This window comes from Marinobacter goseongensis (assembly GCF_023156235.1).
In the GTDB taxonomy this organism is placed as follows: domain Bacteria; phylum Pseudomonadota; class Gammaproteobacteria; order Pseudomonadales; family Oleiphilaceae; genus Marinobacter; species Marinobacter goseongensis.
Genome location: NZ_JAKZAI010000018.1, coordinates 1 through 50,143, shown reverse-complemented (window position 1 = coordinate 50,143; position 50,143 = coordinate 1). Strand labels below are relative to the sequence as shown.

The window sequence follows — 50,143 nt, the reverse complement described above, 5'->3', positions numbered from 1 at the left end:
TGTTGTTTTGGCGAACTCAAAACTAACCGGTTTTACCGCCGTCTCCTACTTTTTCACGCTAACCCGCGATGAACCTTAAAATTTTCCCCGCGATCAAGTGCCCCTCTAAAGACCTCTCGGGCCGGCGTCAGTTTTATCAGACTTTAACGCCAACCGACAGCGAAGCGACTCCGGTGTTGCCCGCCTGGTCGGTCGCTGCGATTTACGCGTTTTGAACAGAACCCGACACTGGGAAAATACTTTCTCTCGAGAAACTCTGCTACCGGCGAGAAGCCCAGCTCAGACCCTAATGCACTGGTTAAGGCTCCCAAGAAAACGACAGTATAATGATCCAAACGCACAAAAAAGATGCTATACGACGATAAAGTGATGTCAAGATAGCTTAACACCAGTATACTGACGGGAAGAGCGGAGAAGCGACCACAACGACAGTAAAGTGTTGGAGATTGACATGAAATCAAAGCAAGGGCTCCTGAAAGCGTTACGCGCACAGATCGCCCAGTTGGAGGCGCTTGAGGACCAAATCGAGAATTCTGAGGAACCCGATCTGAGGCCCGTGCAAGATCTTGGGGAAATAGTAGAGACTCGCAGAGAAGCCTTGTCACTCAGTGCCGAAGATGTCGCCGAGTTGTGCGGGGCATCGGCCACCACCATTCGCGCCATTGAGAAGGGCACCGGCAACCCGACTCTCAAAACCCTGACCGGAATTGGCAACGTTCTAAACCTCAAGCTATGGATCGAACTCAAATGAAGGCGGTAGTGAAGATGTATGGACGGCGTGCCGGGCTCCTGGAGCGCCACGGGGAAACCGTTACGTTCCAATACGACACAGACTATCTGTCGCTGAACCAGCCACCGCTAAGCATGAGCCTTCCGTTGCAGGAGGAGCCTTACGAGAGCCAAGGGCTGCCGCCCTACTTCAGTGGGCTGGTCAGCGAAGGCTGGCTACGGCGGGTACAAGCCACAGAGCAACGCATTGATCCCGGCGATACCTTTTCACTGTTGGTGCATAACGGTGAGGATTTACCTGGAGCTGTCACCATTGAACTGCTTGATATGCCTTAAAACGATCGCGAAGCCGGGCAAAACCAACCCGCATTACCACGCGAAATGTCTCGAACACATGTTTGGCGATCGGCGGCCACGGTTAGACCTGGCGGAAAGTCGGGGCGATCTCGTTACGTCTATGCCGCGCAAAACCGAAGGGTTTTCGATCAGTGGCGTGCAGATGAAAGCTCAGGTCGAGCTGGCGGATCGCGAGTTACGTCTTGTCGACAACGGCGGGCAGTTCATCATGAAGCCTTCGCCGGAGGAGTACCCACATGTTGCCGAGAATGAACACGCGACACTCACGTTGATGGCCCGGCTGGGATTCCCGGTACCGCCGTGCGGCCTAATCGAGTTGAAGGACAAACACTTGGTGTTTCTGATCCGGCGTTATGACCGGGAGTTCTCTACCGGAGAGAAGCGACATCAGGAAGACGCCATGCAAGCCCTGGGGATCTCCAATGCCGATTCGTCGCAGAAGTACATAGCGGCGAGCTACCAGGAAGTCATAGAGCTGATCATTGACCGTGCCGGCATGGCGGTTGGCATCGAGCTGCTTGAGCGCATCGCGTTCAGCTATCTGGTCGGCAACGACGACCATCACCTCAAAAACATCAGCTTTGTTCACGATGGGCTGGTCAAGCTTGCGCCCTGCTACGACGTACTGGCGTCATCCCTCTACACCAACAACGCTGCCGAATCGCCGATGGCTCTCAGGATGCTCAGGCAGGGAGAGCCCGAGGCGTATGCGCAGATGGGCACCGGATTCTATTACGGCGCAGACTTCTTGGAGCTGGGGACAAAGGCCGGCTTGCGAGCGCGAGCGGTGACCAGTCGGTTAATGGCACTGGGGAGGCGAGTATCGGACATCGCGCCGGAGGTTATACAGGCATCGTTCATGCCGGAAGAAATGAAATCACTCTACCAAGCTTTGGTGGATCAGCGCCTGAAATTCTTTGAGGTCATGCAGGATTTCTGAGAACCAAGACGGGGTAGCAGGGTGTCGGCCCGCCCGGCTGCATTTCGCGCAGTCATGAGATCATCGGGGCGTGGACGATTGACAGGCGCTAGCTATTTCTAGAGGGTGTGCGGAGTATATCTTGTGCCATATAACTATATATACTCGTTTGGGACGGCGCAACGAAAACACGCCGGTGTAATCAGAGTGCTTGACCTCGATAACCACAGGAGTGCCAAACACTCCATACCCTTAGAGTTCGATAAAAAGACTCGTTCAGGCCATCGGATCGACCATTTTAGCCTGCACTTTCTGGTTAGTTTTGGTTAGTTTTGGTTAGTTTTGGTTAGTTTTGGTTAATTTTGGTTAGTTTTGGTTTGTTTTGGCTTAATTAACCTTTAATCGCGGGGAGTCAGCTCTGATAAGAATCTATGCTGCCTTTGTCTGGCGGCTACAAGCGGGGTTTTGTGCTTGTGTTTGGGGGTAACGGCGATTTTCAACCCAGTTGTCCAAATGACCGCGTTTAAGCGGCCAGTTTATTACGCTCAATTTCCTTCAATTTGCCAGGATTGAGCGATACCGGTCCGGACATCTACAGTCTCATGGCCGGTCAGATCTGCAAGCGGTGATCTCGCTGTGGCGCACACGCACGACACCCAAGACGGCTGCGCCACGGTGGCCAAATGACACCTCGGGCGATGTCTCGAACTCGATGGCCGGATGGCTGGCGGCCCTCCCGTAGCACTCTGCAAGTTGATCCGCGCCGTCGCAATACTCAGGAATGTCTGCGTCCAACTCGGACACCCAGAACCAGACATCCACGAGGACACCGTCGTCTGTCGTTTGAACCGGCAAATCCGGCACCTCGACTCGATCATCGCCGCTATGGAGCGTTCGGACATGATGGCGAGTCCGTTCGTCGTCGGTGAGATCATCGGGTTGCCAGTGCAAATCCACAATCTGGCCCAGCCGGTTGCCGGCCGCGGTGCGAGCGGCACCCGTGGCGTCGAGTTCATGCTCGATGTCGGACATGGACGCCGATAAGGGCATCCACCCAGCCAATGCAGCCAGCGCTTCGTTTTTGTCGGATGTACTCAAACGACGATCCTCGACCAGTACCTGGTAGCGTTTTGAAGGCTTTAAATGCACCGTTTTCCCTCAATCAGTGAGTTGTGCTTCCCATTCTCCATAGGTTGACCAAAATGCGCGACAAGCCCCGTACTTTTAGTGCGGGGAAGGATAGCGCTGGGAGGCGCTAGCCTCCCTCAATGCGGTCGGGTTTGTTGTTCAATGTATTGCCTGATCACTGAGATAGGCGCACCACCAACGCTACCGGCGTAGTAACTGGGACTCCATAGCGCGTTTTTCATGTATGCAGGTTTAATCAGCTCCGGGTGTAGTTGCTTGAGCCTCCGACTCGACACACCTTTCAGACTGTTAACCAGTTTCGACAAGGCCACCTTCGGCGGAAAATTCACCAGCAGGTGAACGTGGTCGGCCTCGCCATTGAACTCCACAAGCTCCGTTTCAAAGTCCTCGCAAACGCTGCGAAAGACGCTTTCCAGCGACCTAAGATGTTCATCAGTAAACACAACGCCTCGGTACTTTGTGATAAAGACCAAATGAGCATGTAGATCAAAAACGCAGTGTCTGCCTGTTCTATACTGGTTGTGTACTTTCATAGACCAATTATAATGGAAGATATGAAGCACACCAAGACCCTTAAAGTTCGCGTCCGAGACAAGCATCGTCCGCTGCTGAACCAAATGGCACGGTCGGTCAATTTCGTTTGGAACTACGTCAACGAACTCAGTCACCGCTCAATCAAAGAGCGCGGTGTGTTTCTGTCTGCTTACGATATTCAGAAGTACACCCAAGGTGCGCATAAGGAGCTGGGGCTGCACAGCCACACGGTTCAGAAAGTGGGCGCGGAGTACGGCACCCGCCGTAAGCAGTTCAAAAAGAGCAAGCTGGCGTGGCGCAAGTCTGGCGGTGTCCGCCGCTCGCTGGGGTGGATACCGATCAATACTGGTATGGCGAAGTGGAAGAACGGGCAGGTTTACCACAACGGTCAATACTTCAAAGTCTGGGACAGCTACAACCTGTCGCGGTACACGTTCAGGTCTGCCTCGTTCAACGAGGACGCCCGTGGACACTGGTACTTCAATGTCGTGGTTGAAGTTGAGGTAGATATGCCTGCCGGTCAAGACAAGATCGGTATCGACCTTGGGCTGAAGGATACCGCCACCTCCTCGGATGGCGCAAAGTTGGAAGCTGGACGTTTCTACCGTGATTTGGAATCAAAGCTGGCTGTTGCACAACGCGCCGGTAAGAAAAAGCGCATCAAAGCGATTCATGCCAAGATCGCCAACCGGCGCAAAGACGCTCTGCACAAATTCAGTCGCCAATTGGTTAACCGCTCAGGCGAAATCTACGTTGGCAACGTGAAATCATCCTCGTTGGCCAAAACCAAGATGGCCAAGTCAGTGCTGGACGCTGGCTGGGCTATGCTGAAAACAATGCTGGAATACAAATGCGATAGCGCAGGCATTGTTTTTAAAGAGGTCAACGAGTCGTACACCACCCAAGCCTGTTCGTGCTGCGGTTGTATTTCCGTCAGTAGTCCGAAGGGTAGAGCAGGCTTGCGAATAAGAGAGTGGACTTGCAGTGAGTGTGGTGTCACTCACGACCGCGATGTAAACGCGGCCAAGAACATTCTTGCGGTCGGGCATGGCCGTCCTGTAGAGGGAATCCCCGCGCTAAAGCACGGGGAGGATGTCAATTACCTGCAAGCAGGGATGATCAGAGCCGGAATCGCTAAATCAGCCTTGGAAAGCCCCGCTTACACCGATGTGACTAACGCGGGCAGCATTGCAGAAGCCCTGGAAGTGTGCCATTTGGGAATCATTGGATTTGGTGAGCCGCCGCTGTCTCAGTCAAACGGATGGCTAAGGTCGCGCAGCACAGGTCGATTAGCTAGGAAACGGCTCATGGCGTAGCTTTTCGTATAATTGCCATGCTTTCTTCCGGTTGAGCTCATCCAGGCTCCAATTGTGCGCCAGCATTTGGATCAACGTGTAATTGTCCGATTCAAAAATGTCCCTCAACACTTTGACCGGCAGGTTTGGCTCATCGGCTATCTCGGCAAGGAGCAAATACTGCAGGTGTCGGCGATGCATGTCACTGACGGGTAAGCCGGATATCAGTCCTTGCAGATCCTCATAACGCTCCATAATCGGTAATGCTTTTAGGTTACCCCTCAGCTCACGACTGGCGGATCCGTTGCCTTGAGCCCAGCCATCGCTTCGCATGATCGTGACCACGCGCATCAAATTGTCTCTGTATTTTCGCATCTCGTCAGTCATTTGGCTCAGCGAAAATAGCTCACGAACACGATCAATATGCCACCGCCGGACGTTGTCGCTGTTATTTGATAAGCCTTGGATGGCCAATCCTGCATCGATGCCGCTTTGGGTTGGCGAGCCGTCGACCTGGCTGAAACCCAGCTGGGTAAGCTTCCGAACGATCTGCTGTTCGCTCATATCCAGAGCGCGGGCAATGGATGAGAGCGGCTGGAATCGTGTAATTGAAGAATTGTTTGGCTCATATGACATGAATAGTAAATCCTGGAAGTGCTTTGGTCTGAAGCAGTGGCACACGGGCACCTGATGAACGCGAATTGTCAGCCTCGAACAAATAACCCCCGCGCTCCTCTGGAGAAAACAGGCTGATCACCATAAAGGGCATTCGTGTGAGAAAAATAGAATAAACCGCTTGGTTTCTCCACCTTTGCAGAATCAGTACCAATTTCCGATGTTAATATGCGAATGATCACTGCGATGCGATGCCCACCCTGGACCGTCATCGTGGACCAATCAACGTGTCCAGTTCAGACATCCCCATGGTCGGCTGGCCCATGATAAAGTGTGACGAACGTCACGTTCGCGATTGCAGAGATGAATCAAGCCAGCCCGTCGAATCGCCCATCCATCCCTATGCCTGATTTTCGGGAACCAATCCCGAGAATGAGCATTAACGGGTTTCCTACCCGCTTTCGCCGGGATCCTATTGGCGACAACCTGGTACTTTGGGTGCCCCAGCGAGTGACCCGGAACCGCAGAAGCCGTGGCTGGCTGATCGATATCAAACACGCTCATGGGAGAGTGCGGGTGTGGGAGGGCGATCGTGGTCGAACGCCGCTGAAGTCGCTCCAGTCAGCCTGGCACAGACTCATCAGGCATTTGCACCAGTTGGAGAGCCCTTATATCAACAATCGTCGTGCAGCGCCTGGTGGGAAGCCGCGGATCAAGGCGCTCGACACCGGTGTTGAGGGGGTACTGATCGCTCGCCAGAGAGCCCGCAATGGCCGGGCCAACACGGTGTCAGTGCGGTTGTTCCAACGCATTGAAACAAAGGTGGGGGCATCTAAGCCCATCTCCCTCGATACGGTGCACATCAGTGAATCGAAATACCAGAACGATCCTGCTGGCGAACAGCAGCGCTTCGAGCAAGGGTTGTGCCTAGCTATGGCGGTGCGCAGCCGCTACCTTCAGGACTATGCGGAGACCGGCCCATTGCCAACCCCGATTCAGGTTCAGGACATAGAGCCGGAAACCGTTCCCAGCAAGCCCGTGGTTCGACTCGATCTGGGCAAAGTCTTTGATACTTTTAGCGTGTTTTGAAATTCCGGCCCCTCCAAGCCAAGAAGGCTGTGGGATCAGATTAAAGTTGGTGACAAGATAATAGAGTTGGTATCTGAAAAATTGCTTTATGCAATCTATTAAAAAGTCTTTGTCTTGCGCATGAGCCTGATCGCGCTAAAGTTATTACCTTTTAACCGGTCTTTTCGGGGGTGTTGTGGCCAATCAAATTTATTCTGAAGTGACCGCGAGCATTTCAGAGTTTAAAAAAAATCCGATGGCGGCCGTGGACTCAGGAGAGGGGTTTCCGATCGTTGTTCTGAACCGCAACAAACCGGCGTTTTACTGCGTTCCGGCTGAAATCTACGAAGCGATGCTTGACCGACTAGACGACCAAGAGATGGTGGAAATCGTGAAAGAGAGACTTGTAGAGCCAACTATTCGAGTCGATCTGAATAAGCTTTAAGTATTCGCTAGCCTGGAGCGCTAAATTTTCGAGAATGAACGTAATCCTTCCATCGTTAATGACGATGGAGGCGTAACCTATAACTGAAAAACGAAACCCTAGTACGGAAAGGTTGCTCTTTCTTGGCTTTGCACATGTAGTAACATATCAATATATGTCAAACGTGCGAGGTGTTACCGTGATAATCACCACTTTCTCAAGTCGCGAGTTCAACCAACGCACAAGCGAAGCAAAACGAGCCGCGAATGATGGCTTGGTTTTCATCACAGACCGGGGCCGTCCGGCTCACGTGCTCATGAGCATCGAGGAGTATCAGCGCATCACCGGAAACCACAAAAAAATTGCCGATTTACTGGCAATGCCGGAGATGGCCGATATGGACCTTGATATTCCGCGTTCGCGTGAACCTGCACGGCCGGCAGATCTGTCGTAGGATGTTTATTCTTGATACAGCCGTTGACCAGCGGAGTGCTTCATACAAAGGCAGGGGGCAGGTCAGAATGATTCCCCCAAATGAAGAGCGACACGTTGTTGGCTTCCTAGACGTTGCTAAGAAGACTGGGTAGAAGCTTTGCGGGCTTCGGCTGGCCATCGTGCAGCAAGCAAATTAGCAGCCTCAAACACATTCAGGCCCATGTTTCGGGCACTCGGCAAATTGTCGTTAATAGCGGTGACGATTGCATAGACGGATGGGCAATCTCTGGTAACAGTCACCGTACTATCATCTTCGGTCATCAGGCGAACGTCCTCAAAGGTCATGCTCATGTGTCCGACGAACGATTCGGAGTTTTGGTAGCCGGTCATGGTCAACGTAAAAGATCCAAACTCGACTGAAAACTCGAAAATAGTATGTCCCACGCCCAATTCCTCGTTTTGCTGTTTTAGCGTGCAGATAAAGTACATCTTTTAAAAACATAGCTCATCTTTATGGAATCGTGAATTTGTAATGGGCAGTTTGTGTGAGTGAGACTTTAATGGGTGTGCGGATCGCGATGTCGTTGAACGCTTTGTGAGCTTGGTGGGAGCAAATGTTGTACAGCATGCTGCATGTGCAAGTGAGGAGGGCATCACGTTCTATGCAAGCAAGTCGGACTCCGACAGCGGCTTCAGCACTCCAGTTGCTGTCATCTTCCGGGCCATGGTGAACCTGGCGAGGGCGTCGACGGGATCCACGGATACCAGGTTGCTGAAGTTCAGGCCTTCCCAAGCCGAGCGTCCGACTCGGACATCCAGAAAGTAGCAGTTTTCCTCGTGTCCGGTCGCCGGGTTGATCTCGCTGGTGAAGGCGGACAGCGCAACCGTCTCAATGCTGGGATTAACGGCGAAGGCCTCGCCGATCAGCCGAAAGGCCATCGCGTGAGTGTATCGAGCGAATAGCTGGTTGCGCTTGCGCGTCGAAAAGGGCTTCACGGACAGCCCAATGCCACGCTTATAGGCGGCCACATCCTCAGCAGGTAGCGTTTCGATCGCAGGCAGCTCCAGCTCAATGTCGAATTCCGACGTCGCGTCTTTGGCCTCGATCGCAATGTCGCCCTCCAGCGGCCAGTCGATGTCGTCGAGACGGTCCTCGAACACAGACTCCATAGCGCGCCAGTCTCCCTTCTCCGCCCGCCGGTAAAGAGCGGCGCGTTCAGCCTCTGCCTGCTCGTGTGCCTGAACGGCGAGTTGCCAGCTCTGGTGTTGCTTGCGGTAGCTGGCCAAGATCTCATGGTTTTTGCGCTCTACAGCTTCGCGTTTACTGCGAAACAACCGGGCAAAGACGCCCAGCTCGAGTAGCGCCGGCCGCACCGGCTCTGGCGTGTTGAAAGGGGTGGAACTGCAGGTTGGTTGCGCCGTGGGCGCGGGCGTGTCCTCATGAACGGTCTCGTAAGCCCGAAGCCGTTGGTTGTGCTTGGCAACATGAGCGTCCAGGGCCTGGCGCAGTGAATCGGCCGCGTAGGTCTTTGCGGCTTCAAGCCCGGCTTCCCCGAGGTCATCGCCATGTTCATCCAATACGCGGATGGACCCGTCTTCCGATTGAATGTGCACCTGGTGAATTCGGTGGGCGACGTCCGGAAGCCGGCCCCGGGAGGGTACTTCCCCCGCTGGTCCGGATCCGGGCGCTTTGTGCTCAAACCGTTCCCGATAACTCAACCCGGTACCTGGCAGGCCGACGTTGCCCCACAGCCCCTGCTTGTTCCAGGTGACGGATGCGCCTCGGGCGCCGGCGGAGAGGCTCACGCCGCGCTTGCCGAGGTTTACCCGCAGGCCTGGGGCAATGCGGATTGATCGCCGAAAACGAAAAGCCATGTGTCCGGGCCTCGGTTAATGTCGAGAAGGTTTGGCGCGCGCGTTGTGGACCTCAACGGGCCACCGGGCGGCCAGCAGAGTGGCGGCCTCAAAAACGTTCAGGCCAAGGCTGCGGGCATTCGGAAAGCTGTCGTTGATGACTGTGACGATCTCTGAGACGGACGGGCGATCCCCGTGGACGGTCGCGGTGCCATCCTCAGCGGTCAGCATACGAATACCCTCGAAGGTCATGCTCAGATGTCCAATGAACGTCTCGGCTCCATGGTGACCGGTCATGGTCAGTGTGAAGTTCCCATATTCAATCGCAAATTCGAAAGCGGTGTTCCCCACGCTCAGTGTCTCCTATGGCTGGTTGCAGCGTGTGTTTTGCATACGCATTAACGTCATCGGCAGCTCAAAGGCCAGTACCAGATGATACGACGGTGGGAAGTGTGAATCGACAAGATGACCACGCTGCGACGGGTTTTAAATCCGCAATGCGCGTGACGAATACAGTCTGGCTCGCTACGATCAGTGCGTAAATTAGCGCTGGCGGCTCTAATTTCTCAGCCCAGCGTTGGTTTCGTTATCGTGAGAAGCGGCAGGAGTTGGCGTGAGCAAACTATCCTCTCGCCCCAGCAAGCGGGCGTACTATGATGTTTTCCGTGATCGGCGATTTACCCGCCAAGATCTCTGGCGGGTATTTGCCAATCCCTACTTGACGGCTGGCGGGAAAGACGCGTGGCCAAAGGATGATTTCATGTCCTGGCTGGATCTGGATACCAAGACCTGGATCGAGTCGGCACCTGGCGTCAGGGGAGGTGAGGGATGGCGGTTAAGCCGCTCGGTTATCCAACACTTCACAGATCAGCACACGGACCATCTGAAAGTGCGCATAGAGGTCTGTGAACGCATTAGCCAAGTAGAGGTTCGACTAGGAGAGCTCACGGTCCAGGAGCATCTGTCGCAGCGACGCTCTATCGAGATTTGGTGGATGTTCGAGCCTTCGGTACCGATCCCGGGCCCGGACATTAATCAGCGGCGGCGTGACCCGCTGCAGTACTTCATTTTCGCGGCCCCAGCCGCGACCCCGCAGGAAGAACTTCAGCGCCGTGTAAAGGCTGCCGAAGCCCATGTCATTGCGTTGATCGAAGCTGAGCAGACAAGAATCGCAAGCAATTTGCTTGCCTTACAGAATCTGTTGGAGGGCATCAGGCGAAACCGCTCCTAATCCTGCCGACAGTCCTGCGCTCTTCATCGTCGTCTGGAGTGACTCGCGGCGTCCCAGCCATACGCGCCAAAGAACGCGGCTGCTGGATCACGGCGAGTGTTCACAAAATGATGCGCTGTAGGCGTCTGCCAAACGTTTTGCGTCAGGCAGGGCACGATGTTGAGCAGGGTGAGTGCGCAGATGTTTGCATAGCCGCACGGTGGCCGCAGATCCGATCTCACCGAACACTTCCCGTATATCCAGAATACGAAAGTCTCTTTGAAGGCCTGCCGCCTGCATAAGACGATTGACCCAGAATGAGTCGAAATCCGGCGCGTCGCTGATGATGTCTTCAAGCTGAAGGCTTCTGGCAAGCCTGGCCGCAGCCTCATTAACATCAAGGCCATCCGTCAATTCGGCTCGTGAAAGTCCGTGGATTCTTTCCGCATTTGGATCCCAGTACACCCAGTCGTGTGGTGGCCGAATCCGAAAGTTGTCTGCATTGCCCAAACTGTCGACCCAGGCGATCTCTATCGGGTAGCTGTTTATCATGTCCAACCCGGACGCCTCGACATCTATGAATGTTTTCAGGGGAATGGCTGGGATACTGAGGGACATAACCGGTCTAATTTCTGATAATGTGAACGGCTAGGTTAGCAGATCGACGGCGTCGAGTTCAGGACTTCACCATTGTGCGACTGGGGGATAACATGACGAAAAAGTTCAGTGAAAAAGAGCTCCTCGAAGGTCTGGACGCCCATGGTGCGCACGCCGATGAAGTCGCCACGCCAACGCCCGAAGAGCTGGAGCCATTGGCACGTCTACGGGGATCGGTACTGAAATACGAGGATCCGCTGGCGGACACTTGGGATGCATGGTTTGACTCTGATCCGCGTGAAGAAAGCGAGTTTCTTGAGCGTCGTGATCAGCCAACGCAATCCGCCAAAGCGAAGATCGAAACACTCGCCCAGCGCCACGATGTGGTCGAGCTTCTGACCGAATCTGCAGAAATGGCCGAGGTGCTCAATAAGCTGACAACCGAAGACGGAGCGCTTGATGATACGGAGCTGTTACTCGCCGCACTGGAACACTCTGGCGTCCTTCGGGACGACCAGGTGATGGCGTTGCACGTTCAATACCTTAATGAGAAGTACGGTAGCTGACGGTGTCAGGCTCTACAACTCGTCCCTCCAGAGGCTGACACCTTCCTCCGCAATGTCCTGTATCTCACGGCCCTCTTGGCCATCAGCCGCCCGTTGCCATTGCGCTTGCCAAATAGGGTAGGGACGAATGCGCAGCTTATGGCTCAGAAGGGTATCAAACGCAATTTCTGACATCTTCAGTTTGGTCTCCAGAAAATCCCCCTCTGATGCGTTCAGGATCACAGCCAGTTCAATTTCGTCGTCCGCGGCATAATGACCCCGCGCGCGGGCGCCAAACAAAACGAGCTCGGTGACAGGGAATTTGCGCAGGCACGCTGTCCCGAACTGCAGGGCAGCCTGCACGGCGTCAGACTGGTTCAACAAAACGGACATTTCGTTGCCGACCTCTGGGGACCGGTCCCAATCGGTTACCTCTTGTGGCATTGGGGCACTAGGGTCACAGTCTTCCACCAGGTCGGCCAACGTGTATCGGGCTTTGGGTGTCTGACCTCGACGATGCCCGCGATAACCCAGGATCACCACAGCCGGGTGCGTCCGACCGCCATCGCCCCCGAAGTCTGACGGGCTTTGGAATTGGCCGTCGTATTCCTGCGCCTTTCGGAACGCGAAGACCGGTTTCTGGGTGATTTCCTGGATGCCGTCGAATCCGGTTTCATACCCCTCAACCAGCACCGGCGCGGATGGATCGTACTCGGACAACAGGGCGATCAGTTCTTCTACAGTCATGGGCGCATCCTCGATCATCATTTGGCCGTGGTTTTCAGCCATCTAGGCTCAGTCGCAGATTGGCCTCAATCTCATCCACCAGAGAGGCGGGAACCTCGTTGTCAGTGGCCATTATGCGCCAACGAGATACGGCTTCGGTACATTGCTCAATAATGTCATTGGCGTTGCGCTCTTTGAAGTTTCCGATCTGGGTGGCAACCGACAGCAGGTCGTTACGAGTAAAAGCGGAGCGTTTCCCGTTTAAACTCATGTTGTGCTGTTCAACCCAATGAGACCCGGGTTTATAGCTATACGCTACATCGTAAGCCGGAGAGAGACGCCACTTTCCATCTTTATTCGTCAGGAACGAGAAGTTTTTGGTGTGATCGTCTTGGTTTCTGGCTACCACGTTGAAAACCATACGACGGTATATCTCGAGGGCCTCGGTCCTGGAGAGTCTCAAGCGCCGCGCTACTTGGAAAAGCTCCTCGTAGCTGAACTGACCTGGACGCTTGTAGTCGGCATGGGCCATCGCGCAGAGAGTCTGCATATGGATCTTGTGATTCCCTTTCCGATCAAAGCGACGGGTCAGAAAGTGTGCCCGGGGGCCGTCTGCCAGAATTTCACAAGGTTCCATCTGAATGCCGGCGGCAGTCGCCATCTGATAGTAGGTGTACTCCATGAGGCCATAGCCCTTGGGGTCACCGAAGATTTCGCTGTTGCTCGTGTGCTCAACGACGCCGTCGAATTTTAATAGGTAGTGCTCGTAGCCTTCCGGAGCGTCCACCTGTCCCGATCGGATGTCCGTGCGGTTTTTGTTCAGCGCAACCACAGCTTTCGGCCGGGCTCCGCCGGCGGAGGAGCCGACCTGAAAAATGGAGCTGATCCCATGATTATTATCCGGGGCAAGGGAGCCTCCGGCCCGGCTGCGCTCGTCTAACACGCGCTGTGCTGTGCTGATGAGCGTGTCGAGTTCAAAGGATTCGCCGCTTTCGAGGGAGTTGTGCGCAATTGCTGGGCGGAATTCCAGCGCGCCCATGCCGCGGCTACCCGTATACAGAAGCCGCTCAACCGACGTGAAGGTGGCAGGGTCTCGGCCCTGGCGAGCCAGCCAGGCGTTGATAACTGCATTGCCGAAATCGTCCGGAAGAATGTCGGCGAAGCATCCGGGCAGCCCCTTGTAGGTTTCCGGATTCAGGGATGCGAACTCGAATACGTCCCGGCGTGCACCGAGCGGCATCTGCAACGGGGCAATCTCCAGGCCATCCTCTTTCCAGCCAGGGTCATAACCGAACCTGTATGCACCTGTGCTGCGATCATACATCAGCGCACCGACACGCTCGCCCCATAGCATGACCTCGGCATAATCTGTGGGATCTAGGCCGTTGTTTTTATCTCTCACCATCCGAGATCACCGCCTTCATCGTTCTGCGTCTTTTGCTGGCTGTTCAGACGATCGGGCACTGCATCAAGCTGCGCGGTGTACCGACGCTTTTTCTTAAACAGGGCTGGATTTGCGGGCGGCGGCTCGATAAACGTTTCGAGCTGGTCCAGAGCCTCAAGGGCTCGCAGAGCGGCAATCAGGATCGTCAGCTTGCCGTGCCCCTCGTCAAGCAGGCGACGGACGGTTGGCTGACTGACGCCAAGCTCCTCGCCAAGCTCGTCTCGGCTCATTTTGCGATCTTCCCGCAGGCGATCGAGTCGCCGGCCAATCTCTTGGCACCAAGTTTTGTCGCTTAAAGCGTAAGGGTCCATCTGGTACTCTCCGGCAGCACTTACGGACAGTATAGAGTATTATAAAATGAAAGTAATCTTTCAAAACCGGATCATTTAATTCATGAAATGAAAATATTGTTTCACATTTGCATAGTTCCGAAGATTGCCACGATGATGAAAGTGAAAGAATTGGTTCAGATAAATGGCGCTCGGGTATAAAAATGAAAGAAACTATTCATATTGGGCTCAATGTTTAAAGATCCAGCACGATTGGCGGATTGGTAGGGGAGTACCGAGCAGTACACGTGCTGGCGTTGATCAATCGTGTCTGACCGCGCTCATAGCATCCATAGCCCTCGTGGATATGACCAAAGATGTGGGCTTTGAGTGATAGCTGGTCGATGCGTGACAGAAGATCGAAACAGCCCACGTTCTGGCACGTGAACCCCAGGCTTACCTGATCACCGATGCTCTTGGGCGGGCCATGGGTGATCAGTACGTCTGTATCGTCGGGGATCATCTGCCACTTCTGAAAAAGCGGCTGCCCACGATCAAGCATGAAGGCCCAGTCCATGAAAGTGGGTGTCCAGGGTGCCCCCCAGAATCGGACGCCGTTAATCTCGACGCCACTGTCTTCAAGATAGATGGCATTGGTCAGAGCCTGTCGGGCCAGCTCCGGGGTCTCCTGGAAGGCCCAATCATGGTTGCCGGCAATGACAATCTTGTGTCGATGCGGCAGTGTGCCGAGCCAATCGTTCAGCTCCTCGATGTTCTCAAGGGTTCCCTGACCCAGGCAGTCGCCGGCGTGCACCAGAATATCCCCGTCGGGTATCTCTGGAATACGCCTGTGGAGGCTGTGGGTGTCGGACACGCTTACGATACGCATAGGATCTTGCTGGTACTCATGCTGGTCTTTGAGCTCTATATTGCCCGCAGCGAAGTCGCGCCGCAAACGCCAGCGCAGCGACATGACATGTCGGTACGCCGTAGTACTATGCGCCGAAAAACATAAAACGCATCTTGCGGGATAATGCAAAAATGGCTAGCCTCATCGTAACTGATTACATCTTTGAGCATATTGCATGAGCAATCAAGCTAACCATCAGGCTTCGTTAAGCAGCCTGGCGACCATTCGCCCGGGCTATCCGTTCCGCGGCAAGCTGGCGATGGACAAGAACGGAAATGCCTCCGTCGTGCAGTTCCGGCACCTGGTGGTTGGAGTGGCCCTGGACGACAAGGACGGCAAAACCCTGGACCGGGTGATGCTGCCCGGCCGGCGGCGCCCGGATTATCTTTGGCCCGGGGATATTCTGTTCATGGCCCGAGGCGCCCGGAACGACGCGGCGGTGGTTAAGGCCCTGCCACCTGATACCGTGTGTACCCCGAACTTTTTCCACCTGCGGATCAAGCCCGAGGCCTGCAGGTTGATGCCGGAATTTCTGGCCTGGCAGTTGAACCATGTGGACGCCCAGCGGTACTTCGCAATGTGTTCGCAAGGATCTGCGACCCCGAACGTGACAAAGACCCAGCTGAGTGAACTGCCCGTGATGGTTCCGCCCATCGATCAGCAGACGCGAATGATGCAGCTCGTCGATGCTGCGAGGCGCGAGTCTGATCTCTTGGAACAGTTGATTGAAAACCGGCAATGCATGATTGATGCGGTTGCCCGACAAATACTTCGCCCGGATACGACAACAGGAACGCGAGCATGAACAACGATTCGATCAAGCAGGAACAGATCAACAAAGCGGTTTGGAACGCATGTGATACCTTCCGGGGCACGGTGGATCCCAGTATCTACAAGGATTACGTCCTCACGATGCTGTTTGTGAAGTACCTGAGTGATGTCTGGCAGGACCACTATGACACCTACAAGGCGGAGTATGGGGATGCGCCGGAGCTGATCGACGAACTCATGAAGAACGAGCGCTTTGTGCTGCCGCGGGACGCTGGGTTCTATGCGCTCCACGACCAGCGTCATGAGCCTGGCAACGGGGAGCGGATCGACAAGGCTCTGCACGCCATTGAGGAGGCGAACATCGTCAAGCTGGCGGACGTGTTCCAGGACATCAGCTTCAACTCCAACAAACTCGGGGACGAGAAGCAGAAAAACGAGATCCTGCGCCATATCCTGGAAGACTTCGCCCGGCCGGAGCTTAACCTGCGTCCGAGTCGGATCGGCAAACTGGATGTCATCGGCAACGCCTACGAATACCTGATCAAGAATTTCGCGGCCACCTCTGGCAAGAAGGCCGGTGAGTTTTACACCCCGCCGGAAGTCTCCGAGCTGATGGCCGAGATTGTTGACCCCAAGGAAGGTGACGAAATCTGCGACCCCGCCTGTGGGTCTGCCTCGTTGCTACTCAAATGCGCCAACCAGATCCGCAAAGACCATGATGGCTCAAAGAGCTTCGCGCTGTTTGGTCAGGAAGCGATCGGCAGCACCTGGGCCCTGGCCAAGATGAACATGTTTCTGCACGGCATCGATAACCACAAGCTTGAATGGGGCGACACGATCCGTAATCCCAAGCTGCTCGATGCCAACGGTGGCCTGAAGCACTTTGACATCGTGGTAGCCAATCCTCCCTTTTCGTTGGAGAAGTGGGGCGTTGAGGGCGCTGACAGCGATCCCTTCACCCGCTTCCGCCGGGGCGTTCCGCCGAAGACCAAAGGCGACTACGCCTTTATTCTTCACATGATCGAGACAATGAAGCCGAAGACCGGCCGCATGGCGGTGGTCGTGCCCCACGGCGTTCTGTTCCGGGGATCCAGCGAAGGCAAGATCCGTCAGAAGCTGATCGAAGAAAACCTTCTGGATGCCGTCATCGGCCTGCCTGAAAAGCTGTTTTACGGAACCGGCATTCCCGCGGCTGTCTTGATATTCCGCAAGGACAAGACCGACAACAACGTGCTGTTCATCGACGCCAGTCGAGAATTCAAAGCCGGCAAGAACCAGAACCAGTTGTCCGATGAGAACATCGCCAAGGTAGTCGACACCTACAAGCAGCGCGAGAACCTCGACAAGTACGCCTATCTGGCCAGCCTGGAGGAGATCCAGGAAAACGACTTCAACCTCAACATCCCCCGCTACGTGGACACCTTCGAGGAAGAGGAAGAGATCGACTTAATGACCGTGCAAGCGGAACGGAAAGAGATCGAGGCTGAGATTGCGAAGCTGAACGAGCAGATGGACGGGTATTTGAAGGAGCTGGGGTATGGTGCCTGAAAAAGGCAAGGAGCCACGGGCCATCGAGCCCAGCCCACGACTGGTGTCCGAGATTCGAGAGCTGATCGAGACAGCGCGGCAACAGGTTGTGCAGGTGGTCAACAGCTCCATGGTACAGACCTACTGGCACATTGGTCGGCTCATCGTCGAAGACGAGCAACAGGGCGAGGCTCGGGCCGCCTACGGTAAGCAGCAGCTGCAACGTCTGTCCCGCGAGCTTACCCAAGAGTTCGGCAAGGGCTTTGATGTGACCAATCTGCGGAACATGCGCCGGTTCTATGAGGTCTTTCCAAAACGAGACGCACTGCGTCTTGATTTGAGCTGGACGCACTACCGCATCTTGCTCCGGGTTGAGAGCTCGCAGGCCCGGGAGTGGTATATGGCCGAGGCGGCCAGTCAGCACTGGAGCAGCCGGGCGCTGGAACGGCAGATAGGCACCCTGTATTACGAACGGCTGCTCAGCAGTCAGGATCGGACAGCCGTGCAGCAGGAAGCAGAGGCCCAGACGCGCCCACTGTCCGAACGGGACGCCAGAAACTATCTGCGCGACCCCTATGTATTGGACTTCCTCAATCTGCCCGCTGAGCGGTACCTGGAAGCTGACCTCGAGCGGGGCCTGATCGACAACTTGCAGGCCTTCCTGCTCGAACTGGGCAAGGGGTTCGCGTTCGTGGCTCGACAGCAGCGCATCAGCACGGACGACCAGGACTTTTATATCGACTTGGTGTTCTACAACTTCAAACTCAAATGCTTCCTCCTGGTGGATCTCAAGCTGGGCAAGCTCACCCATCAGGATGTGGGGCAGATGGACAGCTATATCCGTATCTACGACCAGCACCGCAAGGGTGACGACGACAACCCGACGATTGGTCTGATCCTATGCAGCCAAAAAAGCGAGGCAGTCGTGAAATACTCCGTGCTCACTGACAGTGAGCAGATGTTTGCGGCGAAGTACTTGCCCTACTTGCCGACAGAAGAAGAGCTGCGCCGGGAGTTGGAGCGTGAGCGAAGTCTGGTACAGCAGCAAATTGAACAGGCGAACGCGCCGGGAGAGAGCAATGACTGAAATGATTATTCGGCGGGGTGTGAGTTCTCGGATGCGAGCCGGATGTGGGATTGAGAAGCTGAACGAGCAGATGGACGGGTATCTGAAGGAGCTGGGTTATGATGCAGAATGATCGGTTAACTGCTCTCGATGATTTCGTGGATAGCGGTGCCCCCATCTGCTACGGGATCCTGAAACCCGGAAAGCATATTCCTAACGGTGTGCCTGTAATAAAAGTAAAAAATATAATGGGGGGGGGCGTATTAGAAAGAGGCTTGCTGAAGACCTCACAGGAAATACACCAGCAATATAAAAGGGCCGAGGTGCGATACGGAGACCTCCTGTTAACCATCCGTGGTTCTACTGGCCGTGTCGCTATGGTTCCAAAGTCACTTGATGGGGCCAACATTACTCAGGATACGGCGAGAATCAGGGTTTCATCGGACGATGATCCGTGGTTTGTGTTTTATGCTCTCCAAGCTCCCAACGTGCAAAGGCAAGTTGAGCTCAACACTGTTGGCCAGGCCGTTAAAGGGATTAACATCGCTGAAGTCCGCAAACTCAAGATATTTCATCCTCCACGGAATCAACAGAAAAAAATCGCCCAGATCCTCTCCACCTGGGATCAGGCCATCACCGCCACCGAGCGCTTGCTTGAGAACAGCCAGCAGCGGAAGAAAGGGTTAATGCAGCAATTGCTGACCGGGAAGAAGCGGTTGCCGGGGTTTGAGGGGGAGTGGACTCAAGTACCTCTTGGCTCGATATTTAGCCGAGTTACGACACGGAACGAGGGACAAAGCACAAATGTTGTCACTATTTCTGGTCAGCGAGGCCTAATACGTCAGCAAGAATTTTTTAAAAAGAGCGTTGCATCAGAAACTCTTGATGGATATTACCTACTCAAGAAGGGACAGTTTGCTTACAACAAAAGCTACTCAAACGGTTACCCGATGGGTGCAATAAAACGTTTGAATCGCTATGGGGACGGTGTAGTCACAACGCTCTATATCTGTTTTGAGCTATCTGATACAAACGTAGCTGATAGTGATTTTTATGAGCAGTACTTCGAATCAGGACTGATGATCAACGGGTTGATGCAAATCGCCCACGAAGGTGGGCGAGCTCATGGTCTACTGAATGTAAAACCGTCCGATTTCTTTTCATTGAAGCTTCTCTTGCCTCCACTGGTCGAACAAAAAGCAATCTCGCTTTTGCTTTCCAAAGTTGGCGATGAGGTTGATGCACAAAAACGACGGCTAAACCACCTCAAGCAGGAAAAGAGATCCCTGATGCAGCAACTCCTGACCGGCAAACGCCGGGTAAAGGTGGACGCTAATGCTTCCTGAATGTTGCAGCCTGGTTGCCAGAAGCAGCCAGGTGGTGCATATTTCTATCACGACTCTCCCCTTGCAGGCGCATTCAGTTGCGATCGGCTCGGGGCGGAAAAACCGCCTTCTTGGCGGTTTTTTCATTTCTGGGCCCGCTTCGCCTGCAATGGGTATCCGCTAACGGAAGGCAGTAACGATGAACGCAACACCCCAAAGCAACGAACAACACGCCAGCCATATCCCGGCCTTGGCCACGCTGATCAACCTGGGCTGGACGTTTATGCCGGCGCCGGAGTGCATGGCCCTGCGGGGCAGCCAGCGGGAAGTGGTGATGAAGCCGGTGCTCGAGCGGGTGTTGCGCCAGCGCAAATTCGAGTTCAAGGGGCAGTGGTACCCACTCTCTGACCAGGCAGTTGACCAGGTCATTCGTGAAGTCACAACGCCGTCCATGGCCCAGGGCCTGATGGACGCTAATCAGTCCGTGTTCGACATGCTGACTCTCGGCATTACCGTGACTGAGTTCATCGGCGGGAAGAAGGCCCAGCCCACGATCCACCTGATCGACTGGGAGAACCCGGACAACAACGAGTTCCACGTCACCGAAGAAATGGATGTGCTGTCCACGCAGGGTACCCACACCCGCCGGCCGGATGTGGTCGCATTCATCAATGGTATCCCTTTGGCGGTCATCGAAGCCAAGAAAGCCGCCTCCGGCAACCCCAATAAGAACATGGTTGAGGAGGGCATCAGTCAGCATCTGCGCAACCAGAAGAACGACGAAGTGCCGTACCTGTATGCCTTCGCCCAGCTGCTGTTCGCGATCAGCCGCAACGACGGCCGGTACGGTACCACCCATACCCCGCTGAAGTTCTGGTCCAAGTGGACAGACGAAGAATTCGACGACGCGTATGTGCAGGGTATCAAGAATCGGTCATTGTCCGAGTTGGACAAGACTGTTCTTTTCCAGGATAAGCCGCCGCGGATGCGGGCCTACTTCGAGCAGCTGTGGTCGAAGGCGGTCATGCCCACCGAACAGGATCGTCTCCTGGTCGGGCTGCTGGACCGATACCGGTTTCTGGAGTTCATCCAGCTGTTCATTCTGTTCGATCGCAAGGTCGGCAAAATCGCGGCCCGGTACCCGCAGGCCTTTGGTATCAAAGCCCTCCTGGAGCGTATTTCCGACTTTAAGCCCAGTGGTGAGCGCAAGGGCGGCGTGCTCTGGCACACCACCGGCTCCGGCAAGTCTTTCACCATGGTGTACCTGTGCCGGGCGCTGTTGCTCAGCGATGCCCTGAAGAACTGCCGGGTCATCGTGGTCACCGACCGAGTGGATCTGGAGAAGCAGCTGTCCAAAACCTTCCTGACCGGTGGCGCCTTTGGCAGCGACATCGCCGGGAAGAAAAGCGGGGATGCGTTGGCGAAAACCCGATCCGGCAAGGAGCTGGCCAAGCGCATTGGCCATGGCAATGAACGAATCATCTTCACCATCATCAACAAATTCGCCTCGGCCGCCAAACAGCCCGAGTGCTATAACCCGTCGAACAACATCGTGGTTCTTGTCGACGAGGGTCACCGCAGTCAGGGCGGTGAGAACCACCAACGCATGCGCCAGGCGCTGCCCAACGCCTCCTTCAACGCGTTCACCGGCACGCCGCTGCTGAAAAACGAGAAAAGTGAAACGGCAGAGAAGTTCGGGGCCATCATCCACGCCTACACCATGAAGCGGGCGGTTGAGGACGGCACTGTAACGCCATTGCTCTACGAGGAGCGCAAGCCCGTACTGGATGTGAACCAGAAAGCTGTCGATACCTGGTTCGAAAAGGTGACCGCGTCCTTGTCAGACGATCAAAAGGCCGACCTCAAACGCAAATACACCCAGCAGGGCCAGATCTACACGGCCCAGGACCGCATCAAGCTCAACGCCTTCGACATCAGCGTGCACTTCAGCGAGAACTTCAAGAAGGCCGGGCTGGAGCTCAAGGGGCAGCTGGCCACCGACAGCAAACTCAGCGCGATCCGCTACAAACAGCACCTGGACAGCTTGGGCCTGGTCACCAGCGCCATTGTGATCTCACCCCCGGACACCCGGGAGGGCCACACCGATGTCGACGAGACCAATTTGCCACTGGTCCAGGACTGGTGGAAGAAGAACGTCACGGGTGAGGCTCAGGACTACGAGAAAGCGGTTATCGAGGACTTTGGCACCGACGGCCCCCCTGACATCCTGATTGTTGTCGACAAGCTCCTGACAGGCTTTGATGAGCCCAGAAACGCGGTGCTGTATATCGACAAGCAACTCAAAGGCCACAACCTCATTCAGGCCATCGCCCGGGTGAACCGATTGCATCCGCAAAAACCGTTCGGTTACCTGATCGATTACCGCGGTATTCTGAAAGAGCTGGACACCGCGATTAAGGACTATCAGAACTTTGAAGACCAGACTCAGGGCGGGTTTGCCGTGGAGGACATCGAGGGTCTCTACGCCAACGTGGACACGGAGTACAAAAAACTGCCGGCGCTGCGCGATCGCCTGTGGAGCTTCTTTGCTGGTATCCGGAATACCTTGGATCAGGAGGAGTACCGCCAGGTGTTCATGCCGAAATACGAGTCCGACCCCGACGGTGTGGAAGTGGATACCCGCCAGGCGTTGCGCGAAGACTTCTACGAGGCGGTCACCAACTTCGGCATGTGCCTGAAGACGGCGCTATCGACACAGAGCTTCTTCGAGGATAAAGCCTTTACAGAGGCCGATATTCGGAGATTCAAAGCGGACCTGAAGTGGTTCTCTGAGCTGCGTAAAATCGTCCGTATGGATGCTCAGGAGACGGTGGATTACTCTGCCTATGAGGGCCAGATCCGGGACCTCATTGACCGCTATGTTACCGGCGTGGATGTCACGCCCGGGGACGAGCCGGTGCTCATCGACCCAGTGGATGACAAGCCGGAAGATTGGTCAGAGGAAAAGACCAAGAACGAAACCGACAAGATCAAAACCCGCACCAGGAAGACCATCGAGGAAAAACTCGGCGACGATCCCTACGCCAAGAAGGTGTTCTCAGCCTTGCTGAAGGAGGCGATCGAGAAAGCGGAGTCCATGTTCGACTACAAAGCCCAGTTCAGGCTGTTCAGCGATCTGGAAGCTATGGTGGAGGACCGGGAAGTCCCGGATTTGCCCACTGACCGGTTCGAGGGCAACAAGCACGCTCAGGCCTACTATGGCGCCTTTAAGCTGGTGCTTGGCGAGGCGTTCGCTTCACTGGAAGCGGAAAAGGGTGAGCAGCTCATACAAGAGGCCTTCGAGATCGACCAGGTGGTGAACCGGGCTGTGGCCGAAAACTCTCTGAACCCCGTCGGCATCGAGCAGGATGTCCGCAAAAGCCTGCTGCCCCGCTTGTTCGCCCTGATCGGGCTGGATAAGGCCAAGGCCATGCTCGATGAAGTGGTGCAAATACTGAGAAACGGAGTTGCCCGTTGATGACCTCGGTCGAGTCCTGCCAGGACGAACAACCATTGGAGTACCTGGCCCAGTACGGTGACCGGGAGTTCCGGTACCACCTCTGCTATGTGCCTGAACACAAGAAGGCAACCATCAGGGTGCACGTCCATCCCAATGGCAGGGTGCAGGTGGACGCCCCGAAGGATGCCCGGCTGGCGGACATCAAGTCCGCGGTCCAGCGCCGGGCTCGGTGGATCCTCAAACATCTGGACGATATCGCGGAGCGCCACCGAGATGTCCGACCGCGACAATGGGTCAGCGGCGAGAGCATGCTGTACCTGGGCCGGCGGTATGTTCTGAAGGTCATCCAGGCCCCAGAGCAGCGCAAGAGCTCCTGCAAACTGATCGGCGGCCAGCTACGGGTGCAAGGCAAAGAGCTACACCCGGAGCAGATACAGAAAGCCGTGCGCCAGTGGTACCGGGATCGTGCCGTTGAGGTATTCCAGCGCCGGCTTGATCTGATGGTTGAGAGTCTGCCCTGGACAACGACGGCGCCAGCCTGGCGTTTGGTCGAGATGCAAACCCAGTGGGGGAGTTGCTCACCGGAAGGGACCATATTACTCAACCCGCACCTGATCAAAGCACCGACGCGGGCCATCGACTACGTGCTGCTGCACGAGCTGTGTCATCTGGTGGAGCACAACCACAGTTCGCGCTTTTATGGGCTACTGGACCGGTTTATGCCGCACTGGCGGTCGGTGAAGGAGACCTTGGATGGGTCTTCGGAGATGATCTTTGGGCAAACCTGAAGATCCCCATGAAGGTCTGTCTGATGGGGTTGCGCCCGGTTGTGGGTTGGTCAACAACTTGTGAGAACGAGGGAAAGCATGAGTTCACAGAGTCAAAATTACCAAAACCTGATCGTTGGGAAAGGCGAAACAGTTGTCGATGGCAAGACCCATTGGCAGGACTTTATCCAGGTTTAAATTGAAGACCCTCAGCGAGCTTTCAAGCTGGCAATGGATATCCTCCGGCAGCTAGAACATCAGCAGATGAGCGGTCGGCAACCACCGATAACTTTTTCCCTGACCGGCGCTCTTGAGCCTGAAGAAGAGTAAGCAAAACTAGCATTGGAATTCGAGAACTGGGTTGCCGGAACGCATCGAGGTGTGTATTGTGATGCAAATACATATTGAAAGGTGTAGGATGAATTGTTTTCGTGTGCCCGGCCTTTCATGGCTTGGGCCTAACATAAAGTCACGTCGGCACGCGGTTGGCCGTCCGAACCAAGGGGTCGTAGGACGGAAGGCAGGCATGACGCAGCAGCACTACCAAAAAATTGAGGCCGGTTCGGACTTGATGGTATCTACGCTGCTCCGCGTACTGGACACTCTGGATCTTGAAATGGTCCTTGTGCCAAGAAACGATCTACCTCTGGTAGAAAAGGCGCTGTTAGGGAAAGAGATGGAGGCGACCGCCGCCGATTATGACCCGACGCAAGGCATCTGGAAATCGATCTTTGATGAAGAAGATGGGGGGGCATAATGGCATTAGGACCTGCAGAATCGGTCGCCGCACTCAGTCTTAGCCTTCATGGCCGGAGGATCGGCATCCTGGCTCATTATACGAGGGGGCGAAATATGTTAACTTTCGATCCTTCCTACGTTGTTGCCCAGCCCGAGGACCGGCCGACTTTTACGTTGCCGCAGCTCGCGAGCAGCCGATACTTTGAAAAGCCACTTGCCTGCTCGCAACGCCTTCCTCCGGTACTCTCCAACCTATTGCCTGAAGGCGCGATGCGCAGTCACATGGCGAAAGTTCTGAAGACGCACCCAGACAATGAGTTTCCACTGTTCGCATGGGTGGGACAGGATCTCCCTGGTGCCCTTATTGCAACCCCGATTAAAGCCGGAGAAATACCGGGCTGGGCTTTGGCTGGCGGGCTGCCAGCGGAGCCTGTTCAAATTGATGCAAAAGCCCTGGCACAGACGTTTTCGCTGGCCGGGGTACAGGTTAAATTTTCCTCGTCGAAGAAAGACGGTCGATTCAACATAGGTGCCGGCGACGGAAACGGTGACTGGATTGTCAAAACACCATCCACCATTCACACGGACGTACCCGCGAATGAGTATTCTATGATGGAGCTGGCAAGGTCCATGGGGATCATGGTACCGGAGACTGCGCTCGTTCCGCTATCTGACCTTGATAACCTCCCCGCAATTGCGCTCCCGAAGGAACAGTGGGCCTATGCGATCCGGCGCTTTGACCGTAGCCCGGGCGGACGAATCCATGCGGAGGATTTCGCCCAAGTGTTTGGCCAGTATGCACACGACAAGTACAGCCGACAGAGCTACGAGTCGGTAGCCAGGGCCTTGGGGATGTTTTCACGGGATCGGCTTGGGGACGCGCAGGAAATGGCGCGCCGCCTCTTGGTAAACACCCTTCTTGGCAACGGGGATGCCCACCTTAAAAATTGGAGCCTGATCTATCCCGATCAGCAGCACCCCGAACTGGCACCAGCCTACGACATTGTATTCACCAAGCCTTACGTTCATGAGGACGGAAACGCCCTTAATATGGATAAAACGAAGGTTTGGAAGCACCTTTCAATGGCATCCTTTGAGCGCTGGGCAAAGAAAGCTGATATCAGCTGGAGCGCAGTAAAGCCGCACCTCAAAGTAGCGATGGAAAAAGCTCGGGATGTTTGGCCTAAGCAAATCCGTGACCTCCCCCTGAACGAACGTCAAAAATCATTGCTGCGGGAGCACTGGGGCACACTTTCGCCTGACTTCAGAATTGAGGTATCGAAACCGTGGCAGACCGAAACTCACTCTACTTCCAGAACCGCAAAGGGGCGCGGTGGCGACCAGAAGGACGGCGAGTCCGTGGCGGGAGGACGTTGTCAACCTGAACGCCAAGATCACCTTTTTGAGACCCATGATCCAGAAACGAATATAGACGACCATCTGGACGAAGCAGAGGAAAACGACGATAGCCCTGGTCCGTCACCGTTTTGATGTGCAGATGGCCAACTAAACAATAATTGGAATCCGCCTTAGTTCTCCATAGACATATGCCTTGCATATGCGCCCGCCTTGGTGCTATATTGCCTCTGTTATCCACATAATGGAGACAAAAAGATGCGGATTGTTTCTATTTTCAAAAACGGCAAAAATCAGGCCGTGCGATTACCTGCTGACATGGCCTATTCCGGCGTTGGAGAGCTTGAAATTTCGCGAGACGGGGACGTAATCACTCTTCGCCCTGTTAGGGCATCTTGGGCTTCTTTTGCTAATCTCCCGAAAGCGGACCCCGAGTTCCTTGATGAGCGCCCTGTGGTCGCGAGTGATGAAAGCAGGTTTCATCTGTGACTACGTACATGCTCGATACCTGTATCTGCTCATACATCATGCGAGTGCGTCCAGCGTCAGTGTTACAACGATTGACCATTGAGGTTGAGCAGGGTAACCAAATTGTCATTTCAGCCATTACGTATGCAGAAATGCGCTATGGTCAAATCGGCAAAAAAGCTTCGGCCAAGCACAAGGTTTTGGTTGATGAATTCGTAGAGCGAGTTGACGCTGTTCTATCATGGGATCAGAAGGCGGTAGACGCGACAGTCAATGCGATGAGCCAGCTTCGCAAAGCTGGCACCCCCATTGGCCCTAACGATACGGCCATCGCGGGACATGCAATCGCAACGGGTTGCACCCTAGTAACGAATAATGTTCGTGAGTTTTCTCGTGTTCCTGATCTCGTTTACGAAGACTGGGTGTGAAGACAGGTATCTTCGGGCGTATGCCCGACCGTAGGACGCGAACAGCAAGGCGGTTTTCGGCCCTGTCTGGTGATTTCGTTGGATGTGCGCTTTCGACGAAGACTAAAGCCTCATAGAGCGATCGAAGCCCCAGCAGGTAATTAATAACGGAAACATGGCAATTCGGGCGCAGGAGGTCACCATGCACGAACAAATCGACGCCAACTGCGATCATGAGATCGGAGTTACCGTTGACATCCTCCCCGGCATGAATGCCGAGGATTCCTACGGCGCTCAGCGGCGGCATTAAGCCGCTACTGAGTCGCTTCGGTGGGTTCCTGCTGCTGGCGACTTTATTGCATCACTCACTTCACAGGCTATCCGGGCGTGTCCCGCCCTTAAAACATTGATCGCGCCAACGGTGTCGGCGTTTTCCTCAAAGCCACATTCCACGCAGTGGAACTGTGACTGTGTTCGGCGGTTGTCCGCCGACACATGGCCGCAGGCCGGGCAGGTGCGACTGGTGTTGCGTGGCGGTACCGCCACCAACCAACCCCCGCTCCATTGGAGCTTGTAGTCCAGTTGGCGCCGGAACTCGAACCAACCCTGATCCAGAATGTTCCGGTTCAGACCGGATTTGGCCCGGACGTTGCGCCCGGGTTGATCGAGTGTGCCGGCCGCTGACTTCGACATATTCCGCACTTTCATGTGCTATATGTAACCATCGCGTGGTTTTGGCTGATGGTCGTCGTGGCTTTGTGCAGGTAGTCTCGACGGGCGTTGCCGATCTGGGCGTGAATCCGTTGGATTCTGGCCTTCGCTTTCTTCCAGTTGTTGCTGAATTTGGTTTTACGACTGAGCGCCCGTTGCGCTTTGTGCAACCGATCTCGGTACTTCTTGAAGCTGTTGAGGGGTTTGAGGTGGTCTTCGCCCTCAAACGCGGGCAAGGGGCGATCAAAGGCGGCGAAGCGGGCGACGCCCAGGTCGATGCCGATGGCATCTCCCTTGGGGATCGGCGCTTCCACCTCCCGCTCGGTCTGGATGCTGACGTACCACTTGCCACCCGACTGGCTCACTGTTACGTTTTTCACCGTACCCAGAACCTCGCGGCTGTTGCGGTATCGCACCCAGCCCAGTTTGGGCAGGAACAGACGGTTGTTCGCCTGGTCGAGCTTTATCTGTTTGGGGTCTGGGTAGCGAAAGCTGTCCGATCGCCCCTTTTTCTTGAAGCGGGGGAATTCAGCCCGTTTGGCGAAGAAATTGGTGTAGGCCCGCTCCAAATCTTTCAGTGTTTGTTGCAGTGGGTGAACCGGAGCCTCCGCGAGCCAGACGGTTTCCGGAGTGTTTCGCCACTCGGTGATCTGCTTGCAGAGTCCTGCGAAATTGAGCTTCTTCTCGCCTTGCTCGTAGCGAGCCTTTTGCAACGCCAGCGCCTTGTTGAACACGAACCGACAGGAGCCAGCGAAACGGCGCATAAGGCGCTGTTGCTGACCATCAGGCCGGAGTTCGTATTTGAAGGCTTGCAGGCGTTTCATCCAGCTCATCCATTACTGTTCAAATATACAGTATTATAGGCCACTTTCAGTGGCCACGCTATCCTTCCCCGGCCTGAAGTGCCGAGGCTTGTCGCGGGTTTTGGTCAAGTCTCTTTTACATCAATGGATGACCCGGCCATCGTCGATTACATCGAGCGTGTCCAGTTTTTCAACGCGCACACTCACCGGTATGAGATCAGACATCCCGGCCACATGAGCCTCCACAGGTATTGTCCGTTGTGCGGAAAAAGACTGCCCCACGATCAGCACGAGGCCCAGTTCCAGAAAATTCTGACGGATATGGGCGGCTTCAAATGATGGAAATGCCCCCTGCTTGCAGTTTGCCGGGCCGCTAGCCCCACACGCTTTACTTTGCGTTCGTAGTAAAGCGGCGATAAGATTTACCTATATTCCAGAGTAAAGAGGTCTCGTATGCCAGTTGTCAGCCAAAAAAGACAGGTGACTCTTCCTGCTGAACAGTGCTCCATTGCAGGCATTCAGCCTGGCGATGAGTACGAGAGCTTTGTCAGTCGAAAGGGTGTTATTTCTATAGTTATTAAGCACAAAGGAGCTGCCAGTGGACTGCTTAAAGGGATTCCAGTCAATGACCAGGTGAGCGATGAAGAATCTCTTGAGAGTGCTGTTAGCTGATGATTGCCGTTGATACAAATGTGGTACTCCGCTATCTGCTGCAAGATGAGGCGAAGCAGTCGGCACAGGCAAGCAGCCTGTTCCTGGGGTCAGAGAAAATCCTAATCACCGATGTGGTGTTAGTGGAGACTATCTGGACGCTTCGAGGTAAGCGGTATGCGCTCTCCAGGGAGGCACTGGCGGAAGTGGTGCACAGCCTAACCGAAGAGCCGAATGTCGTGTGGGAAGATGGCCATGCAGTCTGGTGCGCCCTAGATGATTTTGTTAATGCCAAGCCCATAAAGGTGAATGGAAAAACCAAACGAGCCGATTTTTCCGATGCACTGATTCTGAATAAATCCCAGAGATACGGGATCAGTAAAACGTTGTCAGTGTACCCACTGTACACCTTTGATAAAGCGGCACTGAAGATTGATGGGACTAAAGAGCCTAAGTAGGGGCTATGTAGGAATTCGAGGCGTAGCCACACTATCGCGTCTTACGTCGATAAAGGAGTGACATGGATAATCTAACCCAAATGGTTTCGAGCGCTTTGGCTGCGGCTCGAAAAGGTTATGGAACACTCTCTACCGGGGAAGCGCTCGCTGCGGCGTTGATCCTCAATGACCATGCCGTTCTGGCTGATCGCGGAATGACAATCCCCGAAGCGTTGGACCGGATAGGTCCGGACTGGTCTGCGCTGATACCCGAAGCATCGAAGCGAGTCGCGGCTCAGCTGGACGATGTGGAGCAGACCCGGCGCCAAGTCAAGAAACAAGAGGCTGACCAGAGATTTGTTGATTTCGCAGAAGACGGCGAACCCGTAGAGCTTGAGGCAAAGTTCATAACGTATGGGGAGGCTCCTGGTTACCGGGATGCATATCTCACTCTCAAGCTCGTTCCGCTTGGATCTGAGATGGATGGGCCAAAAACCGTAACGGCTACAGTGCGACTCGATGCCATCGATAGCGCGAAAGTTGCGCAATCCATCATCGATATCCATCAGTTAGCGTGGCGTGCCGGCCACCGGCCGATCGATGCGAACGAGACCGAAACCCGCCCTGGTTGGCTGGCCAGTTAAGGCCTGCAATGTTCAGCGATCCAATCACGAAATCTTGCATCTTCAAACTCGTAACACCCCGGTGAAACCGCTGATAAACACCATCCTCTCAACCGATTGAGCGCATTCTGTATGGTGTGAGTCTTCACCGAGCTTACGCCCAACTGTTCCTCCAGATAGCGCTTCCCAGCGCTATCCTTCCCCGCACTTTTAGTACGGGGCTTGTCGCGTATTTTGGTCAGCTTTGCGAATGCCGCCAGCGTGGCTGAAGACGATCTTTCGGTGGCGCATGGGGGCGATAGTTGATTGGGCCGGCAGGCGATGGGCTGCACCTGTGCACATTGCCCAATCCAACATGGTAGGCGAACGTTTAACTGGTCAATAAACGGAGATATGAATAGGCTGTAGTGGAGGAGTACGACATCAAAAAAGACAAGGTAACTGAGGAAACGCCGCGGGTCTTCGTGTGTATCGCCCGAGACTCAGCCGGAGCGTTTCAAAACCCTTGTCAGCGAAAGAGGAAAAGATGGCTACAACCGCAGATAAGCTTCGTGACATGCGCCGCAATGCCGGCAAAAATCACGATGAGAACCTTCGGACCTATTACGACCAGGTGAACGCACAAGAACGCGGGATGTCATTGCCGTATGCCATCAGTGGTGATGTCTATGTGGCTCAAAATGACGGTCGGATGGTTAAACTGGATGTGAACTAGCGTGCAAGGGTTGCTGCAAACCTCTTGCACGGGTTTGCGCCGCAGCTGAAACACCCGGTTTTGTCTTCGTGATGTTTGTAAGGGGCATTATAGATGGAATTGTCTCGGGACACCGCGCTTATCCTGGGTCTGACGCCCGTCGCCCTGGTTGGCGTCATGTATCTTGCCCACTGCTTGAAACACAGGAAATAGGTATCCAACGTTCCTCTGTGCGCGTTCCTTAGGTGAGGAATGCCGCGAATGGTGCCTGCTACGGATCAATAAAGGGATTGGTCGATAAATCCGGTAGAGCAGGACGCCCTTCAAAAACGCAATCGGCCGCGCTCCGGCGGCTTGACTGCACCCCCAAAAAGCTGGTCCATGCCTTTGGCGTACTCAGGATCCCGATATTCGGCCATACGATCGGCGTCTTTTTTCGCCGCGCGGCGATCGAAGAATCCAGGCTCAGCGTGTTTGGCGTTAGAAGCGTTCATGACCGTTATCAACATTGGTGATGTGTGGTCAGAGCATAACCGAACGTGTCGAGTTTTTCAGCTCGATAGAGAACAAAATGGACATGTCGAAGTTGGACACAGCACGCCAACTGAACCGCCTCTGTTGTGATGGGTACCAGGCCGGAGAACGTATCCGTGCTCCAAGAGGGCTCGAGGAGCACCGTCGTCAAGCCGGCTCGCGTTTGCGCCCATCGGGCCGATAACGTTCGATCTCAGAAACGAGCGCCGCGGCGAAGTCGCCGAGGTCGTTGTTGTCCCATTGTGCCTCGGAGTCACGTTGCCCTGGCGTGCCCAGTGCGTGTTCGGCTTTACGGCGTTTGAGGGCCTCGCGTTGACCGGCGAACACATGGTGCAGGGCGTCGACCGGAATGTTGTGGCCTTCGTGTTCATTCATCTGTCGTCGCAGCGCTTTGAAGGCCTCGGGCGAGGGCTTTTTTGTGCGTCGGATTCGGACAGCGTCCTTGGGCCGGACATCGTTGATGGTTTCCCAGGCATCCATGGCGGCGTTCCATGCCTGGTCCAGCGTTTGTGTGTCGTTAATGCAGAACCGCTGAGTTTTGGCGCGACGGTTGACCATAAACTGGCAGCGGTAGTGTTCGGTACCGGCGCTTTGCAGGATGGCCAGGGTCATGCCCTGGAAGCCGAGTCCGCGGCCGGGCAGTGTGCTGCGGTGGGTGGTGCTGATGAAGTCGATGTATTGGCAGGCGGCGGAGCGAGCCAGCATTTTCGCCTCGAAGTAGCGCGCTCGCAGTGCTTGGTAGTCACGCCAGACTGTGTCAGTGACATTCGGCAGTGGGTTCTTCAGAGAGAAGTACTTCTGGTAGCGTTTTCCCCGGATCGTGCCGGCGACCCGCCAGCCGGCGAAGCCGCTGCTCAATTCACCAAAATCGTAAAAATCGATGGCCATGGATGCGTCAGGTTTCCTGTCTATGAGTGGTGGATTGTACGACAACTGAGCCTTTTCAGACTAAAACTATACCATCATGCCAATGCCCTTTTCCTAAGAAACACAACGGAGTCCGCCGCAAACCCATCCCTATCCGTCCAGCCCAGCGATCCAATTTTTTCATATTTTTTATTATTTTTTCATCCTTATTATCATGCCACGCCGAGTCAAAACGCTTGGTAAAAGGAGGCGGCCTGCACCCGTAGTGATAGGTTACCGTCTGGCATGATGGTATAGATTTGCAGTGTTCACGTCAGATCACACCGTATCAAACAACCCCCGGGCAGGACGCACAGTTACACGGGCGGCCGCCCGCAGGCCGTCGTGAATCAACGCCGCCAGATCCGCTTCCGGATCCGCCGACACCGGCCGGCGCGCGCGGAAGTGCGAACCGTCCGGACACGGCCAGGCCATGACCCACATCCGGCCGTGCCGCTCAATACAGTCCGGTAGACGCACGTGCTGGCCATCCAGCTCGATCGACTGCCATCGGATCGGTACCTCGCGCCAGACCACCAGACGCATCTCACCCCGCACCGCTTTCAGTGCGCGAGCTTGAGCGTAAACCGACAGGGTGTCGTGCTGGCGGACCTTGGCCTGGTCCAGCTGGTCGAAAACACGATCCACGTCCAACTGCATCCCCGGTGTCCGACCTCGACGCGGCGCCAACACCTCCTGGTACACCATCGGAAGCACCGTCACAAACCCGATGGATTCTTTGCCATCGATTCGCACTTGCGCATGGTCATGGATGAAATCTTCAAAACCCGACAGCGTAGCCATCCTCAGAAGCCTCCAGATCGTCTTCTGACAAAAACGGAGGCACAAAAGCACACGCTTTGCGCAGATCGTCGATCCCCAAGGTTCGATCAAAACCTTTTACTCGCAATGCATGGGCCCGCCAGAACGTATTGGTGACCACCTGCCGCGGCATGAGCCACTTATGCAATTCATCGGCATTGGAAAAATACAGCTTGACGTTGTAGCCCAGTTTCGGACTAAGGGTGATCCCGCTGATACGAAACCGTTCATCTGCCGGAATGCGGTCGAGCAGTTGAAAAAGCGGCGACTCTGGAACCAGGAGCGGAATGTCTTTGTCTTCATGCGTGTCCCACGAACACAAGGGACGACCTGTGACGGGAGAATGAGTTGCTGGGTTGATCTGCATGGCTACCTCCATTCGTTAGGGAAGCATTATCGCCAGCCCCCTCGTGAAGGCTTCGCAAAATCATGGTCGAATTCCGACCGTTACCTTAAAATGGCAAAAAGCGGCTTCGCTTGCGGAGAGAGTTGGTAATATCAAATATGATGGCATAGACGCCGGCAGGTTGTAATCGATGTCATTTCAGGTATCTTGCGTCGCTTCTGTAGCTCGGAATCTATAATCAAGGATTACCATGCAGCCTTCACACTTATTGTTTTGTTCTTTGTGTCTGTCCCTACTTCCTCAGTACTTGTTCGCGATAGAGACGCCTGACGATAGCTACTTTGTTTGTGGTGAGTATTTGATAGCCATTGAAACGGGCTGGAAACAGAGAATGGAAAATAAACTAGAGGACGATTTTGCCTTAGTGCGTACTGATTACACTAAGTTGGTTGAAGGCGAAATAGCTGACCAATTGAATCCTACGACGAGAGGTCGTGCTTATCCGGATAGAATTGATTTAGAGACCGGCGTTCATTCAGTTCTTGACCGCAGAACAGTGGTTCTTGAAAGAAGAGAACGCCGGGATATAGACCCAACTGAATGGTTTACTGCGTTGTCAAATACCGAAACTATAGAAACACACAAAATGCAGCCTTATCCGTGCAAGATAGTGACCAAGCCAAAGCTCCAAAAAATGATTGAAAAGCATAACAATGCTTTTGGCAGCCTGAAGTTTTGATCGATAAGCAGGCAATAATTGCCAGACAGATAAGCTTATCGTTGGCTCAGTTCATACTTCAAATCCCATCAGTTCACGCACATACGGTGAAGACAGACCATGGCGCTTAACAACTCGCTGGTCGTCGACACGAAGCGCTGGGTACCGGTTTAAAATCTGGCGCTGCTTGGCGTCGGAAAGCGTCTGGAACCAAGGCTGATCGACGAGCTCCTGCTTCTGCGCCTCTACGCTGGATGCCGCAAGGGATTCGTGGGCGTCCTCGGTTTCAGTAGCAGGTTGATCGAATGTCTTTAAACGTCCACTGATTTGCTTGTTGAAATAGGAATTGTCGCCAGACAACGGATCGTCTCGGTCCCGGGTTACGGTCAGTTCCAGTACTTTGATCGGCCGTCCATTTTTCTCGACATCCGCATGTTTCAGCACAAAGACGTACCCGAACATTCGCGCTTTGTTGCTGGTGAGCGACTCGTCCCAGCTGCCTTTCGGCATATACCGCTTCATGAGCTCGCAGAAGTCTTCCTGGAACCGGGCGTAGCGGCGTGTGGCCCACAGGGTGTTATGGAGCTGGTGCAGGGTAGTGACAAAGACGCGCTCTTCAGCTCCGCGATTGCGTCGGCCCAGCGTGCTGGTGAACAGGTTGTAGAGTGTCTGGCCCAGCCCGGACTGCTCTTTCATGATCTCTTCATGAGCGGTGAACAGCTTCCGCTCTTCCGGGTTCAGAAGTTTATCAAACAGCATGGTATCGAGGGACAGACGCCAAAACCGCACTCGCTCCAGCTCACCTTGGGCATAGGGATCGACGTCATTCTCAATGCGCTGAACTTCTTTGCTGTCGACGTCGATTTGTGCCGGTATTGTGCCGGCCGCTGTGTCGGTTTGAATGTCTTCGTCGGACTCATCAAGGAACGCGTCGTCGTATTGGCTTTTCAGATCCGTCAAGAAGCGAAAGTCACTGGCAACGTCCGAGAGTCCGAACATCCGCATAACCTTTGCAACTTCTCCGTCATGTTTTCCACGAATGACCATGCGGAAATTGGTGTCATAGAGCCGCCGCAGGCTTTGGTTGATGAAACGTCGCGCCGAGGTGCTGTGAGGATTCTTGTAGCCCATCCTCTTGGCAATGTTGACGACATCAATGACGAATGAATTGCGGATGCGATCAGTAGCGGCCTGCTCGAGGGCTTCGCGCTGTTGCTCTGCGCGAGTCTGCAGATCAACGCTGTCATCCTCATCGGGTATATCGTGGTCAATCCGTTCAGACGCTGTGGCTGAAATCCCAGCCAGGGCATCGGCGGGTTCTTCGTCATCACCGAACAAAGACGGCTGTCGAGGCTGCTCAACATAGAGAATGTATTCATTGATCGTTTTATCGATCCAGTCGACGATTTCCGACAGCAGGGCACGAATGACGCGTTGATCTGATAGTGCGGCTAACTCTGAGGAGGGGCCGGTGGCAGTCGTGGCCAGCACGAGGATTTCGACCCCTTTCACCTTGAACTTGCTACTGATGCGATTGTTGTCCGGTTTCTCTTTGGTGCTGAAGCGCATGGCGCGGTCCAGTAGCCCGGTAAAGATCGTCTCCGTAACCGGTTTGATATCCCTCATATGGGAGATCAACTGCGCATCCGACTCTCTGAGAAATTTCAGCGTGGCTTGTGTCGTTTTTACGCGGTGATTTCGATGGCCTTGTGCGCGTTCTCGCAGTTCTCTGGCATCTTCATGCTCAAAATCCGCTTCGTGGATGGGCTGAAGAATGAAGTACAGAGGGAGACGGCCACCGCGTTTCGGATCGCGAACACCGTCTGTCATGCGGAAAAAGCCGGCGCTGGTGAGCCGTTTGCACTTGGATGTGATGGCGCGCTGTGTGTTGCCTACCTGCTCGCGTGTCTTCATGCCCTCGGAGATGTCCGGCATTTCCAGCACGACGACGTCGTCTAGCGCTGATAGAGATTCCAGACGTTCGGAGCTCATGTCCAGGACCGTCAGCAAGAATTCCGATTCTTGAGCAATTAACCCGGCGTTTTTTATTTTCGCCCGAGCCTTTTCCAGGCTTCGAGTGACCGATACCGGGATGAAAAGGCTACTGATGGTGGGCTTTGTATTCTGCGCCATGATGTCGTCGTACTCGCGATCCGTTTGTGCGATGTCCGTAAGGGATAGTCCACCAGCGGTCATAAAGAACGCAGGTTGATGGGTAGCGAGTATTGACCATTATTCGCAATGGTTCAAGTCGTGTCGTATAAATCGCATGTTGGTTCACGGCGTGTCGTTGAGGGCGCTTGTTGGTTCGCGACGTATCGTTTGAATGACGTATTGGTTCAAGTGGTGTCGTTGAAATGGCAACTTGGTTGCAGTGGTGCTGTAAAAATCGCCTATTGCCTCGAGAGGATGATGGTTCACGACGTACCTTTAAAATCGCCTATTGCTCAGTGAGAAATGGGAAAAGTCTTGTAAGGTATTGAAAAACAGTAGATAAGGGTCTGGTTGGGCCGTTCGCATCTGCGATCGCGAAGGTGTTGTCCGGGAGCACTGAATTGGCTGTTATCCACAGAGAACAGAACGTTTAATAACATTTTTTTCTTATTCTCGTTAACCAGTATTCTCTTTAAGGGCTGTAAAGCGCTGATATACATGGATAAAATTAGCGAAAAAACAATGTACGGACCATGATTGGCAACAGACGAACCATCGACAGCAACCGACGGGCCATGAGTTACAAGATCGGTTAGGGCATGAGCAAACGACGGACCAGGCCGAGCAATGTACGAACCATTCCCGCAACGGTTGTCCACAGCGCCAGCAACCGATGAACCATTGTTCTGGGTCGCCTGTCTGTTGCGATGGCATCGCCACACATCATCGACCTGGTCATCGTTCAGACCCAACCGACGAACCATTGGACTGTTTTGAGCGTCAGTGCAGTGTTTCCAATATTAGGTCTGGGCGCCAACAATTAGAGCACTCTGTATATTGGGGCGCAATGGCTGACAGGCTCATACCGGCCGCTATCAGAGCGGGGTGGTTTCCCGGCGCGGTCAGCGGCGACAAAGGACTTCAAAGGTCCAACCCGGACATCGCGTTGAGGGTTCAAGATGATTACCGGCGTGTGGGCCTCGCGCAACAGAGTTTGCGGATGATCATCTTCGTCCCGACCAATCGCAAAACGCAGATTCATCATCGGCCTTGGCCGCAGCACCCGACGCACTCGCAGCTCATCCGATTCCGCCAGCGACATCAACGCGCTGATGTCATCCTGAATCCAACTCTCAAAGGACGTCGGGTCCGCGCCCTCGGAGAGGCCGTCGGCACGGTACCGCCCGACCATTTCGATCGCTTCCTGCCGCGTGATTTTCTTGATGGCGACTTTTTGGCCCCATGTAAAGCGGACAGACTGAACCGCCGGGGCAGGGGAAAGAACCAACAGGTGGCGGGTCAACTGTTTGAGCACCAGGCGCTTGAACCGAGTGCTGATCAATGCGAACCGGTCGTGCCGATCGCCCATTCGTGCCATAGCGGCCTGCAGGGCGTCCTTGGTCTGATTGATCGCCTCAACCAGGGTAAGAATAGCCTCTGGCTCGGCGCTTCGGCCGATCCAAACCCCCGGTGTGCGGCTGACAAAGCGGCCGCTCATGCCCATATCAAAATGCCAGTCTGACATGGACGCCAAAAGGGCTGAGCGCGCTTGCACCCCCACGACAGGGGCGACCGATACATCCGTTGGAGGATCCTTCTCTTCCGCTCTGCTGAGCTTCGGCAGAGGGTAGATCTCTTGATGGATGACCTCGGCATCACTCAACATTGCCGTCAGCCGGTTACTCTGCTCTCGCAAGACGCCCATCAACATTTCAAACTCATCGATCGCATTAAATTGCTCGACGGAAAACGTCATTCACCCCCCTTATAACGACCAGTTGTCGCGTTTCTGGCCCGGTCGAGCCAATGGCACCATCGCCCACACACCCGCCTGCGCAGCCCCGGCGGGCTTCTGCGGTGTGACGGTCTTCGGACCAAGCGCGAGCTTGCCACCTACCATGATGCGGGTTTCCTGACCATAGCAGGTCGCCGCTTGCGACGGTGTACCAAAAACGCGGCCATTGGAAGCGTTCAGCAAGTAGGAACCCATGAGCTTACAGCCTTTGTCCTGCTTTGCCTGCTCTTTGATGATTACGCCGGGTCTGATCTGCGCTGCGCCAGCTCGTAGCCAAACCGCTCAGCGTCGTTGCTTAGAATCTTGGCTTTCCCAAAGCCCACCAGCGATCGCCCGGCCCCTAACCCCCACAACTTCTGGATCTTGCCGGAGTCGTTGCATTGGCCGTATAGATTGGAATTTGTCAAAAGGTAGCTTCCATCACTTCTGACCTAAACCCCGAGTAATTCACAGCATCGGGAACCACCACCCCGCCAACCCCAACCTTGAAAATGAAGCTCTGCCCGTTGATTATGACTACTTACTCCAGAAGTTTGGAACGCCTGAGTCACTCGGACATCAACACATGCCCTATCCATGGAACGATGCGGACAGTCAAACACGCCCTCCTCTTGTCATTTTGCCGATTACATCAACGGCCGTTGATCGACTTCTATCCAGTGGGTCACCAGGCACCTGGTTCTCCGATGCCTCGCGCCTTGAGACAGCCTGCGTTTATCTGCTGGGCATGCTGCCAAAACTGGCATCGAACCCCGACAAAGCCGCCCATCACCTTCAGCGTGCGCTCAACGACCTGCTTCAACAACTCAACACCCCAGCGGCACTGGCAGAGTTTCGCCGGATGGCGGCAATGGATTTTGACCCGACACAGCTTAGACAGAGCCTGGATTTGATGCCGGCACTGAGAGTAGACCTGCAATTTGAGTCCGAGAAAGACGCGGCGCCGGCGGTTAATGCGGACGGCACGCTTAACGGTGACTTCAACGCAGATGTCGTTAACCGGCGCCTGGGCAAAAGCTTCTACAGCGATGACCCGACTTTACAAAAGCTTGGGCTGAACACCCACCAGAGCCGCATTGCTACTGCGATACTGGGGGATCCCGAGGAACCGGTTCACATTCAAGGATTCGCGGGGACCGGAAAAACACACATGATCCGGGCCATATTGCAGTCGCTGCCTGGGGAGCACACTGCGATTCTGGCCAAGACGCAGGGCCAGCTGCAGGGCATCCTGTCTGACGTCGACATGCAAAACGTCCATCACTTTCTGTTCGGTCAGTTCGCCCGGGACCACCTCATCGATGCAGGGATTCCGCCTGGCGCCGTTCGGGGTTTACACGCGCAGTTAGACTTCAATATATCCGACGGTACCATTGCAGACACTATGGGTTACGGTCGCGTAGGCTCGTTAACGCCCGAGGGGGTCGCAAAGGCGGTACGCGCCATTCTGTTCAAATTTTGTGAGTCCGATGCATCTGTCGTTGGCCCTTTGCACCTGACGTATGCGCATCTGGCGCTCTCCGCGGCCGAGCAGCGTCTTCTGATTGGTCATGCACAAGCCTATTGGGACCAGCTGACGGGGCCCAGCTCGTCGGAGCGTTGGCAGCCAGTTCGTCACTACCACCTGATCAAGTGGGCGTCACTGGTGCCGAAAAAAGATCGCAACAGCCTGCGAGTGTCTGGAACAGACACGCGGCCACTCGACCTGAAATTCGCGCTCGTCGACGAAGCTCACGATCTCACGCCGGCCATGGCTTGCCTGCTCGATCAGTGCGGAGTTGCTGTTTACTCACTCGGCGATACGTTCCAGAACGTTCAGGGGGCAGCGCCCAGGTTCTCATCGCATACATTGCGCAGAGAAATGAATCTGTCGATGCGTGCAGGGGAGGGTATAGGCGTCGTCATCAACCCGGTGCTGGAGGCACACCCGGCATTCCAGAAAATGGAGGTGTTGAAAGGCTCCAAAGAGCTCGATACGCAGTGCCAATTTTATCTGACACGCCGTATTCCGAAAACGCCATACGCGATTCTTTGCGGGACCCATTTCCATGTGTTCGAGTATCTTCATCAGCTGGTGAACGCCGGCGCTCGAGTGTCACTGTTGCCTGGTACCGCCTTTGCCTTACCTGCGTTTGTCGACGCGCTGTTGATGCTGCACCGCGGGTACCGCCCCTCCAGCTCTGATCTATTCCGGTTCCGGGATTGGGATGCCTTGGAGAAATCCTATGGGCGCATGCAGGTGTTTGGAAAGATAAAAGCCATGCTGATGAAGGGTTACAGCGCGACCGACTTCAAGAACATCATGTCCAAGGTTCAGCTGATGGGACGCGGCCACTATACGCTCGGCCGGGTCGAAGACGCCAAGAACTGGCAGTTCCCCAACGTCATGTTGTCGCCGGAACTGATCACACCGAACAAGCAGGCGCAATACGTGGCCAGCGGCTTGTCAAAGGTGTATCTCGCCGCGTCCCGGGCACAGAGGACGGTTGCGGTTCCGGAACGACTCCATGAGTGGATCGAAACTCAGAGCCAGCTGAAGTCCTGAGATGGTGACCGCGCCCCACAGACCCGCAACGCTCTAACCGAACTGTGCCAGAGCGGTGAAACTGTTATCCGCGGCAGCTTTCGCTCTGGCATGGGCCTTTTGGCCTCAACGCTGTTCAGGTTTTTTTACATTCTCCCCGCCTTTGAAGAAGTATTTAGCGCTTTTTCAGGAACGGCAACGATTCTGACGAAATCCTCCAAAAAGCCCGTTAACCATCTGTTTTACAAACCCTAAACTATCGCAGCCTGCCAAAGATCACGGTAGACATCTAACTTCTCCTTGCGCGAGTGGCATTGCTTGCAACTCTCAGGGCTGATCGGGCCGTCAATCACCGGCTATTTAGCCAGGCTTGTTTGAAGTTGTTTCAATTGACCCTGGAGGACAGCTTTCTCCTGGAGTAATTCGCGGTTCTGATCGTTGAGGAACTGGTTTCGGTCGTCAGCCGCTGCCACGCGCTCTCTGAGGTCGGAGATCCGCTGCTGGCAGGCCGCGAGATGTTTTTCAGAATCCGTTAGGGCCGCACCAAGCTTCTCCCGGTGTTCGGCGTCGCTATCTCGCTCCAGCTGGAGGCGGTCGACTGTCGCTTCCAGCGTTTCTGTTCGCGTTGCCCATTGTGTTATGACGGCCTGGCTCGCGTGCAACTTTTCTTTCAAGTTTTCAGCGTGATCCTGACTGGCCTTATAGCGCTGGTTTATTTGGTCGCGATGTTGTCTCAGCGTGTCGCGATCCTGTTCGCTGGAACGGAGCTGCTGCGTCAGCTGATCCACCTGACCCTCCAGTCCTGACTGGGTCCTGTGAAACTGATCCCGTTCATGACGGCGATCCTCGGCAATCTCCTGCTGGTAGTGCTCGAAATGGCTGCGGATATCGCGGTTTTCCTGCTTCATCTCTTGGACGGTTGCAGTGGTCTCACTGAGTTTCTCCTGACTTGCCTCCAGTTTGGACGTGAGTGAGGCCGCCCGGTGCTGTTCCTGTTGCAGAGCGTGGGCCTGGGCATCGCTTTCGTTGCGAAGCGCTTCATTGGCCTTCTCCAGTCCGCAGCGTTGCTCTTCCAGTGACTCGCACCGCTGCCGCACCTCTTCCAGCTCGGTGCGCCATTGCTGTTCCAGCGTCTGGTGCGCTTCGCGCTCCTGCGTAATACGTTCATCGGCCGCGTATTGAGCTCGCTCATGCAGGGCTTTCACGGCGGCCACCAAGTCAGCCGGGAGTCCGTTCAGATGCGCTGCGGCTTCGCTGCCTGTTTTCCAACGTTTCAGCATTGGCCCAAGCGTGCTGCGACTGCCGGTACCGAGTTCCGATCGCACCCGGTCGACAGTAGGCTCGTCACCGCGTTGGCGGACGCGTTGCGCAGCGTTGGCGACATCCTGGTAGGTAATTCCGGCGCGGGCCATGACATGCCTCATTTTTTTCATATAACGTGATATGTAATATTACGTTATTTATGAGATAATTAACAAAGTTAATTTAAGAAACATAACGCACGTTAAAGAGCATTAACGTGCGTTAGAGTGTGGTCTGCTCTATTCTGCCCCTGTAACACCGGTACACCACCGGCTCTTGAGAGCACGCCTCGAATTGGAGTGATCATGGATCCAAAACCCACCACCAGGTCCACATTACGTAATACGGAAAAGACCCTGTTAGCCGATTCGGCTAATCGGTACATCCACATGGCCACCACGGACAACACGCGCCGAACCTACCGTGCGGCCATTCGAAGCTTTGAGCGCTGGGGCGGACGTCTACCGACACAGCCGGCGACCTTGGCGGCCTACCTGTCCGACCAGGCAGTCGCGCTTAATCCTCGCACGCTGGATGTCTACCTGACGGCCCTGGGGCGCTGGCACCAGACTCAGGGATTGCGTGATCCCGCTCGGGACCCTGGCGTGCGCAAAACGTTGGAAGGGATTCGTCGCGTCCATGGTCGGCCGAAACGGCAAGCCCGGGCGCTGCGCCTCGAACACATTGCCGTCTTTCTGCAAACACTCCAGCAGCAGCCTGACTCGCTCAAGAAGCATCGCGACTGGGCCCTGCTGCAGGTCGGTTTTTTTGGGGCGTTTCGCCGCAGTGAGTTGGTGACTATTGAAGTGGAGGATTTGTCGTGGGAGCCGGAAGGGCTTGTGGTGACTCTGCCGCGCTCGAAAACGGATCCTCACGGTGAGGGGCTAAAGCGGGCCCTGCCTCGGGGCAACGGGCCGGTCTGCCCGGTCAGTGCCCTCGAAAACTGGCTAAAGCGCGCGGGCATTCACGAAGGACCCGTCTTTCGAGCCGTCAATCGCTGGGATCGGTTGCAACCCCAAGCCCTCTCAGGCGGGTCAGTGAACCGTATCCTGAAGGCGCTCGGGGAAACCTGCGACCTGGACTTCGTGCCGACCCTGAGCAGTCACAGCTTCCGGCGCGGTTTATCCACCGCCGCCGCGCGGGAGAAGGTCGACTTTGCGCAGATCAAGCGTCAGGGCGGCTGGAAGCATGACGGGGCGGTGCGGGGCTACATCGAGGAAGGGCAGCAGTTTACGGACAACGCCGCAAGCACCCTGCTGGCCAAAGTTGCTAGCCTGATCGAGGGCTCCGATTAATGTTTAGTATGACAGTGGTTGGCTACCCATCCTGAGAGAGTTCGCAATGCATTGGACAGGTATGGACTATCACAGTCACATGCACAAGTGATGCGTTATCCGTTTGGATACGATCGCGGTAATGACCGGGCGGCTGAGGGTCATGGGTAACGACCGCGACAATCGCAGCATACAAGTTAGGCCCAATCGACCAAACATGAAGATCACTCACGCGCGTATCGCCGCATTCTACCGCTCGTTTAACGCCCTGCTGGATACCGGTTTGCTGTTGATCGAGTAACACGCGCGATGTGGCTTTCAATAATCCCCAAGACCACCGGGTAATGAGAATGGCACCGACGATACCCATTGCCGGGTCCATCCAGTTCCACCCGGCGTATTTACCCGCAAGCAGAGCCACGATGGCCAATACAGAGGTGAGCGCATCGGCCAACACGTGGAAATAGGCCGCACGGCGGTTGTGGTCGTGATGGTCATGAGAGTGGTGTGAATCGTCTTCCTGGTGGGCATGACTGTGGTCATGGTGGTCGCCAAGAATTTATGCCGACACGCCGTTGACGATCAGTCCGATGATCGCTACGAAAATAGCGCCGTTGAACGAAATCGTGACCGGATGGATAAAGCGATCAATGCTCTCAACCACCATGAAGAGAGCGAAGCCGGCCAGGAGTACGGCGCCCGTGAACCCTCCCAGCGCATTCACTTTGCCGGTACCGAAACTGAACCGCGAGCTCGATGCGTTTGAGTTCGGCAACCCCGTTGGGGCGAATCACACCGGCGAGTTGTAGAGCCTGGAAAGCACTGTGGGGCGCGTTATCCAGTGGGTGGCGCGTCCTTTTTATTTGGGCCAGTAGATGTGACGATCATCAACGACAAAGTCATGCTCGTGAGCCCTCGGATGGCACCAAGGCATTTTGACATTTTAAGGCCAGTTTTAACGGGACGATCTCGCGATCACTTCTGACCCATCCGATTTCGATATATCTCAAGATCGTCCCGCAGTGGTTCCAGATCATAGCCGGCTGCGCTGGCTTGGCTGAGCAGGTCCGCGATCGGATAGTGAGCCGCCTTGGCATAGGCCCACAAGTGGATGGCGCGCTTCCCGGTGCGACAATAGCCGAGAACCGGGTCCGTGGATGATTGCAAAGCGCTGGCAAAAGCCTCGATATCCTCAGGGGCGTACTTTCCCGGTTCGACTGGAATTTCGTACCACGTCATGCCCAGGGACTCTGCCTTGTTTTTCAGGGTTTGGGTATCAGGCTGGTCGTCCGTTTCATTTCGAGCTCTGCTGGCAATAATCGTGCGGAAACCCGCGTTTGCCAGTTGTTCAATATCGTCAATACCAGGTTGCGCCGTTACACTAAAGCGCTCATCAAGTTGTTTGATATCCATCGAATATCTCCTTTAATTTCAGGGAACTTCTGAATAAGTTTATGTCAGCTCATAGCGGCTGGGTTTATCCAAAAAGAGACCGGCGAGAATGCCAGCAAGGATCGCTATCGCCAGGGCACGATCGAGGCCGGACTCAGTACTCAATGCAGAGTGCTGCGCCATTGGGTAACAATCCATGCTTACAAACGTCACGGTTGCTTTCCGCATGCCAGATTTGCAGGCACGGCAACATCCATCAGTTTGGGGTCGGGCAAGTTAAGATTATTCATGATCCGGGCGTACTCGGCTTCCGATTTGCCCGCCAGACGTGGGTTGTAATGCTTCTCCTCGTAGATGGAGGAGCTCAGCATTCCTTTGTAGTCATGCGCTGGATATACCAACGTATCGTCAGGTAAGCGGAACAGTTTGTTAACGATAGAATCGTAGCTCTTGCGTGGGTCGCCGCCCTGAAAATCAGTCCGGCCACTACCGCGAATCAATAACACATCGCCAGTGAATACCGCCTTCTGGTCGCCCTGATTCCAGTAAAAACTGAAGGATTCATCAGTGTGACCCGGAGTGTAAATGGCTTCCAACCGAATGCCGTCGATATCAATTCGATCACCTTCCGATACATGTTCTGATACGCATTCCGCGTTAGTAAATTCACCCATGATGGTGACGCATTGGGTGGCGTCACGCAGATCACCAAGGGCAGTGACGTGGTCAGCATGAGTGTGGGTATCAATCGCCCGGACAAGCTTAAGATCAAGTTGATTAATTAACCCAAGATAGGCCTCCGTCGACTCTTTTACGGGGTCGATGATGAGCGCTTCTCGACCCCGGCCGGACGCAATGAGATAGGTGTAGGTGCTGGATGTTTTGTCGAAGAACTGACGGAACAGCATGAATTTCAACCTTGCGAAAAACGCTAAAAGATATAAGGGTGTAACTAAATGTAATAATAGCAAAGGTAGCTGTCAATCGCAGGGCGAGTGGGCGCCATGCCTAGTGTCTCGCCCTTCGGGAGGCCCTGCTTTTTTTGGTTGGTGAGGTTAGCGTACCTCCCTTCAGCCCTTAATTTTGTGTACGCCTCGTTCACGGACTGTCTTGTTCTTTAATCAGGTAAAAGCCGAGTTTTCAAGCCCATCCTGGAGCGATGTGATTAATGGGCATTCAACATTCCCACGCTGAGCGCAGCATTCCTGCACTAACCCGTCCAGCGCACGCTCGATGCGTCGCAGGCTTGAAATTTTCGCCCGCACACTGGCTAGTTTTTGCTCGCCCAATACCCGTGCTTCATCGCAATGGGTACCGTCCTGCAGTGTCAGCAGCCCTCCGATTTCATCCAGACTGAACCCCAGCCACTGGGCCGTTCGAATAAAGTGCAGGCGGGCCAACGCCTGATCGTCGTAATGGCGGATGCTTCCATAGGGCTTTTCAGGCTCTGCCACTAACCCCCGGCGCTGGTAATAGCGGATGGTTTCCACTCCCATACCGGCGGCTTTGGCCAGGGCTCCAATGGTCATTGAGTGTTGTTTTTTGGACATAGGGGTTGATTCCGTAGCTGACTACGGGAGTAACCTTACCTCAGTCACCCATTTTTAGAAAGGAGCCATCGTAATGTCAGAGTCCAAAAAATCCGGTCGCGGTTCGCTGATCGCAGGAGGGATTGCCGCTGCTCTGGCGTCTGCCTGTTGTCTTGGCCCCCTGGTCTTGATCACGTTGGGCATTTCCGGTGCCTGGGTCGGCAGCCTGGCCGCCCTGGAACCCTATCGGCCCTGGTTCATCGGTGCGGCACTGGTGGCGATGGTCTTTGCCTGGCGCCGGATATATCGACCTGTCGGGGCCTGCCAGCCGGGCGATGTTTGCGCGGTACCGCAAGTGCGCACGGCCTACAAGGTCGTTTTCTGGATCGTCGCGCTGCTCATTCTGACTGCGTTGGCTTTCCCCTTCGTCTTACCGCTGTTTTACTGAAACCTGATCCACTATGTTGACTGAGAGGCACTACACCATGAAAAAGTCCCTGATTGCTGCCGTACTGTTTACGCTGTTCAGCCTGCCTGCCCTGGCTGCGCAACAAACGGTGACCTTGTCCGTTCCAGGCATGACCTGTTCGGCCTGCCCGATTACGGTTAAAGCTGCCCTGAAGCGGGTCGACGGCGTGAGCGCTGTGGATGTCCGATATGAGGAACGTGATGCGACGGTTACCTACGACGATGAGAAAACCTCCGTTGAGGCGCTGACTCAAGCCACGACTAACGCGGGTTACCCGTCCACGTTGAAACAGCCCCAGGCGAAACAGGAGTAACCATGCGAACCCCAAACCTTGTTGCGGGTGAGCATCATTTGCACCGTGCTGGTCGCGCTGTTTCACGCCGATACTGGTGGTTTTGCTAGGAACGTTAGGCCTGGCTGCCCTGACCGGTTATCTCGACTACGTGCTGTTGCCCGCACTGGTCTTATTTATTGGCCTGACCTGTTATGCCGTCTGGCGCAAGAAGAAACACGACGCCTGCTGCGATAGTCCATCAACTAAGGAGTAACATTTATGAGTGACGACAACCTGCACATTGCTGTGATTGGCAGCGGCGGTAGTGCCATGGCTGCCGCCCTGAAGGCGACTGAACGCGGTGCCCGGGTGACACTGATCGAACGCGGCACCATTGGCGGAACCTGCGTCAACATTGGCTGTGTGCCCTCTAAAATCATGATTCGGGCGGCTCACATCGCCCACCTTCGCCAGGAAAGCCCGTTTGATGACGGCCTGAGCGCCCAGGCGCCGGTGGTGAATCGTCCGGCGCTGCTTGCTCAGCAACAGGGACGAGTGGAGGAACTGCGCGAGTCCAAGTACCAGAATATTCTCAATGACAATGCCGCGATTACCGTCCTCAAGGGCGAGGCGCGGTTCGTGGACGAGCGCACGCTGACGGTTACGCTCAACGCCGGCGGCGAACAGACGGTGAGCTTTGACCGGGCCTTTATCGGCACGGGCGCAAGACCCGCCGAACCACCCGTTCCGGGGCTGTCCGAAACTCCCTATCTCACGTCCACCAGTGCGCTGGAGCTGGATCACATTCCCGAGCGCCTCGTTGTGATTGGTGCCTCGGTGGTGGCCATAGAGCTGGCTCAGGCCTTTGCCCGCCTTGGCAGTCGGGTCACCATTCTGGCCCGCAGCCGGGTGCTGTCTCAGGAAGACCCGGCGGTGGGTGAAGCCGTGGAAGCGGCCTTCCGTCGCGAGGGCATCGAGGTGCTCAAGCAGACCCAGGCCAGTGAGATTACCCACAATGGCCGGGTGTTCACCCTCCAAACCAACGCCGGCACCCTGGAGGCGGAGCAACTGCTGGTGGCCAGTGGCCGCACACCCAATACCGAGAACCTGAACCTGGAGGCCGTCGGCGTGGCTACCGAGCGCGGCGCGATCCGGATCGACAACCACCTGCAAACGACCGCGTCCGGCATTTATGCAGCCGGGGACTGCACCGATCAACCCCAGTTCGTCTACGTGGCTGCCGCCGGTGGTAGTCGGGCCGCCATTAACATGACCGGCGGTGACGCCAGCCTCGACCTCAGCGCCATGCCCGAGGTGATCTTTACCGATCCACAAGTGGCCACCGTCGGTCTGTCCGAGGCGGAGGCCCAGGCTCAGGGATACGACACCGACAGCCGCACCCTGACCCTCGATAACGTGCCCCGGGCCCTGGTTAACTTCGATGCCGGGGGCTTCATCAAGATGGTCGCTGAGCGTGGCAGCGGACGATTGCTGGGTGTCCAGTCCGTCGCGGGCGAAGCCGGTGAGCTGATCCAGACGGCCGTCATGGCGCTGCGTGCGCGTATGACCGTGAACGACATTGCCGATGAGCTGTTCCCGTACCTGACCATGGTGGAGGGGCTCAAGCTCTGTGCCCAAACCTTCACCAAGGACGTGAAGCAATTGTCGTGCTGTGCGGGATAAGACGGTGCCGCCAATGTATAACATGGATGAGATCGTGGAACGGCTGGGTCTGACCGGCGAAAGGGAAGCCGCGCTTCATGTGACGCTGTTGCGCGAGCTTGCCCTGGGACAACCGGTCACTGTTGAGCGGCTCGCGAAGTCGCTCAACTGGACGACTGATGAGGCAGAGTTGGTGCTGGAAAAACTGCCCTGCGGGACCATCGAGTACGACGGCCAGGGACGGCTGATCGGCTCCGGCATCACACTGCGAGAAACCCCGCATGCATTTGTTGTCAACGATCGGCCACTTTATACCTGGTGTGCACTGGATGCCTTGATGTTTCCAGCTGTCATCGGCGAACGGGCGCAGGTGCAATCGCGTTGCCCGCAGACGAACAACCCGGTCACCTTGACGGTTACGCCACAGGGAGTGGTTTCGCTTGAGCCGGAGGACGCGGTCGTCTCTTTAGTCTCGGTGGCCGCAGCGGGAGACATTCGAAGTGCGTTTTGTTGCGACGTCCATTTCTTTGCTTCACGGCAGGCCGGGGAGGCCTGGGGGCGGGATAAAATGCATGTGCACATGGTGAGTGTTCAGGAAGGTTTCGAACTGGGGCAGCGGATTGCGCACCTTATACTCAACAGGGCAAGGAGTGACCAACATGGGAGCTAATACCCGAATGGTAAACCCCAACCTTGAAGGTGGGCCGGGGGCGCAAAAAGAAGGCTGTGTCATTTCCGAAGCGGCCCGTCTCTGCGGCCTGTCAGTGCATCAGATCCGGACTTATCTGGACATGCGATTGGTGTACGCCTGTGGCACCACTCAGGGGGGCTCTCGCTTGTTCGATGACGGCTGCCTGCAACGGTTGGCGTTGATCCGCTCCTGTCGTGAAGCCGGTCTCGGTCTCCCCGAGATTGCCGAATTTATACAGGCGCTCGACAACGGGGATAAAGGGCAGTGTCGAGCCGTCGAACGGCAAATTCAACACACAATTGCTGTTAAACGAGCCGCACTGAATCGCTGCACCCAGGCACTCACCAAGGCGGCGCATGGAGTGAAGTTGAGCGCTCTCAAAGGGCCGTAAGTTGAGGTGGCACCGGACAGTGGCCGAATTGGGCTTTTGCAGGGAGTCGTAACTCTTCAATGCATTGGAGGTGGTTTATGACGAACAATGAGCGCGAACCGACAGAAGTATCCCGGTCGCGCAATGGTTACTTGTGGGGGATATTGGCCGTGCTCAGTTGCCCCTGTCATTTGCCGATTCTCGCCATCGTGCTGGCTGGCACGAGCGCCGGCGCTTTTCTCGGGGAGCACTGGGTAATCGTGGGTATCGCGCTGACCGGCCTGTTCGTGCTGTCGCTGAGCCGACTACTAAGGGCCTTCAGCAAGTAACGGTCCGGTGTCGTATCCGGTATGGATCGCGGCCCACTGTATGTCAGATGCTAATCACGCGAGTTTACATTTACATAATAGCTGGAGAAAACTAAGGAGGCTCTGAATAAGTCTCAAAATCAGCGATAATACGGTCATCGTCAACTGCACAGGATTCGTTGCCACCAT

Annotated in this window: 55 protein-coding genes and 2 pseudogenes; 33 read left to right on the top strand and 24 right to left on the bottom strand. The window is 55.2% G+C overall.

Annotation, left to right across the window (positions count from 1 at the left end; translation table 11 throughout):
* Positions 1–451: 451 nt before the first annotated feature.
* From MLC70_RS15100 to MLC70_RS15090, 3 genes are all read left to right on the top strand, one after another.
* Positions 452–751, top strand: a complete 300-nt coding sequence (locus tag MLC70_RS15100; protein ID WP_248185182.1) for a helix-turn-helix domain-containing protein — start codon at positions 452–454, stop codon at positions 749–751.
* Positions 748–1,065, top strand: coding sequence for a HipA N-terminal domain-containing protein (locus MLC70_RS15095; RefSeq protein ID WP_248185180.1), 318 nt, complete (start codon positions 748–750; stop codon positions 1,063–1,065). The genes MLC70_RS15100 and MLC70_RS15095 overlap by 4 nt, the downstream gene beginning before the upstream one ends.
* Before the next feature lie 121 nt (positions 1,066–1,186).
* Positions 1,187–2,026: a type II toxin-antitoxin system HipA family toxin gene (locus tag MLC70_RS15090; protein WP_248185177.1), complete on the top strand. Its 840-nt coding sequence runs from the start codon at positions 1,187–1,189 to the stop codon at positions 2,024–2,026.
* Between the two features lie 579 nt (positions 2,027–2,605).
* Here the strand turns inward: MLC70_RS15090 and MLC70_RS15085 are convergent.
* A complete protein-coding gene (locus MLC70_RS15085; protein ID WP_248185175.1) occupies positions 2,606–3,103 on the bottom strand; it encodes a hypothetical protein in 498 nt (165 codons plus the stop codon).
* Positions 3,104–3,270: 167 nt separating this feature from the next.
* The gene (tnpA, locus tag MLC70_RS15080) at positions 3,271–3,687 is read right to left on the bottom strand and encodes an IS200/IS605 family transposase (protein ID WP_248185173.1); all 417 of its coding nucleotides are present in this window, start codon (positions 3,685–3,687) and stop codon (positions 3,271–3,273) included.
* Between the two features lie 12 nt (positions 3,688–3,699).
* On the opposite strand from tnpA, the gene MLC70_RS15075 reads away from it, so the two are divergent.
* Positions 3,700–5,004, top strand: coding sequence for an RNA-guided endonuclease InsQ/TnpB family protein (locus MLC70_RS15075; RefSeq protein ID WP_248185171.1), 1,305 nt, complete (start codon positions 3,700–3,702; stop codon positions 5,002–5,004).
* Here MLC70_RS15075 and MLC70_RS15070 read toward each other — a convergent pair.
* Positions 4,978–5,619 (bottom strand): hypothetical protein, encoded by a 642-nt coding sequence (locus MLC70_RS15070; protein WP_248185168.1) that lies wholly within the window; start codon positions 5,617–5,619, stop codon positions 4,978–4,980. The two genes, MLC70_RS15075 and MLC70_RS15070, sit on opposite strands and share 27 nt — an antisense overlap.
* Positions 5,620–6,030: 411 nt before the next feature.
* Here MLC70_RS15070 and MLC70_RS15065 point away from each other — a divergent pair, with 411 nt between their 5' ends.
* The 3 genes from MLC70_RS15065 to MLC70_RS15055 all read left to right on the top strand — a co-directional run bounded on the left by MLC70_RS15065 (position 6,031) and on the right by MLC70_RS15055 (position 7,544).
* Positions 6,031–6,687, top strand: coding sequence for a hypothetical protein (locus MLC70_RS15065; RefSeq protein ID WP_248185166.1), 657 nt, complete (start codon positions 6,031–6,033; stop codon positions 6,685–6,687).
* A gap of 175 nt (positions 6,688–6,862) precedes the next feature.
* On the top strand, positions 6,863–7,111 hold the full coding sequence (locus MLC70_RS15060; RefSeq protein WP_248185165.1) for a type II toxin-antitoxin system Phd/YefM family antitoxin: 249 nt from the start codon (positions 6,863–6,865) through the stop codon (positions 7,109–7,111).
* Between the two features lie 181 nt (positions 7,112–7,292).
* Positions 7,293–7,544, top strand: coding sequence for a type II toxin-antitoxin system Phd/YefM family antitoxin (locus MLC70_RS15055; protein ID WP_248185186.1), 252 nt, complete (start codon positions 7,293–7,295; stop codon positions 7,542–7,544).
* 116 nt (positions 7,545–7,660) lie between these two features.
* Here the strand turns inward: MLC70_RS15055 and MLC70_RS15050 are convergent, their stop codons facing one another.
* The 3 genes from MLC70_RS15050 to MLC70_RS15040 form a co-directional block, all read right to left on the bottom strand.
* Positions 7,661–7,969 (bottom strand): hypothetical protein, encoded by a 309-nt coding sequence (locus MLC70_RS15050; protein WP_248185163.1) that lies wholly within the window; start codon positions 7,967–7,969, stop codon positions 7,661–7,663.
* A gap of 216 nt (positions 7,970–8,185) precedes the next feature.
* A complete protein-coding gene (locus MLC70_RS15045; RefSeq protein ID WP_248185162.1) occupies positions 8,186–9,400 on the bottom strand; it encodes a DUF4236 domain-containing protein in 1,215 nt (404 codons plus the stop codon).
* Positions 9,401–9,415: 15 nt separating this feature from the next.
* Positions 9,416–9,730, bottom strand: coding sequence for a hypothetical protein (locus tag MLC70_RS15040; RefSeq protein ID WP_248185161.1), 315 nt, complete (start codon positions 9,728–9,730; stop codon positions 9,416–9,418).
* Positions 9,731–9,992: 262 nt separating this feature from the next.
* Between MLC70_RS15040 and MLC70_RS15035 the strand changes: the two genes are divergently transcribed.
* Entirely contained in the window at positions 9,993–10,610 is a 618-nt protein-coding gene (locus MLC70_RS15035) for a hypothetical protein (RefSeq protein ID WP_248185158.1), read from the top strand.
* A gap of 87 nt (positions 10,611–10,697) precedes the next feature.
* Here the strand turns inward: MLC70_RS15035 and MLC70_RS15030 are convergent, their stop codons facing one another.
* Positions 10,698–11,207: a 3'-5' exonuclease gene (locus MLC70_RS15030; protein WP_282448485.1), complete on the bottom strand. Its 510-nt coding sequence runs from the start codon at positions 11,205–11,207 to the stop codon at positions 10,698–10,700.
* Positions 11,208–11,299: 92 nt separating this feature from the next.
* Between MLC70_RS15030 and MLC70_RS15025 the strand changes: the two genes are divergently transcribed.
* Positions 11,300–11,752, top strand: coding sequence for a hypothetical protein (locus tag MLC70_RS15025; protein WP_248185154.1), 453 nt, complete (start codon positions 11,300–11,302; stop codon positions 11,750–11,752).
* A gap of 12 nt (positions 11,753–11,764) precedes the next feature.
* On the opposite strand, the gene MLC70_RS15020 is transcribed toward MLC70_RS15025, so the two are convergent.
* From MLC70_RS15020 to MLC70_RS15005, 4 genes are all read right to left on the bottom strand, one after another.
* Positions 11,765–12,478 (bottom strand): hypothetical protein, encoded by a 714-nt coding sequence (locus MLC70_RS15020; RefSeq protein ID WP_248185152.1) that lies wholly within the window; start codon positions 12,476–12,478, stop codon positions 11,765–11,767.
* Between the two features lie 34 nt (positions 12,479–12,512).
* Complete coding sequence (locus MLC70_RS15015) at positions 12,513–13,862, bottom strand: type II toxin-antitoxin system HipA family toxin (RefSeq protein ID WP_248185150.1); 1,350 nt, start codon at positions 13,860–13,862, stop codon at positions 12,513–12,515.
* Positions 13,856–14,212 (bottom strand): helix-turn-helix domain-containing protein, encoded by a 357-nt coding sequence (locus MLC70_RS15010; protein WP_282448484.1) that lies wholly within the window; start codon positions 14,210–14,212, stop codon positions 13,856–13,858. Before MLC70_RS15010 ends, MLC70_RS15015 begins: the two co-directional genes overlap by 7 nt.
* A 214-nt stretch (positions 14,213–14,426) precedes the next feature.
* Complete coding sequence (locus MLC70_RS15005) at positions 14,427–15,059, bottom strand: metallophosphatase domain-containing protein (protein WP_248185184.1); 633 nt, start codon at positions 15,057–15,059, stop codon at positions 14,427–14,429.
* A gap of 196 nt (positions 15,060–15,255) precedes the next feature.
* Here MLC70_RS15005 and MLC70_RS15000 point away from each other — a divergent pair, with 196 nt between their 5' ends.
* The 10 genes from MLC70_RS15000 (at position 15,256) to MLC70_RS14955 (ending at position 26,986) form a co-directional block, all read left to right on the top strand.
* Positions 15,256–15,885, top strand: a complete 630-nt coding sequence (locus MLC70_RS15000) for a restriction endonuclease subunit S (protein ID WP_248185145.1) — start codon at positions 15,256–15,258, stop codon at positions 15,883–15,885.
* Complete coding sequence (locus tag MLC70_RS14995; RefSeq protein WP_248185144.1) at positions 15,882–17,399, top strand: type I restriction-modification system subunit M; 1,518 nt, start codon at positions 15,882–15,884, stop codon at positions 17,397–17,399. The genes MLC70_RS15000 and MLC70_RS14995 overlap by 4 nt, the downstream gene beginning before the upstream one ends.
* On the top strand, positions 17,389–18,465 hold the full coding sequence (locus MLC70_RS14990) for a PDDEXK nuclease domain-containing protein (RefSeq protein WP_248185141.1): 1,077 nt from the start codon (positions 17,389–17,391) through the stop codon (positions 18,463–18,465). Before MLC70_RS14995 ends, MLC70_RS14990 begins: the two co-directional genes overlap by 11 nt.
* A 98-nt stretch (positions 18,466–18,563) precedes the next feature.
* Positions 18,564–19,790, top strand: coding sequence for a restriction endonuclease subunit S (locus tag MLC70_RS14985; RefSeq protein ID WP_248185140.1), 1,227 nt, complete (start codon positions 18,564–18,566; stop codon positions 19,788–19,790).
* A 178-nt stretch (positions 19,791–19,968) separates the two neighbouring features.
* Positions 19,969–23,247, top strand: a complete 3,279-nt coding sequence (locus MLC70_RS14980; RefSeq protein ID WP_248185138.1) for a type I restriction endonuclease subunit R — start codon at positions 19,969–19,971, stop codon at positions 23,245–23,247.
* The gene (locus tag MLC70_RS14975; RefSeq protein ID WP_248185136.1) at positions 23,247–24,017 is read left to right on the top strand and encodes a M48 family metallopeptidase; all 771 of its coding nucleotides are present in this window, start codon (positions 23,247–23,249) and stop codon (positions 24,015–24,017) included. Before MLC70_RS14980 ends, MLC70_RS14975 begins: the two co-directional genes overlap by 1 nt.
* 505 nt (positions 24,018–24,522) lie before the next feature.
* Positions 24,523–24,753 (top strand): hypothetical protein, encoded by a 231-nt coding sequence (locus tag MLC70_RS14970; RefSeq protein WP_248185134.1) that lies wholly within the window; start codon positions 24,523–24,525, stop codon positions 24,751–24,753.
* Positions 24,753–26,225, top strand: a complete 1,473-nt coding sequence (locus tag MLC70_RS14965; RefSeq protein WP_248185131.1) for a type II toxin-antitoxin system HipA family toxin — start codon at positions 24,753–24,755, stop codon at positions 26,223–26,225. The genes MLC70_RS14970 and MLC70_RS14965 overlap by 1 nt, the downstream gene beginning before the upstream one ends.
* Positions 26,226–26,348: 123 nt before the next feature.
* The gene (gene vapB, locus MLC70_RS14960) at positions 26,349–26,579 is read left to right on the top strand and encodes a type II toxin-antitoxin system VapB family antitoxin (protein WP_248185129.1); all 231 of its coding nucleotides are present in this window, start codon (positions 26,349–26,351) and stop codon (positions 26,577–26,579) included.
* Positions 26,576–26,986, top strand: a complete 411-nt coding sequence (locus MLC70_RS14955; RefSeq protein ID WP_248185128.1) for a type II toxin-antitoxin system VapC family toxin — start codon at positions 26,576–26,578, stop codon at positions 26,984–26,986. Before vapB ends, MLC70_RS14955 begins: the two co-directional genes overlap by 4 nt.
* Positions 26,987–27,271: 285 nt before the next feature.
* Here MLC70_RS14955 and MLC70_RS14945 read toward each other — a convergent pair.
* Positions 27,272–28,500 (bottom strand): annotated as a pseudogene (locus MLC70_RS14945) (RNA-guided endonuclease InsQ/TnpB family protein).
* 432 nt (positions 28,501–28,932) lie between these two features.
* Here MLC70_RS14945 and MLC70_RS14940 point away from each other — a divergent pair.
* The 4 genes from MLC70_RS14940 to MLC70_RS14925 all read left to right on the top strand — a co-directional run bounded on the left by MLC70_RS14940 (position 28,933) and on the right by MLC70_RS14925 (position 30,905).
* Positions 28,933–29,151 carry an AbrB family transcriptional regulator gene (locus MLC70_RS14940; RefSeq protein ID WP_248185122.1) on the top strand — a complete coding sequence of 73 codons (219 nt, stop codon included), beginning with the start codon at positions 28,933–28,935 and terminating at the stop codon, positions 29,149–29,151.
* A complete protein-coding gene (locus tag MLC70_RS14935; RefSeq protein ID WP_248185120.1) occupies positions 29,151–29,588 on the top strand; it encodes a type II toxin-antitoxin system VapC family toxin in 438 nt (145 codons plus the stop codon). The genes MLC70_RS14940 and MLC70_RS14935 overlap by 1 nt, the downstream gene beginning before the upstream one ends.
* 62 nt (positions 29,589–29,650) lie before the next feature.
* Positions 29,651–30,211 carry a hypothetical protein gene (locus MLC70_RS14930; RefSeq protein WP_248185118.1) on the top strand — a complete coding sequence of 187 codons (561 nt, stop codon included), beginning with the start codon at positions 29,651–29,653 and terminating at the stop codon, positions 30,209–30,211.
* A gap of 505 nt (positions 30,212–30,716) precedes the next feature.
* Positions 30,717–30,905: a hypothetical protein gene (locus MLC70_RS14925; RefSeq protein WP_248185115.1), complete on the top strand. Its 189-nt coding sequence runs from the start codon at positions 30,717–30,719 to the stop codon at positions 30,903–30,905.
* 302 nt (positions 30,906–31,207) lie between these two features.
* Here MLC70_RS14925 and MLC70_RS14920 read toward each other — a convergent pair whose 3' ends face one another.
* The 4 genes from MLC70_RS14920 to MLC70_RS14905 form a co-directional block, all read right to left on the bottom strand.
* Positions 31,208–31,378: a hypothetical protein gene (locus MLC70_RS14920; protein ID WP_248185114.1), complete on the bottom strand. Its 171-nt coding sequence runs from the start codon at positions 31,376–31,378 to the stop codon at positions 31,208–31,210.
* 187 nt (positions 31,379–31,565) lie between these two features.
* Positions 31,566–32,306, bottom strand: a complete 741-nt coding sequence (locus tag MLC70_RS14915; RefSeq protein ID WP_248185111.1) for a hypothetical protein — start codon at positions 32,304–32,306, stop codon at positions 31,566–31,568.
* Positions 32,307–32,603: 297 nt separating this feature from the next.
* Complete coding sequence (locus MLC70_RS14910; RefSeq protein ID WP_248185109.1) at positions 32,604–33,128, bottom strand: hypothetical protein; 525 nt, start codon at positions 33,126–33,128, stop codon at positions 32,604–32,606.
* Positions 33,106–33,513 (bottom strand): hypothetical protein, encoded by a 408-nt coding sequence (locus MLC70_RS14905; protein WP_248185108.1) that lies wholly within the window; start codon positions 33,511–33,513, stop codon positions 33,106–33,108. The genes MLC70_RS14910 and MLC70_RS14905 overlap by 23 nt, the downstream gene beginning before the upstream one ends.
* Before the next feature lie 370 nt (positions 33,514–33,883).
* On the opposite strand from MLC70_RS14905, the gene MLC70_RS14900 reads away from it, so the two are divergent.
* Entirely contained in the window at positions 33,884–34,231 is a 348-nt protein-coding gene (locus tag MLC70_RS14900; protein ID WP_248185107.1) for a hypothetical protein, read from the top strand.
* A 51-nt stretch (positions 34,232–34,282) separates the two neighbouring features.
* On the opposite strand, the gene MLC70_RS14895 is transcribed toward MLC70_RS14900, so the two are convergent.
* From MLC70_RS14895 to MLC70_RS14885, 3 genes are all read right to left on the bottom strand, one after another.
* Positions 34,283–36,406, bottom strand: coding sequence for a hypothetical protein (locus tag MLC70_RS14895; protein WP_248185105.1), 2,124 nt, complete (start codon positions 36,404–36,406; stop codon positions 34,283–34,285).
* 778 nt (positions 36,407–37,184) lie between these two features.
* Positions 37,185–38,120 carry a DNA replication terminus site-binding protein gene (locus MLC70_RS14890; protein ID WP_248185102.1) on the bottom strand — a complete coding sequence of 312 codons (936 nt, stop codon included), beginning with the start codon at positions 38,118–38,120 and terminating at the stop codon, positions 37,185–37,187.
* A 9-nt stretch (positions 38,121–38,129) separates the two neighbouring features.
* Positions 38,130–38,354, bottom strand: a complete 225-nt coding sequence (locus tag MLC70_RS14885) for a hypothetical protein (RefSeq protein WP_248185098.1) — start codon at positions 38,352–38,354, stop codon at positions 38,130–38,132.
* 694 nt (positions 38,355–39,048) lie between these two features.
* On the opposite strand from MLC70_RS14885, the gene MLC70_RS14880 reads away from it, so the two are divergent.
* Entirely contained in the window at positions 39,049–40,704 is a 1,656-nt protein-coding gene (locus tag MLC70_RS14880; RefSeq protein ID WP_248185095.1) for a DEAD/DEAH box helicase family protein, read from the top strand.
* A gap of 335 nt (positions 40,705–41,039) precedes the next feature.
* Here the strand turns inward: MLC70_RS14880 and MLC70_RS14875 are convergent, their stop codons facing one another.
* Positions 41,040–42,095, bottom strand: coding sequence for a DNA-binding protein (locus MLC70_RS14875; protein ID WP_075195079.1), 1,056 nt, complete (start codon positions 42,093–42,095; stop codon positions 41,040–41,042).
* A 195-nt stretch (positions 42,096–42,290) separates the two neighbouring features.
* On the opposite strand from MLC70_RS14875, the gene MLC70_RS14870 reads away from it, so the two are divergent.
* Positions 42,291–43,280 carry a site-specific integrase gene (locus MLC70_RS14870; protein WP_075195078.1) on the top strand — a complete coding sequence of 330 codons (990 nt, stop codon included), beginning with the start codon at positions 42,291–42,293 and terminating at the stop codon, positions 43,278–43,280.
* A gap of 22 nt (positions 43,281–43,302) precedes the next feature.
* On the opposite strand, the pseudogene dmeF reads toward MLC70_RS14870, so the two are convergent.
* The 4 genes and pseudogenes from dmeF to merR form a co-directional block, all read right to left on the bottom strand.
* A pseudogene (dmeF, locus tag MLC70_RS14865) lies at positions 43,303–43,983 on the bottom strand (CDF family Co(II)/Ni(II) efflux transporter DmeF).
* A 251-nt stretch (positions 43,984–44,234) separates the two neighbouring features.
* Entirely contained in the window at positions 44,235–44,672 is a 438-nt protein-coding gene (locus tag MLC70_RS14860) for a protein tyrosine phosphatase family protein (protein WP_008295672.1), read from the bottom strand.
* Between the two features lie 188 nt (positions 44,673–44,860).
* Positions 44,861–45,559, bottom strand: coding sequence for an MBL fold metallo-hydrolase (locus MLC70_RS14855; RefSeq protein ID WP_008295674.1), 699 nt, complete (start codon positions 45,557–45,559; stop codon positions 44,861–44,863).
* Between the two features lie 213 nt (positions 45,560–45,772).
* Entirely contained in the window at positions 45,773–46,201 is a 429-nt protein-coding gene (gene merR, locus MLC70_RS14850) for a mercury resistance transcriptional regulator MerR (protein WP_015077956.1), read from the bottom strand.
* Between the two features lie 73 nt (positions 46,202–46,274).
* Between merR and merT the strand changes: the two genes are divergently transcribed.
* From merT to merE, 7 genes are all read left to right on the top strand, one after another.
* Positions 46,275–46,628, top strand: coding sequence for a mercuric ion transporter MerT (gene merT, locus MLC70_RS14845; protein ID WP_008295676.1), 354 nt, complete (start codon positions 46,275–46,277; stop codon positions 46,626–46,628).
* 37 nt (positions 46,629–46,665) lie between these two features.
* Positions 46,666–46,962 (top strand): mercury resistance system periplasmic binding protein MerP, encoded by a 297-nt coding sequence (gene merP / locus MLC70_RS14840; protein ID WP_023659522.1) that lies wholly within the window; start codon positions 46,666–46,668, stop codon positions 46,960–46,962.
* A gap of 76 nt (positions 46,963–47,038) precedes the next feature.
* Entirely contained in the window at positions 47,039–47,197 is a 159-nt protein-coding gene (merF, locus tag MLC70_RS14835) for a mercury resistance system transport protein MerF (RefSeq protein WP_232774866.1), read from the top strand.
* Positions 47,198–47,202: 5 nt separating this feature from the next.
* The gene (gene merA / locus MLC70_RS14830; protein WP_248185093.1) at positions 47,203–48,606 is read left to right on the top strand and encodes a mercury(II) reductase; all 1,404 of its coding nucleotides are present in this window, start codon (positions 47,203–47,205) and stop codon (positions 48,604–48,606) included.
* Between the two features lie 13 nt (positions 48,607–48,619).
* Complete coding sequence (gene merB / locus MLC70_RS14825; protein WP_023559548.1) at positions 48,620–49,255, top strand: organomercurial lyase MerB; 636 nt, start codon at positions 48,620–48,622, stop codon at positions 49,253–49,255.
* Between the two features lie 7 nt (positions 49,256–49,262).
* Complete coding sequence (locus tag MLC70_RS14820) at positions 49,263–49,667, top strand: MerR family transcriptional regulator (protein ID WP_137093190.1); 405 nt, start codon at positions 49,263–49,265, stop codon at positions 49,665–49,667.
* 77 nt (positions 49,668–49,744) lie between these two features.
* Positions 49,745–49,975 (top strand): broad-spectrum mercury transporter MerE, encoded by a 231-nt coding sequence (gene merE / locus MLC70_RS14815; protein WP_008295681.1) that lies wholly within the window; start codon positions 49,745–49,747, stop codon positions 49,973–49,975.
* Positions 49,976–50,143: the final 168 nt, after the last annotated feature.

What these genes read in the sequence shown, in the direction of transcription:
- MLC70_RS15045 (WP_248185162.1), bottom strand. Translation starts at nt 9,400, where the DNA reads ATGGCTTTTCGTTTTCGGCGATCAATCCGCATTGCCCCAGGCCTGCGG.
- MLC70_RS14885 (WP_248185098.1), bottom strand. Translation starts at nt 38,354, where the DNA reads ATGGGTTCCTACTTGCTGAACGCTTCCAATGGCCGCGTTTTTGGTACA.
- MLC70_RS14895 (WP_248185105.1), bottom strand. Translation starts at nt 36,406, where the DNA reads ATGACCGCTGGTGGACTATCCCTTACGGACATCGCACAAACGGATCGC.
- MLC70_RS14970 (WP_248185134.1), top strand. Translation starts at nt 24,523, where the DNA reads ATGACGCAGCAGCACTACCAAAAAATTGAGGCCGGTTCGGACTTGATG.
- merE (WP_008295681.1), top strand. Translation starts at nt 49,745, where the DNA reads ATGACGAACAATGAGCGCGAACCGACAGAAGTATCCCGGTCGCGCAAT.
- MLC70_RS14985 (WP_248185140.1), top strand. Translation starts at nt 18,564, where the DNA reads ATGATGCAGAATGATCGGTTAACTGCTCTCGATGATTTCGTGGATAGC.
- MLC70_RS15075 (WP_248185171.1), top strand. Translation starts at nt 3,700, where the DNA reads ATGGAAGATATGAAGCACACCAAGACCCTTAAAGTTCGCGTCCGAGAC.
- MLC70_RS14870 (WP_075195078.1), top strand. Translation starts at nt 42,291, where the DNA reads ATGGATCCAAAACCCACCACCAGGTCCACATTACGTAATACGGAAAAG.
- MLC70_RS15015 (WP_248185150.1), bottom strand. Translation starts at nt 13,862, where the DNA reads ATGGTGAGAGATAAAAACAACGGCCTAGATCCCACAGATTATGCCGAG.
- MLC70_RS15030 (WP_282448485.1), bottom strand. Translation starts at nt 11,207, where the DNA reads ATGTCCCTCAGTATCCCAGCCATTCCCCTGAAAACATTCATAGATGTC.
- MLC70_RS15070 (WP_248185168.1), bottom strand. Translation starts at nt 5,619, where the DNA reads ATGTCATATGAGCCAAACAATTCTTCAATTACACGATTCCAGCCGCTC.
- MLC70_RS14875 (WP_075195079.1), bottom strand. Translation starts at nt 42,095, where the DNA reads ATGGCCCGCGCCGGAATTACCTACCAGGATGTCGCCAACGCTGCGCAA.
- MLC70_RS14940 (WP_248185122.1), top strand. Translation starts at nt 28,933, where the DNA reads ATGCCAGTTGTCAGCCAAAAAAGACAGGTGACTCTTCCTGCTGAACAG.
- MLC70_RS15100 (WP_248185182.1), top strand. Translation starts at nt 452, where the DNA reads ATGAAATCAAAGCAAGGGCTCCTGAAAGCGTTACGCGCACAGATCGCC.
- MLC70_RS14860 (WP_008295672.1), bottom strand. Translation starts at nt 44,672, where the DNA reads ATGGATATCAAACAACTTGATGAGCGCTTTAGTGTAACGGCGCAACCT.
- merB (WP_023559548.1), top strand. Translation starts at nt 48,620, where the DNA reads ATGTATAACATGGATGAGATCGTGGAACGGCTGGGTCTGACCGGCGAA.
- MLC70_RS15005 (WP_248185184.1), bottom strand. Translation starts at nt 15,059, where the DNA reads ATGCGTATCGTAAGCGTGTCCGACACCCACAGCCTCCACAGGCGTATT.
- MLC70_RS14995 (WP_248185144.1), top strand. Translation starts at nt 15,882, where the DNA reads ATGAACAACGATTCGATCAAGCAGGAACAGATCAACAAAGCGGTTTGG.
- MLC70_RS14890 (WP_248185102.1), bottom strand. Translation starts at nt 38,120, where the DNA reads ATGACGTTTTCCGTCGAGCAATTTAATGCGATCGATGAGTTTGAAATG.
- MLC70_RS14935 (WP_248185120.1), top strand. Translation starts at nt 29,151, where the DNA reads ATGATTGCCGTTGATACAAATGTGGTACTCCGCTATCTGCTGCAAGAT.
- MLC70_RS14915 (WP_248185111.1), bottom strand. Translation starts at nt 32,306, where the DNA reads ATGGCCATCGATTTTTACGATTTTGGTGAATTGAGCAGCGGCTTCGCC.
- MLC70_RS15090 (WP_248185177.1), top strand. Translation starts at nt 1,187, where the DNA reads ATGCCGCGCAAAACCGAAGGGTTTTCGATCAGTGGCGTGCAGATGAAA.
- merA (WP_248185093.1), top strand. Translation starts at nt 47,203, where the DNA reads ATGAGTGACGACAACCTGCACATTGCTGTGATTGGCAGCGGCGGTAGT.
- tnpA (WP_248185173.1), bottom strand. Translation starts at nt 3,687, where the DNA reads ATGAAAGTACACAACCAGTATAGAACAGGCAGACACTGCGTTTTTGAT.
- MLC70_RS14925 (WP_248185115.1), top strand. Translation starts at nt 30,717, where the DNA reads ATGGCTACAACCGCAGATAAGCTTCGTGACATGCGCCGCAATGCCGGC.
- MLC70_RS14920 (WP_248185114.1), bottom strand. Translation starts at nt 31,378, where the DNA reads ATGAACGCTTCTAACGCCAAACACGCTGAGCCTGGATTCTTCGATCGC.
- merR (WP_015077956.1), bottom strand. Translation starts at nt 46,201, where the DNA reads ATGTCCAAAAAACAACACTCAATGACCATTGGAGCCCTGGCCAAAGCC.
- MLC70_RS14820 (WP_137093190.1), top strand. Translation starts at nt 49,263, where the DNA reads ATGGTAAACCCCAACCTTGAAGGTGGGCCGGGGGCGCAAAAAGAAGGC.
- MLC70_RS14855 (WP_008295674.1), bottom strand. Translation starts at nt 45,559, where the DNA reads ATGCTGTTCCGTCAGTTCTTCGACAAAACATCCAGCACCTACACCTAT.
- MLC70_RS15020 (WP_248185152.1), bottom strand. Translation starts at nt 12,478, where the DNA reads ATGACTGTAGAAGAACTGATCGCCCTGTTGTCCGAGTACGATCCATCC.
- MLC70_RS14980 (WP_248185138.1), top strand. Translation starts at nt 19,969, where the DNA reads ATGAACGCAACACCCCAAAGCAACGAACAACACGCCAGCCATATCCCG.
- MLC70_RS14900 (WP_248185107.1), top strand. Translation starts at nt 33,884, where the DNA reads ATGGAAAATAAACTAGAGGACGATTTTGCCTTAGTGCGTACTGATTAC.
- MLC70_RS15065 (WP_248185166.1), top strand. Translation starts at nt 6,031, where the DNA reads ATGAGCATTAACGGGTTTCCTACCCGCTTTCGCCGGGATCCTATTGGC.
- MLC70_RS14905 (WP_248185108.1), bottom strand. Translation starts at nt 33,513, where the DNA reads ATGCAGATCAACCCAGCAACTCATTCTCCCGTCACAGGTCGTCCCTTG.
- MLC70_RS14965 (WP_248185131.1), top strand. Translation starts at nt 24,753, where the DNA reads ATGGCATTAGGACCTGCAGAATCGGTCGCCGCACTCAGTCTTAGCCTT.
- merP (WP_023659522.1), top strand. Translation starts at nt 46,666, where the DNA reads ATGAAAAAGTCCCTGATTGCTGCCGTACTGTTTACGCTGTTCAGCCTG.
- merT (WP_008295676.1), top strand. Translation starts at nt 46,275, where the DNA reads ATGTCAGAGTCCAAAAAATCCGGTCGCGGTTCGCTGATCGCAGGAGGG.
- MLC70_RS15095 (WP_248185180.1), top strand. Translation starts at nt 748, where the DNA reads ATGAAGGCGGTAGTGAAGATGTATGGACGGCGTGCCGGGCTCCTGGAG.
- MLC70_RS15010 (WP_282448484.1), bottom strand. Translation starts at nt 14,212, where the DNA reads ATGGACCCTTACGCTTTAAGCGACAAAACTTGGTGCCAAGAGATTGGC.
- MLC70_RS14910 (WP_248185109.1), bottom strand. Translation starts at nt 33,128, where the DNA reads ATGGCTACGCTGTCGGGTTTTGAAGATTTCATCCATGACCATGCGCAA.
- vapB (WP_248185129.1), top strand. Translation starts at nt 26,349, where the DNA reads ATGCGGATTGTTTCTATTTTCAAAAACGGCAAAAATCAGGCCGTGCGA.
- MLC70_RS15000 (WP_248185145.1), top strand. Translation starts at nt 15,256, where the DNA reads ATGAGCAATCAAGCTAACCATCAGGCTTCGTTAAGCAGCCTGGCGACC.
- MLC70_RS14930 (WP_248185118.1), top strand. Translation starts at nt 29,651, where the DNA reads ATGGATAATCTAACCCAAATGGTTTCGAGCGCTTTGGCTGCGGCTCGA.
- MLC70_RS15025 (WP_248185154.1), top strand. Translation starts at nt 11,300, where the DNA reads ATGACGAAAAAGTTCAGTGAAAAAGAGCTCCTCGAAGGTCTGGACGCC.
- MLC70_RS14990 (WP_248185141.1), top strand. Translation starts at nt 17,389, where the DNA reads ATGGTGCCTGAAAAAGGCAAGGAGCCACGGGCCATCGAGCCCAGCCCA.
- MLC70_RS14975 (WP_248185136.1), top strand. Translation starts at nt 23,247, where the DNA reads ATGACCTCGGTCGAGTCCTGCCAGGACGAACAACCATTGGAGTACCTG.